Source organism: Streptomyces gobitricini, assembly GCF_039532985.1.
Lineage (GTDB): Bacteria > Actinomycetota > Actinomycetes > Streptomycetales > Streptomycetaceae > Streptomyces > Streptomyces gobitricini.
In genome coordinates this window covers 828-56,092 of record NZ_BAAASR010000030.1, presented here as the reverse complement: position 1 = coordinate 56,092, position 55,265 = coordinate 828, and the positions used below count along the sequence as shown (strand labels likewise).

Below are 55,265 nucleotides of genomic sequence, written 5' to 3'. Positions count from 1 at the left end.
TAGGGGCCGCCGGTGAGGGGGTGCCGCTGGGCGAGGCGGCCGAAGACGAGCGCGAGGGCGATGGCGCCGGCGGTGAGGACGGCGAAGGCGACGAGGCTGATGGTGCCGTAGGGGGCGACGGAGGCGGGGAGCAGGAAGATCCCGCCACCGATGATGTTGCCCATGACCAGGGCGGTCGCGATGGGCAGTCCGAAGCTGCGGGCGTGCTTGGACCGCTCGTCGGGGGTGGGGTCGGTGATGAGGGGGGTGCCGGTCATGGGGGGTGGTGCGCCTTTCGCCGTACAAACCTGAACATGGTCAGGTACGGCGGACGCTGCACCAAATCACCCGCGTTTGTCCGGCGCGACGCCGTCGGCAACCGGAAATACTTCTTCCGCTTGCGGTGGCGGCGGGGATTCCTGCACGGGTACCTGCGGGCCCTGGCTCTCCCGCAACCAGCGCCGCAGCACCTGGTGGACCTCCTCGGCGCCCACCAGCGGCGTACCGTCCTCCGTCGGCGGCGAGAGGGTGCGCGGGGACATCAGGAACGCCTCCGACTGCTCGCCGCCCAGCCCGCCGTGCGAGCCGATCTGTTCCTCGAAGGCGTGCACGGTGCCGGTCCGCGGGGCGTACGAGGAGTTGACCATGATGTCGGCGGCGTGCGGGAAGGAGTCGGTGCGCCGGACCGCGTCGGCCGCTCCCGGGCCGAACACCGCGAGCGGGCCGTCGTCGGTGAGGTCGTCGGCCGGGACCTCGGCGCCGGCGGGGCCGAGCACCACCGAGCCGTGCCGCTCGCTGCGTACCAGGAGGAAGCCGATGCCGGGGTGCTCGGCGAGAGTGCGCAGCAGAGCGGGGTGGCGGCGCTCGATCTCCTCACGGGACATGCGGTGGGGCACGTCGGGGAACGAGATCAGGCCCAGGTTCCCGGACGCCAGCACGATCGGGTCGGAGGTACGGGCCGGGCGTTCCTCGCGGCCCTCCTCCACCGGCAGGTGCACCGCGCTGCGCAGGGCACCGCGCGCCTCGGCGCCGCTCGGGGTGTGGTGGGCGCGGCGGGGCACGGGCAGTCCGCAGCCGGCCCGGACCAGGTCCCGCAGCGTCAGACCGTACGCGGACTCGAAGGTCTCGCCGGGGCTCTGACCGTGGTCGGAGAGGAGCACGATGCGGTAGGGGCGCGGGGCGTGGTCGGCCACCTTGGCGATCAGGGCGAGGGAGCGGTCGAGGCGTTCGAGCACCTTCAGGGCGTCGCGGCTGCGCGGCCCCGAGTGGTGGGCGACCTCGTCGTAGGCGACGAGGTCGGCGTACACGGCGGTGCGGCCGGCCAGCATGTCACCCATGACGGCGGCGACGACCACGTCCCGCTCGACGACGGTGGCGAAGGCCCGGATGAAGGGGTACAGCCCGCCGCGGCCGACCCGGGGGGTCTCGCCTCTGATCCGGGACCGGGTGGACTGGCCGATCTCCCGGCACACCTCGGCGACGAACGAGATGGCGGTGCGGACGGCGTTGGCGGGGTCGCGGAAGTACACGACGTACCCGGCCCGGGAGCGGTTGCGGTGCCCCCGGCGGGCCGAGACGGACAGCACCAGGGCGAGCTGGTCGGCTCCGCCGCTGAACAGGTTGCCGCGGCTGGCGCCGTCCAGGGTGAGCAGCCCGCCGTCCCCGGTGCGCTCGATGGCGCGGCGCTGGAGTTCGACGGCGCTGGCGGGCCGGTTGCTGACCATGAGCCGGCCGGTGTCCTTCTCGTACCAGCGGAAGGCGGGCACGTCGTGGTTGGAGCCGTGCAGAATGGCCAGCTGACTGGCGCCGGTCTGGCTGGACCAGTCGGTGCGCCAGGGCGTGAGGCGGTGGGTGGAGCCGAGCCAGGCGGCGACGGTGGGCATGACCCCGTCGGCGACGGCGTCCCGCAGCACCCGGTGCCCGACGCCGTCGAGCTGGAGGAACACCGTGCCGGGCGGGCTGCCGGCTCCGACCGCCGGGGGTCCGGACCGGCTGCGGCCGGCGAGCCGGTACAGGCGGCCGCGGTAGGCGTTGTCGTCGCGTACGGCGAGGGCGGTGGAGGTCGCGGACGCGACGGCCGACATCACGGCGGCCACCACGACGGCGTTCTCCGGCTCGGCCTCCCCGCGCCCGTCGGGGATGAGCCACAGCGCGAGGAGCAGCAGCGAGCCGTTGAGGAAGAAGGCGAGGAGTCCTAGGACCAGCGCGGGTACGAGCAGCAGGGCGCGGACGGCCAGCGGCCACACCAGCGCGCCCAGCAGACCGAACGCCCCGGCGCCCCAGGCGGCGGTGACGGCGGTGCGGGTGACGCTGTCGCCGTCGTCCGACTGGAGCTGGAAGTCGGGAAGGATTCCGGCGAGCGCGAGCAGCGTGAGGGTGGACACCGCCCACACCACGACGACCCGCATCAGGGCACCGCCCGCCGTACGCCACCGTGCCTGGGCCACGCCGTCCGCTCCCGCCCCCGCTAGCAGCCGTCGTAGCCCGCCGTCGGCATGGAGAGCCGGCGGTGCACCCGGGCCTTCATCCCGGCGTCGTACGCCGGCTCGTCCAGGCCCGCCGTCTCCAGCCGTACGCCCCGGCGCGCGCACTCGGCCGTGAAGTCCCGGGCGGACGTCAGCGCCCGGTCCAGGACCCGTTCGTTCGGTACGACGAACAGGTCGACCGCCCCCGCCTCGACGTCGGCCCACAGCATCCGGTGGTCGGGCCGCATCCCGTAGGACAGCAGTTGTCGGCTGACGACGTAGCCCCTGCCGGCCGCCCACCGCTCGCACATGGCGTGCTGGCTGCGGGTGTCGACCAGGAAGGGGTCGCTGTCGAGCTCCTCCAGCGGCGTCAGACTGGCGATCGCCGCGACGCGTACGTCGTCCATGCCGCCGACCCTACTCCGATCACCTCCGGGCGAGGCAGGCGCGCATCTACGCTCGTAGGAGCGCGTACGGGCACCGCGGGAGCGAGGAGGGCGGGTGTGCCGGTGGAGGTCACGTGGTGGGGTCATGCCACTTGTACGGTCCAGGACTCGGGGGTGAGGGTGCTCACCGATCCGCTGTTCGTGCGCCGCCTCGCCCATCTGCGGCGGCGGCGCGGCGCGCTGCCGCCGCAGGCCGCCACGCGGGCGGAGGTGGTGCTGATCTCCCACCTGCACTCCGACCACCTGCACCTGCCGTCGCTGGCCCGGCTGGCTCCGGGCACGCGGCTGGTCGTGCCCCGTGGGGCGAGCCGCGCGGTGCCGGGGTTGCGGAGGCTCGCCGCGGTGGGTGGGTTGGCGATCACCGAGGTGGCCGCCGGGGACGAGGTGAAGGTGGAGGAGGTGGTGGTGCGGGCGGTGCCGGCGCGCCACGACGGGCGGCGCCTGCCGGTGGGGCCGCACCTCTCCCCCGCGCTCGGGTATGTGATCAGTGGTGCGGCGCGTACGTACTTCGCCGGGGACACCGGCCTGTTCGACGGGATGGCGCAGGCCGTGGGCGAGGTGGACGTGGCGCTGTTGCCGGTCGGCGGGTGGGGGCCGTTCCTGGGTCACGGGCATCTGGACGCGGCGCGGGCGGCCCGGGCGCTGGCCGAGCTGGCGCCGCGCGCGGCCGTTCCCGTGCACTACGGCACGTACTGGCCGATCGGGCTGGACGGGGTGCGTCCGCACGAGTTCCACGCGCCGGGCGACGAGTTCGTGCGGCACGCGGCGCGGCTGGCGCCCGGGGTGGCGGTGCACCGGCTGGGGCACGGCGAGAGTGTCCGGCCGGAGGTGTCCGGGTGATCGACGCCCTGGTGGGTCAGCTGCCGTCCGAGTCGACCCAGCAGGCGGTCGGCTATCCGGCGCTGTTCCTGCTGGTGGCGCTGGGGGCGCTGGTGCCGGTGATCCCGACCGGGGCGATCGTCAGTTCCGCGGCGGTGGTGGCGTTCCACCAGACGTCGCCGGTCGCGCTGCTGGTGGTGTTCCTGGTGGCGGCGGGGGCGGCGTTCACGGGGGACGTGACGCTGTACTGGCTGGGGCTGCGCGGGGTGCGGTCGAGGAACGGTTCGCGGTGGCTGGAGGCTCTGCGGGGGCGGGCCGCGCCGGACCGGCTGGAGCACGCGCAGGCCAGGCTGCGGGAGCACCGGGTGTCGGTGCTGGTGCTGTCCCGGCTGGTGCCGGCGGGGCGGATCCCGGCGATGCTGGCGTGCCTGCTGGCGGGGATGCCGCTGCGCCGATTCGTGCGCGGCAACCTCCCGGCGTGCCTGGCGTGGGCGGTGACGTACCAGCTGATCGGTGTCCTGGGCGGCTCCCTGTTCGCCCGCCCGTGGCAGGGCGTCCTGGCGGCGGTCGTGCTGACGGTGCTGGTGGGGGCGGTGCCGTCGGTGTGGCGGCGGCTGCGGCGGGCCTAGAGGACGCGTGAGGCGCCGACCGGGAGGTCCCACAGGCGGTCGCGGGGCAGGCCCGCCTGCTGCCAGGCGGCGCGGACGCGGGTGAGGGGCTCCATCACCGGTTCGGAGGAGAGGACGAACGTGGCCCAGTGCATGGGGGCCATGATCCGGGCGCCGAGGTCCTGGAATGCCTGGACGGCCTCCTCCGGGTCGGTGTGGACGTCGCGCAGCCACCAGCGCGGGTCGTAGGCGCCGATCGGCAGCAGGGCGAGGTCGATGCCGGGATGGCGGCGGCCGATCTCCTCGAACCAGTGTCCGTAGCCGGTGTCGCCCGCGAAGTACACCTGGTGCCCGTCCGGGTCGGCGAGCACCCAGCCTCCCCACAGGGAGCGGCAGGTGTCGGTGAGGGTCCGCTTGGACCAGTGGTGGGACGGTACGAAGTGGAAGCGGACGTCGCGCAGTTCGGCGGTCTCCCACCAGTCCAGTTCGGTGACACGGGTGAAGCGTCGGCGCCGGAACCAGCGGCCGAGCCCGGCGGGGACGAAGACGGGGGTGTCGCGGGGCAGCCTCCTCACGGTGGGGGCGTCGAGGTGGTCGTAGTGGTTGTGGCTGATGACGACGGCGTCGACGGGCGGCAGGTCCTCCCACCGGACGCCGACGGGCGTGATGCGGGCGGGCGTGCCGAGGATGCGGCGGGACCAGACCGGGTCGGTGAGGACGGTGAGCCCGCCGATCCGGACGATCCAGCTGGCGTGACCGGCCCAGGTGACGGCGACGGAGCCGGCGCTCACGGCGGGCATCGGCTGCGGCGCGAACGGCAGGTGCGGGATGTCCCGCAGCCCTTCGGCGCTCGGGCGCACCGCTCCCTCGCGGGCGAGTCTCGCCATGGCCCGTACGCCGGGGAGCGGGGCGGTCAGCCGGTCGGCGAAGGACCTGGGCCAGGTGCGGATCCGGCCGGGGTTGTGAGAGGCCACGCTCGGGGCGCGCCCGGCGGGCGCGTCCTGGGCGCGGCCCGGGGCGGGCTGTTCGGTGGGTGCCGTCCGTTCCGTCATCTGCGAGCTCCGTTCACCGTGGTTGCCGCAGTTCGTGGAACGCGGAACCGAACCTTTCCAACGCTTCCGCCACGGGTGGCGATTCCAGCGGGTCCACCGCCGTGAGGGACTCCGTGCGCTCCCCGGGGGTTGCTCCGAGCAGGGGCCAGGTCGCGAGGCGCACCCGGAGGGCGCCGAGTTCGTCGCCGAACCGGTGGCCGCCGGGGGCGGGCACGCCCAGGCGGTCCGTCAGGTACTCCTCCAGTTCCATGGAGTCGGTCACGCCGCGCTCGGCGAGCCGGCCGCGGAGCGGGCCGAGGTCGGCGTACACGTGCCGTCCCGCGCGGGGAGGGAGGGCGAGCGCCCCGGCGGTCACCGGCGCGTGGTGCGCGGCGGCCGCCACGCGCGCGTGCAGGGCGGTGCCGGCCGCCGCGCGGGCGGCGACCGGAGCCGGTTCGTCCAGCGCGTGGGCGGCCGCGGCGTCGAACGAGGCGGCGACCTCCGCGCCGAGCGCGGTGAGCCGGTCCAGGGTGCGGGCCCGGCGGGCGGGGCGCGGCCCGGCGGGCGGGAAGCGGGCGATCGCGGCGGGCCAGGCGGCGGGGGTGAGGGCGCCGGCCAGGTCGCACAGGACGGTGACGTCGTCGGGGCACATCTCGGCCGGGCTGACGAGGACGGTGTCGTGCGGCTCGTGCACGGTGTCGCGCCAGGTCTCGTCGCTGATGATGTGCAGGCCCTCGGCGACGGCCGCCTCGCACGCCTCGCGCACCACCTCGGGCGGGGCGACGGTGGCGGTGGGGTCGTCGGCCACCGAGAGCAGCAGGACCGCCGGGTGGCCGCCCTCGGCGCGGACGCGCCGTACGGTCTCCAGGAGCGCGAACGGGTCCGGCACGCCCCCGCACTCGGCCGGTGTCGGCACGTGGTAGGCGGGCCTGCCCAGGAGCCTGGCCTGCGGGGTCCACCAGGCGGGGCAGGGCCGGGGCATCAGGACGTCGCCGCCGTGGGCCGCCATGAGGGCGGACAGCAGCGGCTGGGCGCCGGGTGCGACGGCGATGTCGTCGGGGTGGCAGCGCAGGCCGCGCCGCCACCAGTAGCCGCAGGCCGCGTCACGCAGCACGGCGCCGCCACCGGGCGGTTCCGGTTCGGTGCGGTCGGCGGCGGCCGCGAGGACGGCGGCCAGCTCGGGCAGCACGGGCAGGCCGGTCTCGGGAGCGGGCGGCCCGTAGCGGACAGGGCCGCGTCCTTTGGTGTCCGGCTGCCGCATGCCCTCACCTCCGCCGCTGGGGCTCCGCCGCTGGTGGTCCGGGGACATCTGCCCAGCCCCATAGCCCTTTATACGGAGGTTCCTCGCAAAGCGCCGCTCCGGAGTGGGCCGCTCCGTGGTCCGCTCGCCGCCCCGCTCGGCGGTCCGCTCGGCGGTCCGCTCCGTGGTCCGCTCGGCGGTCACCGGTGGCCGGCACCCGGTGCCAGGCGGGCCAGATCGTCCTCAAGGCCCCGTCCCCGGGTGCGGACGACGTGCCCGGCGACGTCCGCGAGCTTGCGGTTGGTGAGCTGCGAGACGTGCCGCAGCACCCCGTACGCCTCGTCGGCGTCACAGCCCAGGACGTGCATGACGATCCCGCCCGCCTGGTCGATCACGGGCCGGGTGCGCAGCGCCGTGGCGAGCTGACCGGCCTCGGCGAGGGCGGCGCGGTACCGCCGGTCGCGGGCGATGCCCGCCGTGATCTCCTCACCGAGGAGGGCGACGCCGCCGTGGGCGGCGAGCTTCAGGGAGCCCGGCCGGAAGCCGTACAGAGTGAGGGTGACGGCCATGCCGGTCCGGTGGAAGGGGAGCGTCATCCCGGCCCGTACGCCGGACCCGAGTGCCGTCGCCCGGTAGTCGGGCCAGCGTTCGTCGGTGAGCAGGTCTTCGGTGCCGACCGGCTCCCCGCTGTCGAGGGCGGTCCGGATCGGGCCCTCGCCGGAGTCGAGCTGCACGGACACGAGGGCGGCGAGGTCGGGGTGGGTCGCGCTGACCCGGCGTTCGCCGTCACCGTCACGGTCTCCGTCGCCTTCGCCGGTGCCGTCCCCGAGCGTCGTGACGGCGCCGCAGCAGGCGGGTATGGAGCGTACGCACTGGTCGGCCAGTTGTTGCAGCTTGCGTACGGTCGATGCCGGCTCCGGGCCCTCGTACTCCTGCTCGGGAAACATGGCGTGCTCTCCTTTCCCGCTGCGGCTGCCCCCTGGCGACGACGGGAAACGGCCGTACCTTCCGGCCGCGCGGTGCGGTTACGGTGCTCGCATGACGCAGACGGACGAGTTCGGCGAGGATCTCGCCGACTTTGTACGACGGGTCGCCGAACTGCGCTCCGCCCGCGCCCTCCCGCCCGGTGAGCAGCGGGGTGTTCTGGACGCGGCGCTCTTCGAGCTCCAGCACGCGGCGGAGTCGCTCTGGCCGCGCTATGAGCGGCTGGCGGCCCGGGCACCGGACGGCACGCCGGCCGACCGGCACGAGCGGCGGCTGCTGCGGACCCTGTTCCAGCGACTGCCGCTGCCGGTCGCGCTGGTCGGCCGCGACACGGTGGTACGCCGGATGAACTCCGCCGCGACGGGCCTGACCGGTGTGCGCGCCGGCTACGCGACGGGCCGCCCCCTGGCCGGGTTGCTGGCGTCGGGTGACCGGGGTCCGTTCCGTACCCACGCGGCGGCCACGGCACGCGGGGAGGGAGCCCGCAGCCTGACCGTACGGCTCCAGCAGCGGCCGGACGAGCCGGTGCGGGCGTCCCTGGTCGCGCTGCCGTTTCCGGGCGAGCCGCAGGCGACCGTGCTCGTGGTGCTCCAGCCGGGCGTGGCGGGCCCGACGGGGCCGGCGGCGTCGACGGTGGCGTCGGCGGGGACGCCGGGGACGGTGGCGTCGGCGGCCGCCGGGGCGGCGGGGTGCCGGCCGGTGCCGCCGGACCTGGCCGAGGCCACACAGCGCGTGGCGGCGATGGACCTGGTGGACGCGATGGCGTGCGCGTTGCTGTCCTGCCCGCCCGGGGACGCGGACGCGGTGCTGCGGGCGGCCGCGCGGGTGCTGCACGGCCGGTTCGCGGACTGGGTGGTGGCCGACACGCTCGGCGCGCGGCCCCCGCGCCGGGCGGTGGTGCTGGGGCCGGCGGGCGAGACGGACGGGCCGCTGTGGAGGGCCGTCGCGGAGCAGGCGCCGGAGGACTGCCCGCTCGTGATGGAGGCGGCCCGGGGCGGGTCGGCGTCCTTGCAGGTGCGGCCCGAGGACATCCTCGCGTTCGGCGAGGACGCCTCGGGCGCCTCCGTCATGGTGCGGGCCGGTGTCAGCTCCGTGCTGTGCCTGCCGCTGGTGCGGGAGGACGGCGGTGTGCCGGGTGTGCTGACGCTGTTCCGCACCGGTGCCCGGCGGGCGTTCTCGATGGCCGAGGGGCAGGCCGCCGACGTGATGTCCCGCCATGTCGCGCTGGCTATGCGGCGGCGTCCCGCATGATGTCCTCCCGCATCTGGCTGCAGCAGCGGCTGATCAGCCGCGACACGTGCATCTGCGAGATGCCGAGGTCCTCGGCGATCCGGCTCTGGGTCATGTCGCGGAAGAACCGCATGTAGAGGATCTTCTGTTCGCGTTCGGGCAGGTTGCGCAGGCGCGGCTTGACCGCTTCGCGGTCGATGACCACGTCGAGGGCCGGGTCGGGACCGCCGAGGGCGTCGACGAGGGTGTACCCGTCCTCGGTGCCCGGCAGCTCCGCGTCGAGGGAGAGGGCGGTGAAGCTGTCCAGGGCCTCGAGCCCGGCCATCGCCTCCTCCTCGGTCATGCCCGCCTTCTTGGCGATCTCGGACACGGTGGGAGCGCGGCCTCCGACCGTGTGCGAGAGCTCCTGGTAGGCGGCGCGTACGCGGCCCCGCAGGTCCTGGACGCGACGCGGGACGTGCAGGGTCCACATGTGGTCGCGGAAGTGGCGCTTGATCTCGCCGGTGATGGTGGGGACGGCGAAGCTCTCGAAGGCCGCGCCGCGTTCGGGGTCGTACCGGTCCACGGCCTTGACCAGGCCGAGGGCGGCGACCTGCTTGAGGTCCTCCAGGGACTCGCCCCGGTTCCGGAACCGGCCCGCGAGCCGGTCCGCCATGGGGAGCCAGGCCCGGACGATGTCCTGCCGGACCGCTTCCCGTTCCTCGCCCTCCGGCAGCGTGGCCAGGCGCTGGAACGCCTCGGCGGTGTCGGGGGCGTCGTCGTGCGGATGCTTCGTGTGAGCGAGGGTACGCATTGCTTTTCAGCTCCCTGAACGGTGCTGACGGTTGGCTGTCACCCCGAGGAGAGCTCCTTTCTCCGGGCAGGGGACACGCCCGGAACGGATCGCCGCTCCTACGGACGTGCCTCCGGTCCGAAGCACGAGATGCGCCTGCCCGGGGCCAACCCCGGCAAACTCCTCATTCCATGCTGGCCGCCTTTCGGCGTTTCCGCTCTTCGAGGGCGCGGTACCCGGGCCTGTGCTGCCGGAACGCAGCATCTCTACCGACGAGTAAGTACCGGTTGCCGAGCCAGGAGGACCGCAGATGAGCATGGATGTCGCCGATCGGATTCTCGCGCGGCTGCGCGACTGGGGCGTCGAGTGCGTGTTCGGCTATCCGGGTGACGGGATCAACGGGCTGATCGCCGCCTGGGGCCGCGCCGAGAACCAGCCACGTTTCATCCAGGCCCGGCACGAGGAGATGGCCGCGTTCCAGGCGGTCGGGTACGCCAAGTTCGGGCACCGGCTCGGCGTGTGCGTGGCGACGTCGGGGCCGGGCGCGATCCACCTGCTGAACGGCCTGTACGACGCGAAGCTCGACCATGTGCCGGTGGTGGCGATCGTCGGCCAGACGCACCGCAGCGCCATGGGCGGCTCGTACCAGCAGGAGGTGGACCTCCACTCGCTGTTCAAGGACGTCGCCTCCGACTTCATCGCCACCGTGAACGTCCCCGAGCAGCTGCCCAACGTGCTGGACCGGGCGATCCGCACGGCGTACGCGCGCCGCTGCCCGACCGTGGTGATCGTGCCGGGCGACGTGCAGGAGCTCGAGTACACGCCGCCCACCCACGAGTTCAAGATGGTGCCCTCCAGCCTGGACCGGAGCGCCTGGACGGCGGTGCCCGCCGACGACGCGCTGGAGCGAGCCGCCGAGGTGCTGAACTCCGGCGAGAAGCCCGCCATCCTGATCGGGCAGGGGGCGTCGGCGGCCCGCGCGGAGGTCGAGGAGGTCGCCGAGCTGCTGGGCGCCGGCGTCGCCAAGGCACTGCTCGGCAAGGACGTCCTGTCCGACGAACTCCCCTACGTCACCGGCTCGATCGGGCTGCTGGGCACCCGGCCGTCCTGGGAGCTGATGCAGGGCTGCGACACGCTGCTGACCATCGGCTCCAGTTTCCCCTACAGCCAGTTCCTGCCGGAGTACGGGCAGGCGCGGGCGGTGCAGATCGACCTCGACCCGCACATGGCCGGGATGCGCTACCCGTACGAGGTGAACCTCATCGGCGACTCCCGCGCCACGCTGCGCCGGCTGATCCCGCTGCTGCGGCGGAACCGGAAGCGCGGCTGGCGGGAGACGATCGAGAAGTCGGTGCACCGCTGGGAGGAGGTCATGGAGCGGCGGGCGAGCGTGTCGGCCGACCCGCTGAACCCCGAGCACGTGGCACGGGCCCTGTCACCGCTGCTGCCCGACCGGACGCTGCTGACGTCCGACTCCGGGTCGGTCGCCAACTGGTACGCCCGGCACATCACGATGCGCGGTGACATGCGCGGCTCGCTGTCCGGGACGCTGGCCTCGATGGGGTGCGCGGTGCCGTACGCCATCGGCGCGAAGTTCGCCCATCCGGACCGGCCGGTGGTGGCACTGGCCGGGGACGGGGCGATGCAGATGAACGGGTTGGCCGAGCTGATCACCGCGGCCAAGTACCGCCACCAGTGGGACGATCCGCGGCTGGTCGTCGGCGTCTGGAACAACCGGGACCTCAACCAGGTCACCTGGGAGCTGCGCGCCATGGGCAACGCCCCGTCGTTCGAGCCGTCCCAGGAGCTGCCGGACGTGCCGTACGCGCTGTTCGCCGAGTCCATCGGGCTGACCGGTCTGCGGGTGGAGAAGCCGGACGAGGTGGAGAGCGCCTGGCGGATGGCGCTGGCGGCGGACGGTCCGGCGGTCGTCGAGTTCGTCACCGACCCGTCCGTACCGCCGATCCCGCCGCATGCGACCTGGCAGCAACTCGAGTCGACCGTCGCGGCCCTCGCCAAGGGCGACGCCGGGCGTGGCGCGGTCGTGAAGCAGGGGCTGAAGGCGAAGATGCAGGAATTTCTGCCGGGCGGGAAGTCGTGACGGCGGCGCCGTCCCCCGCTTCGGCCCTGCCGGCCCTGTCGGCCTCCCGCTCCCGCGCCGGCAGCACGAGCTCCTCGTAACGCCCCATCGCCAGCACGATCCCGAGCATCGCGGGCGGCAGCAGCAGGGGAACCAGTACGGATAGCAGTCCCATTGACCTGGTCCTTCCGTCAGGGGCCGGGTCACCCCCGTGACGGAGGGCAAACCCCCGGCAATGGAGGGTGTTCGGGAGAAGGCTCTCGGCGTGCGGAAAGGCCTGTGGGCGCGGACCGCCGTCCGCGCCCACAGGCCTTCTTCCCCCGCACCCCTTCGGCCGCTCGTGCCCGCACCCGCGAGTCCCCCGCTCCCCCGCCCCCAAACCCGGGTTTGCCCCGGCCCCTCCGGGTACCCGCCCGGCGACCGCACACGCAAGATCGTGGAGGGCGCCATGCAGCGAGGGAGCGACCGGCTCAGCCGCCGCCAGGACGATGAGATGAAGCACCAGCTCAAGGGGCTGCTCAGGTCCGGGCACCCGACGAGGAGCGAGGAGTGGCACGACCCGGAGCCGGTTGCCGAGGACGACCCGGAACTGGCGCCGCCCCGGGTCCACACCGACCCGTTCGAGGCGCTGCGCCTGGAGCTGGGCCGGCATCTGGCCCGTACGCCGTTCCCGGCGCACCGCGGTGACCTGCTGCGGGTCCTGCGGGAGCGGCACGCGCCCGATCCGCTCGTGGAGCGGGTGGCGGCGCTGCCCGGCGACCACACCTACCGCAGCGTCCAGGACGTGGCCGTGGCGCTGGAGCGGCCACCGCACCCCGCCTAGCCCGGCATGAGAGGCCCGGCCCGTACGACGGCCGCACCGGCCCGTACGACGGCCACGGCCACAGCCGTGCGGCCGCCACAGCGGTACGGCCACCACAGCAGTCAGTCATGACAGCCAGAAAGGAACCACTGTGCAGATCGCGTTTCTCGTGGCGCCCGAAGGCGTCGAACAGGTAGAGCTCACCGATCCCTGGCAGGCGGTGAAGGACGCCGGTGACACCCCCGTGCTCGTCTCGACCGAGCCGGGCGAGATCCAGGCGTTCAATCACCTCGACAAGGCGGACACCTTCCCCGTCGACCGGACCGTCGCCGACACCTCGGCCGACGACTACGGCGGCCTGGTGCTCCCCGGTGGCGTCGCCAACCCGGACTTCCTGCGCATGGACGAGAAGGCCGTCGCGTTCGTGCGGGACTTCTTCGAGGCGGGCAAGCCGGTCGCGGCGATCTGTCACGCCCCGTGGACGCTGGTGGAGGCCGATGTGGTGCGCGGCCGTACGCTCACCTCGTGGCCGAGCCTGCGGACCGACATCGGCAACGCGGGCGGCGAGTGGGTGGACGAGCAGGTGAAGGTGTGCGAGGCACGGCCCAGCACCCTGATCACCAGCCGCAAGCCCGACGACCTCAAGGCCTTCTGCGAGGCGTTCACGGCGGAGTTCGCCAAGGCCTCGGGCGGCTGAACCCTCCGGACGCCCGAACCCGGGCCGGCTCCTCGTCCCGCGCGGCGGACGAGGAGCCTCGTCGTGTCGCCCGTGCCGTGCCGGGCGCGGTGGTGCGCGTGCCGTCAGGCCTCGCGGCCGACCATCGCCAGCAACTTCGTCTGCTCGTCGGCGCCCCGCGGGGGCTCGACGCGCGGGGCGAACAGGCCGCTCCCGGCGAGGCTGTCGGCGTACGGGGACACCTCCCGTACGGCGAAGTCGACCAGGTCCCGCGGCAGCCGCTCGTCGGCGCCGATCGCCCGGGACAGGTCCCAGGCGTGGATCACCAGGTCGGAAACCATCTGCGAGCAGTACGCGGTGGCCGGTGCGGGGCCGGACGAGAGGTGCACCGTACGGTCCAGGGCACCCTTCTCCAGGAACGCGTCGCGGGATCGTGCCGAGGCCCGGTCCCACGCTCCGACCGGGTCCTCCCCGAGGACATCGCCCTCGAAGGCGTCACCGATCTGCTCCATGGTCCGCCGCTCCCGGACCAGCGGCGCCACCCAGAGCTGCTCGGCGGTGAGGTGGTTGACCAGGTCGCGCACCGTCCAGTCGGTGCAGGGTGTCGGGGCGTCCCACTGGTCCGCGCGGACGGCGTGCACCCGCGCGCCGAACAGGTCGAGCGCCTCGCCGTGCCGGGCGAGGAGCGTACTGGGCACATGGGGGTTCGGCACCGGGGGTCACCTCCGTGGATCCACTGCTGTCACCCTGTCCACTCTTCCCCGCTCCCGCTCCGGACGCCAGGCGAGTGATCTGTGTGGCCGATGGTGTCTCGGGTACTCGTCCCGGACCCCGTTTCCGGCCTCTGGGAGGGAGCCATGCAACTCGCCTTTCTGACCAGCCTTTTCGACCGCCCCGGGCCGTGGGCCAGTGTGTACCTGGATACGTCGCGGGTCGACGAGTCCGCGCGGGAGCGACTGGAGCTGCAAGCCAGGGACGCCTGCCGGTCGCTGGCCGACCAGGGCTGCGACCCGGCCACCGAGCAAGCCGTGTACGACGCGCTGACCACCTGGCCGCGCCCGTCGGGCGAGGTCGGGCGCGCGGTGTTCGCGTCGCACGGCGAGGTCGTCCTCGATCCTCCGCTGACCCGCCGCCCCCAGGCGCCCGCCGACGTGACGTGGGCCGCGCTGCCCCGGCTGGCCCCGCTGCTGGACCTGGCGGCGCAGGAACCGGTCTGTCTGGTCGCGTACATCGACCGCACCGGCGCCGACCTGGAACTGCGCAGCCCGCTGGGCGGCAGTCCGGCCGGGCAGGTGGAGGGTCGCGACTGGCCCGTGCACCGCACCGCCACGGCGGACTGGTCCGAGCGGCACTTCCAGTTGGCCGTGGAGAACACCTGGGAGGAGAACGCGGAACGGATCGCGGAGGCCCTCGTCGAGTGCGAGGAGGAAACCGGCGCGGACCTGATCGTGCTCGCCGGTGACGTCCGTGAGCGGCGCTCGGTGCACGAGCGGCTGCCCGCCGAGGTCCGCCCCCTGGCCGTGGAGAGCGAGCACGGCGGCCGCGCACCGGGTTCGGGCGTACGGCTGCTGGACGAGGACGTGGAGGCCGCCCGGCAGGACCACCTGCGGCTGCTCGCCGAGCAGGAGCTGGACCGGTTCCGCGCCGCCCGCTCCTCCGGCGGCGGCGCGCCGTCCGCGGCCGAGGGCGTACCCGCGCTGGTCGAGGCGGCCCGTGAGCACCGGATCGCCGAGCTGCTCATCCGCCCCGAGGGGCCCGACGCGCACCGCGAGGTGTGGGTGGGCGCGGAGCCCGACCAGATCGCGGTGCGCCGCAGCGAGACGCATTACCTGGGCGAGCGGGAGCCGCTGCCCGCCCGCGCCGACGACGCCCTGCTCCGCTCGGCGATCATGACGGGCGCCGAGGTGCTGCGCGTGCGGCCCGAGACCGACGACGACGTCCCGGTCGGCGGTCTCGGCGGGCTGCTGCGCTGGCCGTACGCCGACAAGGAGCGGGAGCGGGAGGCGGAACCCGCCTGACCCGCGCGTGACCGGCCGTACCGGCACGGGCGCCGTCCCCGGACCGCGCCGGTGCCGGTGCCGCGCCGCACGGTGGTCGCCGGTGATGCCGGCGACCGGAGTCGGCGGCGCCGGGGCAGCGGGCCCCGGCCGTGGCCGTGGCCGTGGCCGGGCCCATACCCCCACGGCCGGCGGCCCGGCTGGCGGGGTTGCGGGCCCCGGGCCGCCCGGTTCGGGGCGATCCGGAACCGAGGGTCTCGGCAGGCGTGAGCGGCTGCCGGGCGGGTCCCGCGGACGAGGGCGGAGCGGGTGGGGACGAGGGCGGACCGGGTGGGTGAGCGTGACGCGTGGGCGCGGGGCCGAGGGGGTACGCGCGGGACATGTCGGATTCCTACGGGGCGCAGCCCGCCGAGACCGTACGTGACCGGGTGACCGCCCGTCTCAGCGCCTGGGACCGCGAGGTGTTCCACCGGGTCGCCACCCGGCACTGGCCCGGCGGTGACCCGGTACTGCCCCGGCTGAGCCACGGGGCGAACCACGGGCTGCTCTGGTTCGGCGCGGCGGCCGGAATGGCGTTGCTCGGCCGCGACGCGCGCTCGCGGCGCGCCGCCCTACGCGGCGTGGCGTCCCTGGCGCTGGCGTCCGCGGCCATCAACACGGTCGGCAAGCGGTCCGTGCGCCGCGCCCGGCCGGTGCTCGACGCCGTGCCGGTGGTACGGCAGCTGAAGAAGCAGCCGTTCACCACGTCGTTCCCGTCCGGCCACTCCGCGTCCGCCGCCGCCTTCGCGACCGGCGTCCTCATGGAGTCCAGGGGCTGGGGCGCGGCCGTGGCCCCGGTCGCCGCCGCCGTGGCGCTCTCCCGCGTCTACACGGGCGTCCACTATCCGAGCGACGTGCTCGTCGGCGCGGCGCTCGGCGTGGGCGCCGCCTTCGCCGTACGCGGCGCCGTGCCGACCCGCTCACAGCTGCCCGCTCCGGGGCGCCCGCACACCGACGCGCCGGCCCTACCCGGCGGCGCCGGACTGGTGGTGGTCGCCAACCTGGGCTCCGGCACCGGCGACACGACCGACCTGGTGCGGGACGCGCTGCCGGGTGCGGAGGTGCTGGACTGCGAACCGGACGAGATCTCGCGGGTGGTGGAGAAGGTCGCCGCCTCCGGGCGGTGCCGGGCACTGGGCGTCCTGGGCGGCGACGGCACGGTGAACCGGGCGGCGGCGGCCGCCGCGCGGTACGGCCTGCCGCTCGCGGTGTTCCCGGGCGGCACGCTCAACCACTTCGCGTACGACCTGGGCATCGAGACGGTCCAGGACACCTGCCGCGCGCTGTCGGCGGGCGACGCGGTCCGCGTGGACCTGGGGCGGTTCACCCCGGGCCCGGACGGCGCGCCGCACGGGTACTTCGTCAACACCTTCAGCCTGGGCGTGTACCCCGAGCTGGTACGCCTGCGGGAGCACTGGTCGCCCCGGATCGGCGGCTGGCCCGCCGGAATCCTGGCCTCGCTGAAGGTGCTGCGCGGCGAGCATCCGCTGGAGGCGGAGGTGCACGGGCGGCGGCGGCCGCTGTGGCTGCTGTTCGCCGGGAACTGCGTCTACCGGCGCATGGGCCCCACCCCGGGCCGCCGCCACGACCTCGCGGACGGCATGCTGGACGTCCGGGTGGTCCACGCCGGCCGACTGCCGGGGCTGCGCCTGCTGGCGGCCGCGCTCGCCGGGCCGCTCAGCCGGTCGCCGGTGCACGCCGCCGAAAAGCTGCGCCGGGTGCGGATCTCGGGCCTGGCGCCGGGGACGCCGCTCGCGTACGACGGCGAGGTGACGGACGCCCCGCCGGAGTTGTCCATCGACAAGAACGACGAGGCGCTGACGGTCTACCGCCCCACGCCCGCCCCCTGACCCGGCCGGCTCCCCGGAGCCGCCGGGCTCACCGGGCTCACCGGGCTCACCGGGCTCACCGGGCTCACCGGGCTCACCGGGCTCACCGGCCGAGCGTGCCCGCGTCGCCCATCACGACGACCGGGTTCTTCGCCGGGTCCAGGGCGAGCAGCAACTGCCTCATGTCGTCCCGCTGCAGGGAGATGCAGGCACGGGTGGGCCCGCCGTGGTCGACGTGGATCCAGACACCGCCGCCCTTGGCGGCGCCCAGGGGGCGCACCTTGTTCAGCGGTGACGTGCCGGGGACGCGGTTGTAGTCGATGGCCACCACGTGGTCGAAGGACCCCTCCAGCGGTTCGCCCAGGAACCCCGTGCCGGGCATGTTGAACTCCTCGCTGCGGTCGTAGGGCAGCTTGGTGCCCGGGTCGGGCAGGCGTCCCCCCGCGTCCCCCAGGGCGAACACCCCGATGGGCGAGCGCAGGTCCCCGGCACGGTGGTGGGCCGTCCAGCCGCGCAGGGCGTTGTGCGCGGGCCACGGCTGGCTGACCGTCTTCCAGCCCGCCGCCGGGTCACGCTCGTAGAGCACGGCGGTCGACTGGTGGGAGTGCGGTCCGTCGCCCTTGACGACGAGGGCCTGGCTGCTGGTGGCCGGGATGCGGGAGCGGGTGGCCGGCCCGAGGCCGGGGATCTCGGCGGGTGGGGCCGGCCGGGGCGCTCCGTGGGCCGCGGCGGACGAGGCCGTCTCCTTCGCCCCGCCGGCGGGACCCTGGGCCTGGCGGGGAGCGGCACACCCCGCGAGCAGGAGCCCGGCGCACACCGCGCCGGTGAGCACATGGCGTCCTGCTCTGTTGACGACGGGCATGTCGGAGCCTTTCCCTCATCGCCGGGGCCGTGCGGCGTGGACTGCGACCACGAGGGTGATGATCTGCTGATCCGGCCGCCCGGCCGTGGTGGTGAGGAGCGACGCGCGCGAAGTTCCCCCGGTCGTACGGGTGGCGCCCGCCGGTTTCAGAGGAGCGGCCCGAGCGGCCCGAGGTCGAGGTTGAGGTCCTCCGGCTCGAGTCCGAATCGCGTCCGCAGGAGTTCCATGCGGTCCTCCAGCAGCATCAGCGTCAGACCGATCCGCTCCTCCTGCTCCTCGGTCAGGTCACCGCCCTCGACCCGCCGCAGCGCCTGCCGCTCCATGAGCTGCCGCAGCAGTTCCACGACCGTCAGGACGAGCCGCGCGAGGTCGCGTTCCACGGTGTCGGGATCGAGCTCCACCTTGCGGCGCGACGCGGTCATGGGCCCACCTCCCCGCCGGGCCCGAAGGGCGAGGGGACGTCCTCGCTCACCGAGCTGATGAGCGCCTTGAGGTCGACGCGTACGAGGTCGACGTCGGCGATCCGGAGGGTCAGGTCCCCGCTGAGGACCACGCCGCCCGCCAGGAGCCGGTCCAGCAGGTCGACCAGGGCGATCCGGCGTTCGGCCAGGGGCTCCGGGGCCGCCCGTGCCACCGGGGCGGTCACCGGCCCGCCTCCTGCGGTGCGGGGACCTCCGGCGCGGACGCGGCGGCCTCCGGAGCCGGTGCGGCGGCCTCCGGCGCGGACGCGGCGGCCTCCGGAGCCGGTGCGGGGACCTCCGGCGTGGAGGCCGGAACCTCCTCGTCGGCGATGCCGGCGAACGAGTACGGGGCCCAGGGCCCGGTGAGTTCGACGCGTACGCCCGGCTCGGACGCCGCCTCGACCAGCTCGACGAACTCCTCGCTTCGCGTGCGGTCCACCAGATAGGCGGCGTTGAGCACGTTGACGCCCGGGGCCCCGGAGAGCCGGGCGTCCTGCGGGCGGTGGACGGTGCCGGCCTCGGCGTAGCGGGACAGCTCGCCGTGCAGCCGGCGGCACAGGGCGTCGGCGCGCTGCCAGTCGCCGTCGCGGCTGCGGCGGGCGTGCAGCCGTCGGCGCAGGTAGTCCCGGCCGCTCGTCCCGCTCGTGGGCGTCTGCGGTTCCGCCTCCTCGGCGGCGCCGGGCTCCGCGTACACCTTGACGCCCCACTCGACCCGGCCGTCCAGGCGTTCCAGGGCCCGTGCGAAACGGTCGTGCCCCTCCTCCAGGAGGCGCCGCACGCCGCTGTCGTCGCGGCACACGGTCGCGAGCCGCAGCGGGATCGGGCAGGTCACCGTGGACAGGGCGGCGATCACGGCGTCGTGGGCGCGCGCGGTGTCGGCCAGCCAGTCGAGGTCCTCCAGCCGGGCGCGCAGCGGCGCCTCGTCGAAGTCCTCGGGCGGGACGGCGCCGGTGACGGCGACCAGGTCGCCGTGGCGCAGCAGCCGGGGCGGTTCGCCGCCGATCCCGTGGGCCCCCTCGGGCAGGACGCCTTCGAACGGTCGCGTGACGGCGTACACGTAACGCAGCCGGTCGGTGGTGCTCATGCGGTGCGTCCCTCCAGTTCGGCGATGCGGCGCTGCAGGTCGGCGTTCTCGCGGGCCAGTTCGCTGCCGCGGGCCCGGGAGGAGAGCGCCGGGTCGCTCTCCCACCAGTCGATGCCCATCTCCTTGGCCCGGTCGACGGAGGCGACGACGAGACGCAGCTTGATGGTCAGCAGCTCGATGTCCAGCAGGTTGATCTTGATGTCACCGGCGATGACGACGCCCTTGTCGAGGACGCGTTCGAGGATGTCTGCGAGGTTCGCGCTGCTGCCTTCGGAGGCGTACGGGCTGGGCAGGCCGCTGGGGCGTGGGGTGCTCATGTCTGTCTCGGGCCCTTCTCCAGGCGGTCGAGGAGCTCGTCCTCCCGGCGGTCGAATTCCTCTTCGTCGATCTCCCCCGCCTCAAGCAGCTGGTTGAGGCGGGAGAGTTCGCGTTGTACGGCGGCGGGGTCGTAGTACTGCCGCTCGGCCTCCGCCACCACTTGGCGCAGCACCCAGGCGGTGCCGCGCAGGGGCGCTGCCGGCAGCAGCAGCAGTTCTCCCAGCAGGCCCATGCTCGGTCCTTCCCTCGTCCGTCTGTCTGTCTGCCTGTCTCTACTCCACGAAGCTGTACGGCGGCAGCGGGCCGTTCACCTGGAGCACGAGGTGCTGCTGCCCCTGCTGGAGCTTGTCGATCGCGGCGACGAAGCCGTCGGCGCGGTCCCGCTCCACCAGGAAGGAGATGTTGGCCAGCCAGCCGCCGCTCTCCGGGCCGGGACGGACATCGGTGGCCTCGGTCTCCAGCGACTGCTGCACGAGCACCGCGTCGCTCGCCTCGCGCTGCTGGACGGCGGCCGCGACGCGTTCGCCGAGGGCCAGCTTCTGTTCGTAGGTGCCGCCTCCCGCCGCGCGGTTGGCCTCGCTGAGCTTGCGCAGCTCGGGGTTGTCGGCGAGCACCCGGTGCAGGACGGCTTCCTCGTCGTGGCTGGCCTTCACGTTGTACTCGACCTTGTCGTCGAGGGCCCGCAGCCGCTCCAGGTAGTGCTCCTCGCGGTCGCCGAGGACGGCGAGGACGGCGTCGTCGTCGGGTGAGACGCCGCCGAACCGCATGGGCAGGACCGCGCCGGCCGCGCCCGCCTCGGCGAGGACGTTCTGGTGGGCCATCAGGTCGCGCCGCTTGGGCCTGAGGTCCTCGGGCGCGTCGCTGACGAGTGCGGCGAGGGCGCCGTGCTTGAGGACGCGGACGGGCTGCGGCGGCTCGCCGATGCCGCCCATCTTCTCGGGGAGGCCGGGGTGTGAGCTCCGCGCGATCCCGTAGACGTACGTGCTCACTCCGTTTCCTCCTTCTTACGGGACGACGTGCGGCCGGACGTGCCGCTGGGCGAGCCCTTGAGGGCGTCCGAGATGGTTTCGGCGGCGCCGGAGAGCGCTCCCTTTGACTTGCCGCGGGCGCCGGACTCGGTCATCTCGCCGACCAGGTCGGGCAGGCCGGGGTCCTTGCGGGGGCCGGCCTCCAGGTCGAGGCGGTTGCAGGCCTCGGCGAAGCGGAGGTAGGTGTCGACGCTCGCGACGACGACCCGTACGTCGATCTTCAGGATCTCGATACCGACCAGGGACACGCGGACGAACGCGTCGATGACGAGCCCGCGGTCCAGGACGAGTTCGAGGACGTCGTACAGGCCGCTGGTGCCACCGCTTCCGCCTTGCTGTGCCGGAACAACGGTCATGGTGGGGTGCCTCCCTCCCTAGGAACGGTCGGACCTGCCGCGCTCATAGCGGCGGACGCGCCGGTAGCCACTGAGCTCGCCGTTCGCGTCGAGTTCGACCTCGTACGAGGCGAGCAGGCTCATCGTGTCGGGGACACGGGCCAGTTCGAGCACTTCGACGTTGAGCGTCCAGCCGTCCTCGGTGCGTTCGAACGACGACACCGACTCGGCTTCCATGCCGGTGAGTTCGGCGAGCTGAGCGCATGCGCCGCGCAACACCTGCATGGGGCCCGGCGACTGTTCCTGGGGCTGTTGTTGTGCCCGGGCGCTTTTCGCCCGGGCGCTGGTGTTCTCGGTCTTCTCGGTGTCCTCTGATGCTTCTGATGTGTTCGATGCTTCTGATGTGTTCTCTGATGTGTTCGCCATGGGTGCCTCGCTCTCCTGGTTGCCGTGACGTGGATCCGCAAACCCTTGGCCCGTGCTCGGTGCCGGTTCAGCGCAGCGCGTCGAGCCGCCGCCGGGCCGGGCCGAGGGCACGCGGACGTGCGGCGGAGCCGTCCCAGGGGGCGCTGCGCGCCTGTTCGAGCACGGTGGCGATGGTCCAGCGACGGGCGTGGGTGGCCGGGTCGTCCAACTGGTCCCAGCGCAGCGGCGTGGCGACGGGGGCGCCGGGGCTGGCGCGCACGGAGTAGGGCGCGACGGCGGTCTGGGCGTACCCGTTGCGCTGGACGTCGAGGTAGAGGCGGTCGCCCCGGGCCTGTTTGCGTGGTGCGGTGGTGAGTTCGTCCGGGTGGGCGGCGGCGAGGGTCTCGGCGACGTCGTGCGCGAAGGCGCGGACCTCGTCGAAATCGCTGTGCCCGTCGAGAGGGACGATGACGTGCAGGCCCTTGGAGCCGGTGGTCATGAGGGTCGAGGGCAGCCTGAGCGTGTCGAGGAGTTCACCGAGGAGGTGTGCCGCTCGGCGTACGGCGTCGAAGTCGCCCTCGGGGGGCGTGCCCCCGCTGGAAGCCGAGGGAGGGTCGAGGTCGAACACCATGCGGTCCGGCGACTCCAGGCGGCCGGTCTTCGACTGCCAGCGGTGCAGCGTGACACACGCCTGGTCGGCGAGGTGGACCAGTGTGGCGGTGTCGTCGCACACCGTGTGGGTGACGGTGCCGCCCTCCTTGGCCACCTCGGCACGGTGGACCCAGTCGGGGTAGCCGGCGGGCGTGTCCTTCTGCATGAAGCGGGGCCCGTCGATGCCGTCGGGTAGCCGTTCGAGCATCAGCGGCCTGCCGCGCAGGTGCGGCAGCATGAAGGACGCGACGGATCGGTAGTAGTCGGCGAGGTCCGCCTTGGTGATCCCGTCCTCGGGGAAGAGGACCTTGTCCGGGCGGTGGATGTCGACGGTCCGGCGGCCGGCTCGTACGGCCCTGGTGCTGCTCGTACTCATCGGGTGCGCCTACCCGGACGCTCCACGGCCACACGCCGGAATGCCGTTGCGGCGCGGCGGTGCGCGGGCGCAGGATCCGGTGCCATGAGTGTGTTGCTGGAAACGCCCCGGCTGGTGCTGCGCACGGTCACGGAGGACGACCTGGACGACGTGGTGGCACTCGACAACGACCCCCTGGTCATGCGGTACATCAACGGCGGCCGGCCCGTGTCGCGCGAGGAGGTGCGGGCCGGGGCGCTGCGGCGGCTGATGGGGCCGGGCTTCTGGGCCGCCGAGGAGCGCGGCACGGGTGAGTGGCTGGGCTGGTTCGCGCTGGAGCCGTCGGCGGTGGAGGGGGTGGTGGAACTCGGCTACCGGCTGCGCCGGTCGGCGTGGGGCCGGGGGTACGCGACCGAGGGCTCCGGGGCGCTGATCGACAAGGGCTTCCGGGAGCTGGGGGTGCGCCGGGTGACGGCGCAGACGATGACCGTCAACGCGGGCTCGCGCCGGGTGCTGGAGAAGTGCGGGCTGACGTACGTCCGGACGTTCTTCGAGCAGTGGCCGGAGGTGATCGACGGCTCCGAGCACGGGGACGTGGAGTACGCCCTGACCCGGGAGGCCTGGTCGCGGACACGTGCCGCGCGCTCGGCCCGGTGACCCCGGCCCGCCGCCCCGGCCCCGCCCCGCTCCGACCGGGTCGGGGCGGGTCGGGGCGGGTCGGGGCCGTGACGCCGCGGCCACGGCCGGGGCGGGGGCCCGGCCCGGACACAGGCGCGGGAGGGGCGCTCACGGTGCGAGGACGCGCTCCACGAGCAGTTGCACGGCCGCCACGATCGCGTCGGCGTCGATGCCCGCCTTCCGCAGCTGCTCCTCGGGGGTCGCCGAGGCCGGCATGTCCCGGACCGCGAGGCGCGCCATGCGCGGGGCGGGGCGCCCGTCGGAGAAGGCCTCCGCGACGGCGTCGCCCAGGCCGCCCTCGGGATGGTGGTCCTCCACCGTCAGGAGACAGCCGGTGGCGCCGGCCGCGTCGTTCAGCGTGTCGGTGTCCACCGGCTTCACCGAGTACAGGTCGATGACCCTGACCGGGATGCCGTGGTCGTCCAGCAGGTCGGCCGCCTTCAGCGCCTCGTGCAGCGTGACCCCGGCGGCGACGATCGTGGCCTTGTCGTCGTCCCCGTGGCTGCGCAGCACCTTGCTGCCGCCCACCGGGAACGTCTCGTCCGGCCCGTACAGCACCGGCATGTCGCTGCGCGAGGTGCGCAGGTAGCGGACCCCCTTGAGGTCGGCCATCGTCGCCACCAGCTTGGCGGTCTGGTTGGCGTCGCACGGGTACAGCACGGTGCTGTCGTGCACCGCCCGGAACATGGCCAGGTCCTCCAGGCCCATCTGGGACGGCCCGTCCTGACCGATGGCCACCCCCGCGTGGGAGCCGACGAGGTTGATCCCCGCGCGGCTGACGGCCGCCATGCGGACGAAGTCGTACGCCCTGGTCAGGAAGGCCGCGAAGGACGACGCATAGGGGACGTAGCCGCGCGTCTGGAGACCCACGGCGGCGGCCACGAGCTGCTGCTCGGCGATGTAGCACTCGAAGTACCGGTCGGGGTGGGCCTCCGCGAAGAACTCGGTCCGGGTCGAGTCGCTGACCTCGGCGTCCAGCGCCACGACGTCGGCGCGTGCGGAACCGAGTGCCTCCAGGGCGTGCCCGTAGGCGGTGCGGGTGGCGACGGCGTCGCCCACGTCGAAGCGCGGCAGTTCGGGTTCCGGCGACTCGCTTCGGCCGTTGCCGCCGTCCGAGACGGAGGTTTTCCGTCCGGTCGCCTCCGGGGGCTTCTGGACGTCGACGTGGAGGGGGCGAGGGCCGCCCAGCTCGGTGATCGCGGCCTCGGCGTCCTTGACGGGCTTGCCGTGGAAGCCCTCCAGGTCCTCGACGGCGGCGACACCGCGCCCCTTGTGGGTGGCGGCGATGATCGCGGTCGGCTGCCGGATCGTGGAGCGGGCCTCGGCGAACGCCCGGTCGACGGCTTCCACGTCGTGCCCGTCGACCTCGATGGTGTGCCAGCCGAAGGCGTGCAGCCGCCGTTCGTAGGCGGCCAGGTCGTTCTCGTGGCGGGTCGGGCCGCGCTGTCCGAGCCGGTTGACGTCGATGATCAGGGTGAGGTTGTCGAGGTGGTTGTACGCGGCGTGCTCGACGGCCTCCCAGACCGAGCCCTCCGCCATCTCGCTGTCGCCGGACAGGACGTAGACGTGGTAGGGGACGTCGTCGAGCCGCTTGCCCGCGAGCGCGATGCCCACGCCGACGGGCAGCCCCTGGCCGAGGGAGCCGGTTGCGACGTCCACCCAGGGCAGCCGGGGGGTGGGGTGCCCTTCGAGGCGGCTGCCGAGCTTGCGGAAGGTGAGCAGTTCGTCGTCGTCGATCGCCCCGGCCGCTTTGTACATGGCGTACAGCAGCGGGGACGCGTGTCCCTTGGACAGCACGAGCCGGTCGTTGCCGGGGTGCTCGGGGTGGTCGAAGTCGAACCTCAGGTGGTGGGCGAGGAGGACGGCTCCGATGTCGGCAGCCGACATGGACGACGTGGGGTGCCCGGAGCCGGCGGCGTCGGCGGCGCGTACCGCGTCGACGCGCAGCTGCTGGCCGAGGGTGGCGAGTTCCTGGTAGTGCATGTCACTCCTTGCCGTTCTTGCCGCCACGGGTGCCGGGGGCTCCGCCGGGTCCGGCCGGGATGCGGGCCAGTTCGGGCGAGGCGGTGTCGAGGGGTACCTGCCAGGAGCGCAGCAGGCCGAGTTGGACGGCCTGCCGCGGCAGGGCCGCGTCCAGCAGCCAGTCGGCGGCGACCCGCACCCGGTTGCCGGGCATCGCGGCCAGGTGGTAGCCGCGGGTCACGGCACCGGCGACCGGGCCGGACAGCTTCACGCCCATCGGGTTGGCGGCCGCCTTGACCCCGCCGAGGTCCACGGCGAAGCCCAGGTCGTTGTGCTTGTACGGGACCGCCTCGCCGTGCCCGAGGGACGCGGCGACGTTGCGGGCGGCGACCTTGCCCTGCCTGGCCGCGTGCTGGGCCGTCATGGGCGTGTACTCGCCGGGCCGGGTCAGGTCCGGTACGGCGGCGGCGTCACCGCACGCGAAGACGTCGGGGTGGCCGGGGACGCCGAGCTGCGGGGTCACGACCAGGCGGCCGCGTTCGACGGGCAGGCCCAGTTCGGAGACGAGCGGGTCGGGGCGTACGCCGACGCACCAGATCAGCGACCTCGTCTCCACGAACTCGCCGTCGTCCAGCAGCACCCCGTCGGCCGTGGACTCCTTGACGGACGTCTTGGTGCGCACGTCGACGCCCCGGCCGCGCAGCACCTCGTCGGCGGTGCGGGAGAGCTTCTCGTCGAGGCCGGGCAGGACCCGGTCGGCGACGTCGAGGAGCATCCAGCGGGGCTTCAGCCCGGCGGGCCAGGCGGCCTGCTTGGCGACGAGGGCGTCGGTGAACATCTTGCCGTGCGCGGCCAGTTCCGTACCGGTGTAGCCGGCGCCGACGACCACGAAGGTGCAGCGGGAGGTGCAGTCGGCGGGGTTCCCGGCGGCGGAGGCCAGCTCGATCTGGCGTGTGATGTGGTCGCGCAGGTACAGCGCCTCGGGCAGGCCGCGGAAGCCGGTGGCGTTCTCGGCGACGCCGGGGATGGGCAGGAGCTTGCTGACGCTGCCGACGGCGAGGACGAGCCGGTCGTAGGTGAGCGTGCCCTCGGTGCCCTCGGGGTCGGTGTAGTGGACCGCGCGCCCGTCGAGGTCGACGTGGTCGGCCTGGCCGAGCACCAGCCGTACGTGGCGGAGGGTGCCGGGCAGCGACACGGTGACCCGGCGCGGTTCCAGCACACCGGCGGTGACCTGGGGCAGCAGCGGGAGGTACAGGAAGTAGTCGGTCGGGTTCAGCAGCACGATCTCGGCCTGGCCGCGCAGGCTGCGGGAGAGGTGGCGCGCGGTCTGGTATCCGGCGAAGCCGGCCCCGACGATCACGACGCGCGGCAGGGCGCGGGAGCCGTCGGGGCGGCCGGAGCGGCCGGAGGGGCCGGGGAACGGGCCGGACGAGCTGACGGACGGGGTCACAGGGCCTCCAGCGTCATGTCTGCGTGCGTGCACAGCCGCGTGATGCGGACGGACCTTCCCGGTGCCCCGGAGGCTGTCCCCCAAACGCGGCATACCGGTCGCGGGCCGGGCGTGCGGCCCCTTCCGGCACCGTCGGCGGGGCGGCACGCCGCGTCCGCCCGCGGGCTCGCCGCCACCGCGGCCAGCATCCCAACATTCGAGATGGCCATATCAGAATATGACACGCCCGCGTACGCTGACCGCACCAACCGCCCGGCGACCAGGGGGAGTACGGCGATGACTGACGCTGTCTACACACATGGGCACCATGAATCGGTACTGCGCTCGCACCGCTGGCGGACGGCCGCCAACTCCGCGGCGTACCTGCTCGGTGAGGTGCGCCCGGGGCTGGAGGTCCTGGACGTGGGCTGCGGCCCCGGCACCATCACGGCGGACCTGGCCGCGCTCGTCGCCCCGGGCGGCCGGGTCACGGCGGTCGACGCGGCCGGTGACGTACTGGAACAGGCCCGCGCCACCGCCCGTGAGCGCGGCCTGGACAACATCCGTTTCGGGGTGGCCGACGTCCACGCCCTGGACTTCCCGGACGACTCGTTCGACGTGGTCCACGCCCACCAGGTGCTCCAGCACGTGGGCGACCCGGTGCGGGCGCTGCGGGAGATGCGGCGGGTGTGCCGCCCCGGAGGCGTCGTCGCCGCACGCGACAGTGACTACGCGGCGTTCGCCTGGTTCCCCGAGGTGCCGGCCATGGACGACTGGCTGGAGCTCTACCGGCGGGTGGCGCGCGCCAACGGCGGCGAACCGGACGCGGGCCGCCGACTGCTGTCCTGGGCCCGGTCGGCCGGGTTCACCGACATCACCGCCACCGCGGCCACCTGGTGCTACGCCACCCCGGGGGAGCGCGCCTGGTGGAGCGGTCTGTGGGCGGACCGTACGACCGCCTCGGGGTACGCCGCGCTCGCGGTCGACGGCGGACACGCGACCGAGCGGCAGCTGGCCGCTGTCGCCGAGGGCTGGCGGGAGTGGGGGCGCCAGGAGGACGGCTGGTTCCTGGTGCCGCACGGCGAGGTGCTGTGCCGGGTGTGACGTCCGGCCGGGTTCCCGGTTCCGGTCGCCCGGCTTCCACCGGTTGACTGCGGCCGAATGGATCTCGTGGCCCGGCGCCGTCAACTACCCTCGCCGGTATGGAGATCCTCGGCACCACGCTGCGCGTCTGCGTCGACGACCTGGAGACCTCGGTGGTCTTCTACGAACGGCTCACCGGCAGCCGCGCGCTCCGCTTCGAGCGCGGCGGCGTGTCCGTGGCGGCCATCGGCTGCTTCCTGTTGATGAGCGGCCCCGAGGCCGAACTGGAGATCCTTCGCAAGGTGGCGGCGACGATCGCGGTCGAGGACGTGGACGCCGCCCACACGACGCTCAGCGAAGCGGGCGCCAGGGTGCTGGCGGGCCCCGTGCCGACGCCCGCCGGGCGCAATCTGATCGCGGTCCATCCCGACGGATCGGTCTTCGAGTACGTCGATCAGCGGCGCTGACGCCGCTGCCCGGGACATCCGTCCGCCTTCCCCGGATGCCGGTGTCGGCACCGGTACCGGGACCGGGAACCGGTACCGGGAGCACCCCTCCCGCCGGTAGACACTTCTAACCGTACATACCTCCAATATGACCATTCCTGCCGATTGCCCGGTTTCCTGGTGGGTAGGGACCGTTCGTGGGGTGAGTTCCGCATCGGCGCCCCGCCGCTGCGAGCGACCGCCCAGGAGGTGACGCACATGGCCGCGGGCAAGAAGGCCAAGAACGTGGCGCGAACCGCCAAGGGCAAGGCCAAGGAGTCCACCGGCAGGGCGGTCGGCAACGAGCGCCTTGAGGCGGAGGGGCGGGTCGAACAGGCCAAGGGCGACGCCAAGCAGGCGGTGGAGAAGGGCAAGGACGCCTTCAAGCACTGACCGCCGGTTCGGGAGGCCGCGGGTGACACGGTCATCCGCGGCCTCCCGTTCTCCTCACGCCGGACTCCGTCCTCCGCGCCCCCGGGGCCGGTCGACCGTGGGCGTGTCGGCGGTGATCGCCCAGCGTTCGTGGTCACGCCAGGCGCCGTCGACGAAGATGAACGCCGGGGAGAAGCCCTCCAGGCGGAACCCGGCACGGCGGACGAGAGCGAGTGAGGCCTCGTTGCGGGGCTGGATGTTGGCCTCCAGCCGGTGCAGACCGAGCGGCCCGAAAGCGCGGCGGAGGACGAGGGTGAGCCCCGCGCCCATCAGACCGCGGCCGGCCGCGTGGGCGAAGGCGCCGTAGCCGAGGGTGCCGCTGAGGAAGCCGCCGCGGACGATGTTGTTGATGTTGATGTACCCGGCGATCGCGCCGCCCGCCTCCTTCTCGCACACCAGGAGCGGCTCGCAGTCCGGACTCCCGATGCGGACGCGGGCGTAAGCGGCGTACGCCTCGGCGGTGTCCGGCGGGAAGAGCCACGGCCGGTGCAGGTCCCGGCTCTCACGCGCCCGGGCGGTGAACTCCTCGCCGTCGTCGTACGTGAAGTGCCGGATGCCGACGCGCGGGCCTTCCGCCAGGTACCGGGGGCGGGGGCGGGTCGCGGACATCGAGTCAGGGTAACGAGGGCGTCAGCGGTCGTTCGCCCGCCGGGTCGCCGGGCTCCCGCCCGGGCACTTCTCCCCCTTCTTCATCACGTCGACGGAGAGCGTGCGATCGCCGATGTCCATGCCGGGGGCGGGGTGCTGTGAGCAGACCTTCCAGTTCGCCGGCCACAGCACCGTACGGCCGTAGCCGCTGGCGTCCCGTACCTCGACCTTGGTGCCGGGGTCCGTCGTGCGGAAGACGGTCATGAGCCCCTTGCCGGTGAAGTCCGGAAGCGGCGGGCCGGCCGCCGCCACCGCCGGGGTCCCGCCGACGGCTCCCACGGCCGTCAGGGCGAGCGTCAGTCCCGCCGTCACTGTGGCCGCACGCTTCACTTTCGCCTCCTGGATGCCCATACGCCGCCGCCCCCGGCCACCAGGATGTGCAGATCCCGGTCGCGCGGGGGCGGTGGGGCGGGCCGTACGGGTGAGGCCGGCCCTCCGGTCAGTGGTGGGCGACGACCGGCCGCGGCTCGTCCGCGTCGTCGGCGGTGTCGGCCGGGTCGGGGCGCTGGATGAGCAGCGCGGTGACGACACCGACGCCGAGCAGGGCGAGCGCGGCGTACATCGCGTGCTGGTAGCCGGCCCCGGTCACACCCTGGGCGTCGCTGCCCGCGGTGATCATGGCGGAGGCGAGGGCGATGCCGAGCGAGGCGCCGATGCCGAAGCAGGCCCCGTTGAGGCCGGAGAGCGAACCGGGCTTGTCCTTGGGTGCGGTGGTGACGGCGAGGCCGTTGAGACCGGTGAGCATGAAACCGCCGTACGTGATGCCGAGCGCGGCGAGCGCGGTGACCAGGATCCACTCGCTGTGCAGGAACAGCGTGGCGAAGACGAAGATCACGAAGTTGGCGACGGCACCGGTGACCACGATCGTGCGCCAGCCGATCTTCGGGCCGAGCCGCCCGGTCAGGGGCGCGGAGATCACGCCGATCAGCTGGATGGGGGTGAGGAAGAGGACCGCGGCGGTGACGGCGCTCAGCCCGAGGCCGACGCGGCTGTCCTGGGAGAACAGCGGGATGGTCAGCGCGATCGCGCCGAAGGCTCCACCGAGGGTGCAGACGGTGGTGAGCAGCAGGGGCCAGGCGCGGCGGGAGGCGAGGACGTCGAGGTCGATGACCGGGTTGGGGGCGCTCTTCTGCGAGGCGACGAAGAAGACGAGGGAGGCGAGGCCGCCGAGCAGGAAGCCGAGCGTGAGCGGTGACGTCCAGCCCCAGGCACCGCCCTGCGCGAGGCCGACCAGGATGCCGGTGAGGCCGAGGGCGAGGGCGGAGATGCCCCGGGAGTCGAAGCGGGCGCCGGCGTCCGTGGTGGGCGGGACGTCGGGGACGTACCGGCGTACGCCGAGCAGGCCGGCGACGGCGATCAGGGTCGAACAGACGAAGATGCCGCGGAAGCCGATGGTGTCGGCGATCTGGCCGCCCGCGATGGCGTCGACGCCGGCGAGACCGCCGTTGACGGCGGTGATGATACCGGCGGCCCTGCCGAAGCCGGCCGGGGTGAGCAGCTGGTTCAGGGTGAGGAAGGCCAGGGTGAACATCGCGGCGGAGATGCCCTGGAGGACGCGGCCGGCGATGAAGACCTCGATGGAGGGCGCGAAGACGCAGAGCAGGTTGCCGATGATCAGGACGATCGCGCAGACGATCATCATCGGCTTGCGGCCGCGCTGGTCGCTGAGGCGGGCGAGCGTGACCTGGCCGATGGCGGCCATCAGGAAGAAGAGGGTCTGCGACAGGCCGGCGGCGGCCGTGGTGGTACCGAGACGCTCGATGACATCGGGCAGGGCGGGGCTGAGCATGGTCGCGTTGATCTGGTAGCCGAGAACGGCCAGGACCATCGCCATCAGCATGGGTCCGCGGCCCGCGAGGTCGGATTCGGCTCCGGAACGTGTCCGGCCGAGCGAGATGGACATGTCGGCCCCTTTGCCTTGGATGTCATGTCGAGATCGGTAGAACGGCAGATCACCTGCCCTTGTCAGACAAGTGCTGCTGAGTCAGATTGAGATCTACGCGCGTAAACGTCAATACCCTGAGTCCAACTTTTCGAATTTCCGCAGCTCAGTGCCGCCGAATCGAGACCGATCCACCATTGCCCGGGCCCGCCGGTGGCCATAACTTGATGACAAGTGAGCCGAGGAGGGGCAGTGGTGGTCAGCAGCGCGGAACAGCGGAGACCCGTGGTGGTGCTGTACGAGCGGATCGTGGACGCCATCCACGCCGGCACCTACCCGCCCGGCTCGACCCTCCCCTCCGAGCCCAAGCTCGCCACCGAGCTGGGCGTGAGCCGCCCGGCGCTGCGCGAGGCCCTGCTGCTCCTTCAGGAGGACGGCCTGCTGTCGGTACGGCGCGGAGTCGGCCGGACCGTCGCCGACCGCCCGCCGCGGCGGGGGTTCGAGCACATCCAGCCCCTGGAGGAGCTGATCGGCGCGGGCGCCCCCGTCCGGGTACGCGCCCTGCTGCGTGCGGTGGAGGAGCCGACCGACTTCACCGCGCAGCACCTGCTCGCGGCCGCCCGTGCCCGGCTCCGGTTCTGGGAGTCGCTGCTGGCGGCGGACGGCACGGCGGCGGCGCTCAGCCAGGAGTGGGCGGCCGCCGAAGACGTCCTGGAGGCGGCCCACCCAGGTTTCGCCCGGGCGCTGGAGGCCGTCGCCGGCACCCCGGACGCCGCCCGCACGTCGATGCTCGCCGTCCTGGCCGGGGCCTCCCGCGGGGTGCCGCTGAGCGCGCACAGCAGCGTGACGGCGACGCTGGTCGGGCAGCGGCGCGGGGAGCAGCTGGGCCGGCCGGCCGACACCCCCGCCGTACTGATCACGCAGGTCGTCCGCGCCGGGGACACCCCGGTCATGGCGGCCAAGCACATGCTGCCGACGGGAGCGGCGGCCCTGCCGGTCCTCCAGTCGAACTGAGCCGGCGCGCGGGTCCGCGGAGGGAGACCCCACTGCCGCCGGGGACCCGCTGGGGGCGCGGGCGCCGCCGGAGGCATGGGCGCTGCGACCCCGCCGGGGGCCCGCTGGGGACCCGCCGGGAACCCGCTGGACGGCGTGGCGCCGCAGTTGCCGTGGAGGGCGGCGTCGAGGCTCAGCGGCTCACGGGCCCTGTACCGGCCGCGGTCCCGGCTGCGGTTTCCGGCTCCCGTACCGGCCCTCTCCCGCTGTCAGCTGCGTCACGGCGTACGGCCCCGGGCGTGGCGTACACTCCCGCACCATGCACTTGTCTGACAACGTCTCCGCCGACGCTACGGCCGCCGACTGGATCCGCCGCGCCCCCAAGGCGGTCCTCCACGACCACCTGGACGGCGGGCTGCGCCCCGCCACGATCATCGAGCTGGCCCGCGAGTGCGGTTACACCGGCCTGCCGACCGAGGATCCGGCAGCGCTCGGCGTGTGGTTCCGCGACGCCGCCGACTCCGGTTCGCTGGAACGCTACCTGGAGACGTTCGCCCACACCTGTGCGGTGATGCAGACCCGCGCGGCGCTCTTCCGCGTCGCGGCGGAGTGCGCCGAGGACCTGGCGGCGGACGGCGTGGTCTACGCCGAGGTGCGGTACGCCCCCGAGCAGCACCTGGCGGCGGGCCTGAGCCTGGACGAGGTCGTGGAGGCCGTGAACGACGGCTTCCGCGAGGGTGAGCGCCGCACCGGCGGCCGGATCACCGTCGGCACGCTGCTGACCGGTATGCGCCACACCGACCGTTCGCTGGAGATAGCCGAGCTGACCGTCGCCCACCGCGAGCGCGGGGTGGCCGGCTTCGACATCGCGGGCGGCGAGATCGGCAACCCGCCCTCCCGCCACCTGCCGGCCTTCCAGCACCTCAAGCGGCACAACTGCCACTTCACCATCCACGCGGGCGAAGCCGTGGGCGCCGAGTCGATCCACGAGGCGGTGCAGGTGTGCGGTGCCGAGCGGATCGGCCACGGTGTGCGGATCACCGACGACATCGCCGAGGACGGCACGCTCGGCCACCTGGCGGCGTACGTCCGTGACAACCGCATCGCGCTGGAGGTCTGCCCCACCTCCAACCTCCAGACGGGCGCCGCGAAGGACTACGCGACCCACCCGATCGACCAGCTGCGGCGTCTCGGGTTCCGCATCACGCTCAACACCGACAACCGTCTGGTGTCCGGTACGACCATGAGCCAGGAGTTCCAGCACATGGTGGACGCCTTCGGGTACGGCCCCGAGGTCTTCGAGCAGTTCACGGTCGCCGCCGTCGAGGCCGCGTTCCTGCCGCTGCCGGAGCGCCGCCGGATCATCGACGAGGTGATCCGCCCCGGGTACGCGGCCCTCTGACGCCGCCGCTCCCCCGCCTCCCCTCCTGCGCCGTCCTCCGACGCGACGCGCCGGCACGGCCGGTCGCGGGCACGGGCGCGGTCGCGACGGTGGTCGCGCCGACGGCGCGGAGGCCGCGGGTCGCCGGCCTCCTGATCGCGCCGATCCCGCCGATCGGATCATCTGGGTCATCGGGCAGATCGAGGGGCTTCCGCTCCATCCGCTCGTCATGAGCCGGTCGGTCCGGGCGCACCCGCTGGTGGTGGCGGTCCCGGTGCCGGCGGGATCCGGCGCGGCGGGCACCGTGGGAGCGGGGTCGCGGGCGTCGCGGTGCCGAGGGTGTCCGTGACGTGACCGCCGTACGCGGCGCTGCGCGAGACCCGCCGACCGGCGGCCACGGCGCGCTCCTGAGCCGGTCGTTCGGCTGCGAGCCGCCGCGTGGTGACGCGGTGGCCGCCGGGGTCAGGCCGTCGCGGCCGTGCCGAAACCAGACCCGTACGGATGTCCGGGGATTCATGGGGCAGGCGTACTGCGTGCTCGTCACCATGCGATCAGTCATGAGCCCGGCACGTACGCGGGGTGGGGCGGGCGGACATCGGCAGGTGACGACAGGACGCAGGGAGCCCACATGAAGGTCCGCCCGTGGTCGGTTCGACCGGACTTCCGGCTCACGGCCCACGTGGTGGCCGGCCGCTACCGGCTCGACGATCTGCTGGGCCGCGGCGGCGGGGCCGATGTGTACGAGGGTCTGGACCTGCGGTTGCGGCGTCCCGTCGCGGTGAAGGTGCTCCGCCCGGAGGGTGAGGCCGTCACGGAGGAGCGCTTCGACAGCGAAGCGCGCCTGCTGGCCCGGTTGCAGCACCCCGGTCTGGTGACCGTGTACGACTGCGGCCGGGAGGACGGGCAGCCTTATCTGATCATGCAGCTGATCAGGGGCACGACACTGCGCACGCGGATAGCCCGGGAGCCCCTGACGCCCGCCGAGGCCTGCCGTATCGGATCGGCGCTGGCCTCGGCGCTGGCGCACGTGCACGCCAACGGCGTGGTGCACCGTGACGTCAAACCGTCGAACATCCTCCTGGACGAGGCGGGGACCCCCCACCTGACCGACTTCGGTATCTCCCGGCTGCTCGACAGCACGGCCCGCACGGCCACCGGCGCGCTGGTGGGCACCGCCGCCTACATGGCGCCCGAGCAGGTGCTCGGCAGGGGAGCCGGGCCGGCCTCCGACATCTACAGCCTCGGCCTGGTCCTCCTGGAGTCCCTGAAGGCTGAACTGGAGTACGACGGCGCCCCGCTGGAGGCCGCGATAGCCCGCCTGCACCGTCCCCCGGTCATCCCGCCGGAGCTTCCCGCCGAGCTCGCCGAGCTGCTGCGAGCCATGACCGCGTCCGACGAGGCCGGCCGGCCGGACGCCCGCGCCTGCTGCCGGGCGCTGACCGCGGCGGCTGCTGACAGCGGCTCGGCACCATGGGCCGGCCCGCTCCGCCCCCGGGAAGGTGAGCAGGGTGCCGAGCCCGTCGCCACCTCCACTACACGCGAGGGGACGAGCGTGCCGAGGTCCGCCTTCCGGGCACCCGCCGGCCGCCGTGCCCACCGGGCCCTGCTGGCGGCGGGCTCGACGCTCGCCGTCCTCGGCCTCGCGCTGACCGGCTCCACCGGTGGCCTGCCGACCGACGACCGGGACGCGGCCGCCCGTACGCCGCGCCCGGCCACGACCGAGCCGGCCACCACGGACCCGGCCGCGCCGGCGGGGGACCACTCCGGCCGCCCGACCCCCTCCCCCACGACACCGACGTCCCCCGCCGGCACCGCCGAAGCCGCCGCAGGCGCCGACGCGGTGACCGACGATCCCGGCACCCCGGCCGCTCCCGCCACCTCCCGCGAGAAATCTGGCGATCCACGGGCAGAGAACGTCCGTGGACCGGCCCACGACCGGACACGGCCGCAGCCGGGACAGGTGAAGCCGCCGGCGGAGCGGGACGAGAAGGCGGAGAAGGAGAAGGAGAGGGCGGAGAAGGCGGAGGAGAGGGCCGAGGAGAGGACGGAGGCGGACACGCACTGACCGGTCCGGCGGCGGGACGGTCCGGTGACCGCTCGGCCCCCGGTTCGGCCGCTTCAGCGCAGTGCGGGTTCGTCCAGGGTGAGGGTGCCCGCGTCAGCGTCCAGGAGGGCCGGGGCGCCGAGGGGGATGGTCAGGTTGGTCCTGCTGTGGCCGAAGCCCAGTTGCTCGACGACCGGTGGGCCGAGGGTCGCCAGCCGGTCGAGGAGGGTGGCGCGGACCTCCGCGTAGGGGCCGCACTCCGCCCAGGAACCGAAGGCGATTCCGGTGACGCCGTCGAGCCGGCCGGCACGCAGGAGCTGGGTGAGGACGCGGTCGAGGCGGTACGGCTCCTCGCCGACGTCCTCCAGCAGGAGCAGGCCGCCCCGGAGGGAGGCGCGGGCGTGCGAGGTGGCGAGGTCGGCGGCGAGCAGCGCGAGGCAGCCGCCGACGGTGACGCCCCGCGCCCGGCCGGGGACCATGGCCCGGGCGCTGCTCAGGCCCAGGGTGCGTACCGTCTCGGGTACGAAGAGCGTGGCCCGCAGCGACTCCTGGGTGGCGGCGTCCTTGATGAACGTCACCGCCCCGGCCATCGGCCCGTGCAGCGTGGCCAGTCCCATCCGCACGGCGAACGCCTCGTGCAGGGCCGTGACATCGCTGTAGCCGACGAAGACCTTGGGTCCGGCGGCTCTCATCGCCGGCCAGTCGAGCAGGTCGACCATGCGCTGCGCGCCGTACCCGCCGCGGGCGCAGATCACCGCGGAGACTGAGGGGTCGCACCAGGCCTCCGTCAGATCGCGGGCGCGGTCCTCGTCCGCCCCGGCGAGGTAGGGCAGCCGCGGGTGGACGTCCAGGGCGTGCGGCATCACGACGGGGTCGAGCCCCCAGCCGCGCAGGACGGCGAGCCCGGCCCGGAGGCGGTCCTCGGGGACGGGGCCGCTGGGCGACACGACGGCCACCCTGTCACCCGGACGCAGGCGGGAGGGCCTGGTCAGCGGCGTGACCGTCACGTGCGCAGCTCCAGCAGCGGCACGTCGAGCCGGTTGATGCCGAAGACCTGGACGTACAGGGCGAGTTCCGCCTCCAGGGCCCGGACCACGGTGTCGGCCCGGCGGAAGCCGTGCCCTTCGCCTTCGAAGGCGATGTACGCGTGCGGGATGCCGCGGCCCGCCACGGCGGCCAGGAACCGCTCGCTCTGCGCGGGCGGACAGATCACGTCGTCGAGCCCTTGCAACAGCAGGAACGGCGCGGTGATCCGCTCGACCTGGCCGAGCGGCGCCCGTTCCCGGTAGCGGCCGGGGACGTCCTCGGGCGGCCCGATCAGCGACTCCATGTAGCGGGACTCGAAGTCGTGCGTCTCCTGCGCCCACCCGCCGAGGTCGAGGACCGGGTAGAGGAGCGTGCCGCAGGCGTACACGTCGGTGGCGGCCAGCGACGCCGCGGCTGTCCAGCCGCCCGCGCTGCCGCCCCGGATGGCGAGCCGTGCCGGATCGGCCGTGCCCTCGGCGGCGAGCGCCTCCGCGACGGCGGCGCAGTCCTCGACGTCGACGACGCCCCACTGCTCCCGCAGCCGGTCGCGGTAGGACCGGCCGTAGCCGGTGGACCCGCCGTAGTTGACCTCGGCGACACCGATTCCGCGCGAGGTGAAGTAGGCGATCTCCAGGTCCAGGACGAGCGGCGCGTGTGCGGTGGGGCCGCCGTGCGCCCAGACCACGTAGGGCGGCAGTTCGTCGTCGGGCGCTATCCGGTCGGGATTGTGCGGCGGGTAGATGTGGGCGTGGATCTCCCGGTTGTCCGGACCGGTGAAGGCGCGGATCTGCGGCTCCGGGTAGTACGCCGGGTCCACGGAGTCGTCGTGGGCGGAACCGATGACGCGGGTACGCCCGGTACGGGTGTCCAGCTCCACCACCTCGTAGCCGCTGCGGGGGCTGGCCGCCACACCGACGACCCGCGTCCCGTGCCCGGCGAGGGTGGAGGCCCACTCGGTCCAGGGGCCCGGGGCGTCGACCACCTCGCCGGTCTCCGGGTCGAGTATGCCGAGGCTGGTGGCGCCCCCGCCGTGGATGACGGCGATCGTCCCGTCGTCCAGCGGCTGGAACCACTTCAGACCGATCTTCCACAACGGCCCGCCGAACTCCTCCGAACGGCCCGTGCACAGGCCGGCCGGCCCCGCGTCGCCCGGCCGCATCCGCTGCAGTTCCCACCAGCCGCAGGCGTCGGAGACGAACAGCAGCGAGCCGTCCGGGGCCCAGTCGGCCTGGCAGACCGCCTCATCAGGGCCGCCCGCGACCCTCCGCGCCCCGGTGAACGCTCCTTCTTCCGTGACGTCGGCGGTCATCACGACCGTGCCGTCCCACGGCATCCGCGGGTGGTCCCAGGCGAGCCACACGGCCCGTGCGCCGTCCGGCGAGAGGCGCGGTCCGGTGACGAACCGGTGCCGGTCGTCCGTCAGCTCCCGCACCGCACCCCGGTCCCCGGCGGCCGACCCGTCGAGCGGCACGGCGACGATGACCCGCCGCACGTCCCCCTGCCCGGGGCCGGTGAACTCCTCCAGGACGCACCACACCTCGCCCCGGTCCAGGAGGATGACGGGGTCCACCCAGCGCAGCCCGCCGCCCACTCCGGACACCGGGGTGAGCGGAACCGGGTCACCGGCACCGTCCGGCTCGTACGCGTAGAGCCGCTGGTCGGGGAAGTGGCTGAAGACGACGAGCGGCGCGACGCCCTCGCCGCGCACCGCCCCGGCCCAGGGCTGCCCGCCGTACTCGACCACCCTGCTGCGGACGTTCCACGGGGCGGGCAGCACCGGCTCCTCCGCCCCGCCCGGGCGCCGGCGCACCAGCGCACGTCTGCCGCCCTCGGCGGGCCGCGGCTCGGTCCACCACACTTCGTCGCCGACCACACCGACGTACTCGGGACGACCGCCGTGCGCGGCGGCGATGTGTGCGTCGATCGGTGACGGCCATGTTCCGTAGGCCCCCGTGGGTACCATGTGCGGATTTCCCCCCTACGCGGTCTGCAGATAGTGGTCGAGTACCCGGATGCCGAAGTGCAGCGCCTCGACCGGGACGCGCTCGTCGACGCCGTGGAAGAGCGCCTGGTAGTCGAAGCCGATGGGCAGCCGCAGCGGTGCGAAGCCGTAGCCCGTGATGCCGAGCCGGGCGAAGTGCTTGGCGTCGGTCCCCCCGGACATGCAGAACGGCACGACGTGGGCGTCGGGTTCGAAGTGCTCCAGCGCGGCGCGCATTTTGGCGTACGTCGGGGAGTCGACGGGCGCCTGGAGGGCGATCTCCTGGTGCTGGAACTCCCACTGGACGTCCGGCCCGGTGAGCATGTCCATGGTCTCGGAGAATTCCAGGTCGGCGCCGGGCAGTACGCGTCCGTCGATGTGGGCGGTGGCGACGCCCGGGATCACGTTGACCTTGTAACCGGCGTGGAGCATGGTCGGGTTGGTGCTGTTGCGGATCGTCGGTTCGACCAGGGCCGCGGCGCGGCCGAGCTTGGTCAGCAGGGCGTCGGCGTCGAAGTCCTCCGCGTCGAGGTCGGGCTGGAGGCCGTGGAGCGCGGCCAGTTCGGTGAGGGCGGCGCGCACGGTCGGGGTGAGCCGCACCGGCCACTGGTGCTCGCCGATGCGGGAGACGGCCGACGCGACACGGCTGACCGCGTTCTCCCGGTTGACCTTGGAGCCGTGGCCCGCCCTGCCCTCGGCGGTCAGCTTGAGCCAGGCGGTGCCACGCTCCCCCGCCCCGATCGGATAGATCTCCAGGCCCGGTCCGGCGTGGAAGGTGTAGGCGCCGGACTCTCCGATGCCTTCCGTGCAGCCCTCGAAGAGGTCCCGGTGGTGGCGCACCAGGTAACCGGCACCGTCGGCGGCGCTGGCCTCCTCGTCGGCGGTGTACGCGATGACGATGTCGCGCCGGGGGCGGATGCCGTGGCGGGCCCACTCACGGACGACCGCGAGGACCATCGCGTCCGTGTTCTTCATGTCGACGGCGCCCCGGCCCCACACCAGCCCGTCGCGCACCTCCCCGGAGAAGGGGTGCACCTCCCAGTCGTCGGGGTCGGCCGGCACCACGTCGAGGTGGCCGTGGACGAGCAGCGCGTCGGCGGACGGGTCGGTGCCCTCGATGCGCGCGACCACGTTGGTGCGGCCAGGGGTGCGTTCCACCATCACCGGTTCGAGGCCCGCCTCGGCGAGCCTCTCGGCCACGTACTCCGCGGCCGGCCGCTCCCGGCAGTCACCGCTGCCATGGTTGGTGGTGTCGATGCGGATGAGCTCGGAGGTGAAGGTGACCACCTCGTCGAGCGCCTGCGAGTCCGTGTCGAACGGCATCGTCACGTCAGCCATACTGCTCCTCCACTGCGGCCGAGACGATCGTGGTGACCGCCTTGAAGGCGCGAATGGCCTCGTACATCGTCTCGCTGGTGTACGCCACGCGCCGTTCGCCGCTGGTCGCCACGCCCGGAACGACGGTGGCGGCTGCCGCGAGGTGCTCCGCGTCGAACTCCAGCTCCACGGTGAACGGTCCGCCGCGCACCGGTTCGTACCGTACGGCGAGAGCGGTCGCGTCCTTGGCTGCGGCGCGGATGTCGGCGGCCGTCCGGGTGGGCGTGCGGCACACCGCCGCGTAGCGGGAGACATGGTCCTTGACGGCCACTTTGCGGGCCTCCGGGGCGTACGTCAGAGCGTCCTCGCAGGTCAGGTCGTCACCGGTGACCAGAATGACCGGGACGCCGTACTCGGCGACGACGTGGGCGTTGAGCATGCCCTCGCTCGCCCGCACGCCGTTGAGCCAGACGCCGGTGATGGAGTTGGCGAGATAGGTGTGGGCGAGGACCCCTTCGGTGCCCGCGCCCGTGTGGTAGCCGACGAACGCGATGCCGTCCACATCACCGTGCTGGACCCCTTCGACCATGGAGAGGGACTTGTGCCGACCGGTGATCATCTCGGCGCGCTCGTCGAGCCGTTCGAGCAGCAGGTTGCGCATGGTCCAGTGCGCTTCGTTGATGAGGACCTCATCGGCTCCGCCGTCGAAGAAGCCCAGCACGGCCGCGTTCACATCGGAGGTGAACATGGGCCGGCACCGCTCCCACTGGGGCGTGCCGGGCAGCACGTCGGCCGGCCAGGTCACACCGGTGGCGCCTTCCATGTCGGCGCTGACAAGGATCTTCATGCCTCGAAACCGTACGCGGTCCCGCCCCGCCTGCCCAGGCCTGTGGATAACTGTCGGCCGGGCTCGGCGGCCATACGCCGGGCACTCGCACCGGCCCCGCACACCGGCCGTGCACACGCCCGCCGACGGCGCGCCGTACACACTCCGGGCCGTGCGCCCCACGCACTTCCACGGCGCGCCGCCCGTACCCCATCCGGGCAACCGGCAGCGCGCCGGATGCGGACTTCCGCTCCCCACCGGAACATGGATCCATGGACCACGTGGCCAACGACAGGACCTCGACGCCCACCGCCCCGGTCACCGCCGCCCACGACGCGCTGGTGTCGACCGGCGCGTACGTGATGCCGCCCGCCCATGTCTCCGAATGCCTCGGCACGGACGAGCACGGCTGGGCCGCTTTCGCCGCCCACTGGGAGGAACTGGCCCCGGACGCGTACGCCGCCGAGCGCGGCACGCGCCGACTGCGCCGCTACGGGCACTTCCGCCTCTCCCGCACCGGGGAACTGACCCTGCTGCCGCACATCGCCTTCGTACAGCCGGAGGACACCAACCCGCTGTACGTCGACGTGGACCGGCACTTCGAACCCCTCACCGACGCCTTCGTGGCCGATCCGCTCCTGACGCCCCTGCTGAGGATGCTGGGCGACGTGGCGGCCTGCCTCGACGACGCCGGTGAGTGGGACGTCAAGGTTCACCCGTTCCGGGTCGTCGCCTCCACCGACAGCCAGGGCGCGCCCACCCCCGAAGGCATGCACCGCGACGGGGTCACCCTGGTGACGTCGCTGCTCATCGGCAGGGAGAACGCCACCGGCGGCGAGAGCACGGTGCACCACCCCGACGGTTCCGAGGTGCTGACCACCACGCTCAGCGAACGGGGGACGCTGCTCCTGGGCGACGATCACCGCACCCTGCACGGCGTGTCGCCGGTCCGGCCGGCCGACCCCGCCAGGCCCGCCCACCGGGACGTCCTCGTCACGACCCTCACCGCGCGCTGACACAGTCGGTGGCGCGCACCAGCGCGTCCACCACCCCGGCCGGACCCGCCTCGCCCCGGGCCCAGGCGCGCTGCCGCTCGGCGCCGGTGCCCCGGGCGGCGAGGCGCCGCAGGAACGCCGACACCTCACCCATGTCGCCGTACGTCTCCAGCACGGGCCGCACGTGCCGCACCAGCCGCTCCGCCTGTTCCGGGACGGGCAGGACGCGGCCGGTCAGGGCGTCCACGCCGCTGCCGGGCCGGCCGTCCCTGGCGGCGCGCCAGTAGGCGGCGCGCAGCAGCTCGCCACTGGTGCGCGGGCCCGGATCGCCGCGTCGGACGAGGTCCGCGGCCGTCACGACGAGCGCCCTGATCAGGGCGGTCATGGCGACCGCGTCGTCGATGTCCGCGAGGACGTCCATGGAACGGACCTCGATCGTCGGCAGCCGCGGGTTCGGCCGGAGGTCCCAGAACGGCATGCCGGGCTCCAGCATCGCCTCCGTCTCCGCCATGGCGACGGCCAGCCGCTCGTGCTCGTCGAGCGACCCGGCGTACGGCGGCGGGCCAAGGCACGGGAAACGGCCCCGGATGACGGACCGCCAACTGGCGTAACCCGTGTCGAGGCCCTCGTGGAACGGCGAGTTGGCGCTCAGCGCGACCAGGAGGGGCAACCAGGGCCGGAGGTGGTTGCCCACCAGGACGGCCAGTTCCTTGTCGGGCAGGTGCACATGGACGTGGAAGGCGCTGACAGTGAAGTCGTCGAGCATGGCGCGGTACTGATCGGCCCCGGCCCGGTAGCGGGGGTGGTCCCCGATGTCGGCGAGCGAGGAGACCCGCCGGGGGCCGCCGAGGACCGGTGTGCCGGACGCGCACAGCCGCAGGCCCTCCGCCCGGGCGGCCGCCATGGCCGCCGCCCGAACCCGGTGCAGCTCCTTGCGCAGCTCCTCGGTCCCCGGGCAGGGCGGGGTCTTGCCCTCGATCTGGTACTCGGTGAACTCGCCGGAGACGAGGTCTCCCACCATGGCGGAAGCACGAGCCACGACCTGGGCACCGGCCGGTTCGACGCCGCGCGTGCCGGGGTGGACGAGGAAGTACTCCTCCTCCACTCCGACCGTGGGCGCGTGGTTCTCCCAATCCTTCACCGCTTCAGCATCACGCGTCCTGGCGGCCCTGTCGCGGGGAACGACGGGGAAGGACAGGAACGATGGCGAGAGACGGCTAATGGTGGGGAAGGACGGTGGACTTCCGCCGGGGGCCGGCCCGAGAGCGGCCCGGTGGTCAGCCCGTGAGCGGCACGGGTCCGGCCGCCAGCCTGTCGAGGAGCCGGTCCCTGTGGAGGTCCGCTATGGGCGCGAGCAGGTCGGGGTGGCGCAGCAGCGCGGCGGCCCGCCGGTCACGCTCGTCGGGGTCGGCCAGCCGCCGGAACTCGACCGGCGCGCCCGCCGTGTGCGCGGAGCCGGTGAGCGCGTCGATGGCGGCCGCGGCCAGCTCGGGCCCGCCGAGCAGGACCGCGGCCCAGCTCGCGACGACCTCGTCGACCCATGTACGCCAGGCCGCGGCGCCCTCCTCACCGCTTCCGGTGGCCTCCGCGCCCGTGACCCCGTCGAGGCGCCCGGAACCGCCCGGCCCCGCCACGGCGACCAGCGCGGCGTCCATCGCCGTCGGGTAGCGCAGCCACGCCGCGACAGTGACGGCCTGCCGCGCCTGCGCCTCGGCCAGGGCGGTGTCGAGCGCGCCCCCGCCCGGCGGATAGGCGCGCACGAGCCACTGCGCGGTCGCCGCTATGAGCGGGGAGAGCGAGAAGTCTGCGGGCACGGCTGATCCATCCGAATCCGAATTCACGGGGACGCTGGCGAACGGAGAACGTACCCCCGGATCGCGGATACGGAAATGACGCAGCTCACGCTCGGCGGCGGCCGGGAGTACCGGTGAGCCACCGCGCCGGCCTGCCGGTGACGACACGCTGGGCGCGCGGCAATACACCGGGCCGTGGCACGGCGGCTTTCATGGGCGAAGCCCGGACGTGCCCCCGCGGCGCCGGTGGGTCGCACGCCCCGCGGCCACGGGAACGCCTCGCGCCATCACGAACGGAACCCGCTCACCGCGCCCGCCGCCGGCCACCGCCACCCGCCCGCCCGAAACGCGCCCGCCGCCGACCACCGCCACCCGCCCGATCCGCCACGCCCGGCGAACCCCGCGCCGCGAGACCGGCCGGCCCGGCGTCAGTCCTCGTGTCCCAGCCGCAGATCGCGCTCGGTACGGCCGCCTCCCGCCACCCGCAGCACGGTGGCCACCGGCGGGTAGCCCGCCGCGATCACGGTGTACTCGCCGGACGGGAGGTCCAGGAAACCGAACGTGCCGTCGGGGCCCGTGGTGAGCGTGTCGACGACGTTCCCGGCGGTGTCGAGCAGCATCACGCGCGCGTCCTCCACGGGCCTCCCGTCGGGCGACCGTACCGTCCCGCGCAGCACGGCGTCCCCGGCCAGCTCGATGTCCTGACGGGTTTCGCGGACCGCCTGGACGCTCACCGGCAGGGCGGCGGGCCGGAGCCCGGGGGCGCCGGCGGCCAGGGTGTACTCCCCCGCCACCAGCGCGGTCAGGACGTAGCTCCCGTCCCGCCCGGCGCGGGTGCTCGCGACGACCTCCCCGCGTACGTCGGTGAGGGTCACCGCCGCCTCGCGTACCGGGGTGCCGTCGGCGGTGTGCACGGTCCCCGCGAGCCGGCCGGCACCACCGAGGACCACGTCGATCTCGACGGGCCGCTCACCGACGATGACGGGGAGGGCCTGCGGCTGATGTCCGCCGGCCGCCGCGATCAGCACGTACGAACCGGCGCCGGGCACACTGAGCGCGTACCGGCCGTCGTCGCCGCTCGCCGCGCGCCCCACCTGCCGTCCGTGCGTGTCGATGAGGGTGACGGCGGCGCACGGCACGCGGGTGCCGTCGTGGTGCTGGACGGCGCCGCGGACCGGCACTCCCGCGCGGGGCCGCGGCGACGCCGTGCGCGGCGGGGGCACGGCGGTGGTGGGGGCGCCGTGCGCCACCAGCGGTTTCTCCTTGAGCAACAAGGCGAGGAGCAGGCCGAGGCCGAGGACCGGCACCAGGTGGAGGAAGGTCCGCGGCATCGTCTCGACGTACGCCTCGGTGTACGCGTCGCGCAGCGCGGGCGGCATGGCCTCCAGGAGCCGGGGGGTGACCGCCCAGGGCCCGGGGATGCCGGTGCCCGCTCCCCCGGCCGGGAACCGGCCGCCGAGGGCATGGTCGAGGCGGTGGGCGAGGAGGGCGCCGAGCCCGGCCGCGCCGAGGCAGCCGCCGAGCAGCCTGACGTGGATGTGGGCACTGGTGGCGGTGGAGAGACCGGCGGGTGGTGCGGCGTTCTGGACGGCGAGGACGACGGCGGGCAGGACGAGGCCGATACCGACGCCGAGCAGGGCCTGCCAGACGCTGTGGGTCAGGCGCGGCGTGTCGGGCTCCAGGCGGGACAGCAGCCACATGCCGACGACCGATACGGCGCCGCCGAGCACCGGATGGACCGTGTAACGGCCGGTACGGCCGATGAGGTGCCCGGAGAGCAGGGACGCGACGACGAGGCCGGTCGCCAGCGGCAGCATCAGCAGCCCTGCCTCGGCGGCGTCCGCGCCTGCGGTCAGCCGGAAGAAGGCGGGCAGGCAGTCGGCGGCGGCGAAGAGCGCGACGCCGGCGGTGGTGCCGACGAGACCGGCGGCCGCGAAGGTGGGGTCGCGCAGCAGCCTCGGTGGGACGATCGGTTCGGTCGCGTGGTTCTCCACGACGACGAAGAGCAGGATGGTGCCCGCCGCGCCGCAGGCCAGGCCCAGGACGACGCGGGAGCCCCAGGCGTACTGCGTGCCGCCCCAGTCGGCCAGCAGCAGGATGAAGGCGGAGGCGGACGCGAGCAGGAGGACCCCCAGAACGTCCGGGCGCCGTCGGGTGGCGGGCCCGGCGGACCCGTCCGGCCCGGCGGACCCTCCCGACCCGGTGGGCCCGGCAGACCCGGCTGCGGTGATGGGCGCCCGCCGAGGGAGTGCCGTACCGACGAGGAGGAGCGCGAGCAGGCCGAGGGGGAGGGCGCCCCAGAAGCACCATCGCCAGGAGGCGTACTCGGTGATGAGCCCGCCGAGCATGGGGCCGGCCAGTGAGGCGAGGCCGAAGGCGGCGCCGACGAGGCCCAGGTAACGGCCGCGCCTGCGGCCGGGGACCAGGTCCGCGGTGATCGCGTACGCGCCGGCCAGCAGGCCCCCGGCGCCGACGCCCTGGACGGCGCGGAAGGCGATGAGCTGGTCCATGGAGCGCGACCAGCCCGCCAGTGCCGAACCGGCGAGGAAGACCACGAGGGCGACCTGGAAGACGCCCTTGCGCCGCCGGAGGTCGCCGAGCCTGCCGTGCACGGGGAGGGTGACGGCGACGGCGAGGAGGTAGGCGGTGGCCGGCCACGGCGTCCGGTCCGGCGTACGGAGGTCGGAGGTGATCGCCGGGAGAGCGGTGGCGGTGACCAGCTGCTCCAGCACGGCGAGCAGCAGGGCCAGGACGAGCCCGCAGAAGACGAGGCGCACGCGCGCGGGGCCGAGCGGGGCGGCGGCGGGGAGGGGCGGTTCGCCGTCCCGCGGGCCGGCGGTCGCCGTGGCGCCGGTTCCCCGGCCGGGAGCAGCCGGGGTGCCCGGCGGGGCGTCCGCCTCCCAGGGTTCGGCGTCGGGGCCGTCTCCATGACCGGCCCTCCCGGCGGCGCCGCCCTGGGTGGCCGGTCGTGAGCCCGTGGGCGCGGGCGTCCGGGAGTCCGTCTCGTCGGCGCGCCGCGGGCCGGCCGGGGTGCGACCGGCTGGGAAGCCGGCTCCCGGCCCGGTGCGGGCGCCCGGCCCCTGGGCGGGCGCCCCGGACCACCGCCCCCGGGCGGGCGGTGTGTGGCCGTCGTTCGCCAGCGTGCTCCCACCCACGAACCTGCTCCCCTCGGTCGTGCCTGCGCGGCGCGCCATTGTTCGCATTACGCGCTGAGAGGGAGCAAGGAGGGCATTACGGGGTCACACGGTGGGCGAGCGGCCGGAACACGGCGTGCCCCGGCGCTCATCAGGCGCTTTCCCGTGACTCAGCGCCCGCCGGGGGTGCTCAGGAGCGGGGGGCGGAGACGGGAAGACCACCCGAACCGGTGACCGTGGCGAAGCGCTCCGGGACCTACTTCTCCACCTCGGCGGCGAGGTTGGCGAGCAGCTGGTCGTAGATGCGGCCGAGGCCCTTGGGTGCGAAGGTCTTCTCGAAGAAGCCGCCGATGCCGCCCGCGCCGTTCCACACGGTGGTGACGACGGCCTTCGCCCTGCCTTCGCCGGCCGGGGTGACGGTCCAGGTGGTGACCATGGAGGAGTTGCGGTCCTTCTCGACGAGCCGGCCGTCGCTCGGCTCGGTGACCTCCAGCAGGCAGTCGCGGATGCGCTTGCTGGTGGCCTGGAGCTTCCAGTGGACGAGGGTGCCCTCGCCGTCGCCGCCCTCGCGCACCTCGTACTCGCTGAAGTGCTCGGGCAGCAGCTTCCCGCGGGTCTCCTTGTAGTCGGCCAGCGCGTCGAACACCGTCTCCGCGTCCGCCGCGATGACCCGCTCCGTCGTGGCCTCGACCTGCGCCATGCCATGTCCTCCAGCACTCGTTCGTAAGGGGAGGCACCAGCCAACCACCTGCGCGGTGGGCGCCCAAATCCGGGGGAGGGACGACAGCGGCGATCACGGGAACATGTGTTCTATTGTGTGGGGAGCTCTACCGAGGAGGCGTCCATGCGCTGGGACAACCTGAGTGAGACCCCCACCGGGGACTCCGTACTGTTCGGGACGGACGCCGTGGTCACGCGTACGTTCGACACCCCGGAGTTCCGGGGGATCACCTTCCACGAAGTGCGGGCCCGGTCGATCCTCAACCAGGTGCCCGGCGCCTCCCGCATGCCGTTCGAATGGACCGTGAACCCCTACCGGGGCTGCACGCACGCGTGCGTGTACTGCTTCGCCCGCAGGACGCACAGCTACCTGGATCTCGACACCGGCCTCGGGTTCGACTCCCAGATCGTGGTGAAGACCAACGCGCCGGAGCTGCTGCGCAAACAGCTCGCCTCACCCCGCTGGCAGGGCGCGCACATCGCGATGGGCACCAACGTGGACTGCTACCAGCGGGCCGAGGGCCGGTACCGGCTGATGCCCGGCATCCTCGCCGCGCTGCGCGACCACGCGAACCCCTTCTCGATCCTCACCAAGGGGACGCTGATACTCCGGGACCTCGACCTGCTCCTCCAGGCGGCCCAGGTCACCGACGTCGGCATCTCCGTCTCCGTCGGCTTCACCGAGCATGAGCTCTGGCGTACCGTCGAGCCCGGCACGCCCGCCCCGGAGCGCCGCCTCGCCGTCGTCCGCACACTGACCGATCACGGCATCGGCTGCGGGGTGCTGATGGCCCCCGTGATCCCCTTCCTCGGCGACCACCCCGACGAGCTGCGCGCCACCGTGCGCGCGATAGCCGCGTCCGGGGCGACGTCGGTGACCCCGCTCGTGCTGCACCTGCGGCCCGGGGCCCGCGAGTGGTTCATGGCCTGGCTGAACCGCCACCACCCGCACCTGGTGCGGCGCTACGAGCGGTTGTACGCGGAAGGCGCCTACGCCCCGAAGTGGTACCAGCGCCGGATCACCCGTCAGGTGCACGAACTCGCCGACGAGTTCGGCATAGGCCCCGCGCGGCGGGGCGCGTCCCGCCGCGTCACGCCGCCGTCCGACGAGCCGCGGCGGCAGCCGTCGGAGCCGGGGCCCACCCAGCTCACCCTCCTCTGATCGGGTCAAGTCCGGCTCCGGCGTGCCCGCCCGGGACGGAATGCGGGGACGATCTCGCGAGGGCCCCTGTGCCCTCGCGACCCATCGTTCCGCTCGCTCGGGAGGCCGTATGCAGAGACGTGCAGGAGTGCTGATCGCCACCGGGGCGCTGATGGCGGGTGCCGTCACCGCCGTACCGTCGGCGGCGGAACCCGCCGTCGGGGAACAGGCGGGCGCGCTCGCCTGGAAGGCGTGCGCCACCAAGCAGTACCCCAGGCTGCAGTGCGCGACGGTACGGGTGCCGCTGGACCACGACGACCCGGGCGGTGAGCGGATCACCCTCGCCCTGTCCCGGATCCCGCACACCGCCCGGACCTACCAGGGCCCCCTGCTCGTCAACCCGGGCGGCCCCGGCGCCAGTGGGCGCACGATGGCCGGGTTCGTGGCCGCGTCGCTCCCGGCGAAGGTGGCGGCGCAGTACGACGTCATCGGCTTCGACCCGCGCGGGGTGGGCGCCAGCAGGCCAGCGCTCGACTGCAAGCCGGGCTACTTCACCCCCGTGCGGCCGGACTCCGTGCCGCGCGACCAGCGGGAGGAACGCGTCAACCTGGCCAGGGCCGCGTCGTTCGCCAAGGCGTGCGGTGACAAGTACGGCGGCCTGCTGAGGCACATGAGCACGGTGAACACGGCCCGGGACCTCGACGTCGTCCGGCAGGCGCTCGGCGCGCAGAAGATCAACTACTTCGGGTACTCGTACGGCACGTACCTCGGCACCGTCTACGCCAAGCTGTTCCCGCAACGGTTGCGGCGCGTGGTGCTGGACTCGGTGGTGGACCCGCGCGGCGTCTGGTACGACCTCAACCTGGCGCAGGACGTGGCCTTCGACGCCCGGCACAAGGCGTTCCTGGCGTGGGTGGCCAAGCACCACGCCGCGTACCGGCTGGGCACCGACCCGGCGAAGGTCGAGGCGCGCTGGTACGCCATGCGCGAGGCGCTGCGGAAGAAGCCGGCGGGCCGCAAGGTGGGCCCGGCCGAGCTGGAGGACACCTTCCTTCCGGGCGGGTACTTCAACGGCTTCTGGCCCACGCTCGGTGAGGCGTTCTCGGCGTACGTCAACGACAAGGACCCGGAGCCCCTCGTGGCGGCGCACAAGGCGCTGGCCTCGTCGGACGCGGCGGACGACAACAGCTACTCCGTCTACGCGGCCGTGCAGTGCCGTGACGCACGGTGGCCCAAGGACTGGAGCTTCTGGCACCGGGACAACTGGGAGCTGTACGGCAAGGCACCGTTCTCCACCTGGAACAACGCCTGGTACAACGCGCCGTGCGCCTTCTGGCCCGTCGCGTCCCTGGCGGCGCCGGACCTGACGAACGACGCCCTGCCTCCGGTGCTGATGTTCCAGGCGACGGAGGACGCGGCCACTCCGTACGCGGGCGGCGTCGCCCTCCACCGGCAGCTGCGCGGTTCCAGCCTGGTCGTCGAGCGGGGCGGCGGCAACCACGCCATCACGCTGGGCGGCAACACCTGCCTGGACCGGCACCTGGCGCGGTACCTGGAGACGGGCCGGGTTCCCCGGGGCAAGCCGGGGGCGGCGGTGGACGCGGTCTGCGAGGCGACGCCCGATCCGCGGCCGGCCGGCAGGGCCGGAGCCGCCGGGCCCGCGGGCCGGACCGGTGGCGCGGCACTGCACGGGCTGCTGGGCCACGGGGGCTGACCGGCCGATTGTCAGTGGCGTGCGCGAGGATGAGGCGCATGAGCGATCACCTCACCCATGTGCACGCCCCTGACGGGGTCGCACCCGGCTCCGGTTACAGCCATGTCGTCTGGGGCAGCGGCCGGTTCGTCGCGATATCCGGCCAGTGCGCCCTCGACGCGGACGGCCGCCTGGTGGGCGAGGGCGACGCGGGTGCCCAGGCCCGCCAGGTCTTCGAGAACCTGCGCCGGTGCCTGGCCGCGGCGGGCGCCGGTTTCGACGACGTGGTCAAGCTGACGTACTTCGTCACCGATGCCGCCCACCTCCCGGCGGTGCGGGCAGCCCGGGACGAGGTGATCGACACGGGGTGTCCGCCGGCGAGCTCGGCGGTACAGGTGTCGGCCCTGTTCCGGCCCGGACTGCTCGTGGAGATCGAGGCGTTCGCGGTGCTCCCGGAGGGGCCCCGCCCATGACGGACACCGTCCGGGTGCGGGAGATGGTGGAGGACGACTGCGAGGCCGTCGCCGAAGTGCGGGTGCGTGGCTGGCGGTTCGCCTACGACGGTCTGGTACCGGCGTGGTACCTGCGGGCGATGAGCGTGGAGGCGGACGCGGAGGCCCGCCGGAAGCACTTCGCCCGGGACGGTGCCCGGAACGTCAACCTGGTGGCCGAGCGTGCCGGTTCCGTGGTCGGGTGGGCGTGTTACGGGCCGTACCGGGACGGGGCGACGACGACGGGGGAAGGCGAGCTGTACGCGCTGTACGCACGGCCGGACCACCTCTCGACCGGTGTGGGCCGCGCCCTCATGGACGAGACGGCCGCCCGCGCGGCAGCCGAGGGGTATCAGGCGCTCCGGTTGTGGGTGCTGAGGGACAACGCCCGCGCGCGGCGCTTCTACGAGCGCGCCGGCTTCGTGCCGGACGGCGTGGAGGAGCCGTGGCACGTGGCGGGGGTCACGGTGGCGGAGCTCCGCTACGTCCGCCGCCTGTCCGGCTGAGGAACCGGGTCAGGCCGGCGACGCGGTACGCGGGGGCAGGCGCCTCAGCGCGGCCACGGCCGCCGCGGAGAGGCGGGGATGGGCGCAGGCGGCTTCGAGGACCGGACGGGCCCGGGAGTCGCCCAGGGCGCCGAGCCCTTCCGCGCAGGCGACGCCCACCCGCCAGTGGGGGTCGCCTGCGGTCAGGCGGCGCTCCAGGACGGTGACGAGCGCCGGTACGGACTCCGGGGCGCGCAGGTCCGTGAGCAGCCGGACCGGCAGCAGGGCGTAGGCCACGCGGAGCTCGTTGGTGGCCAGCGCGGCCGCCGCCCTGGGCGTGCGGGGATCGCCCAGCCGGGTCAGGGCGTAGGCGGCCGAGACGCAGCGCTCGGGGTCCCGGTGGTTGAGGAGCAGGACCAGCGCCTCGAAGGCGCGCCGGTCGCCGGCGAGGCCGAGCCGGAACGCCGCGATCTCCCGCGCCCACAGCGGCTTTCCGTTCCGGGTGAGTACGGCGGCGAGCTCGTCGGGGTCCCGGGCGCTCATCAGCCGTGTGAACTCGGGCGACCCTCCGGCCTCCTCCCGCAGCCGGTGCGCGAGCGACCTCAGCTCCTCCTCGTCCGCGCTCCGGGCCGCCGTCGTTCCTCCCCGCCCGGTGCCCGCCGGGGCCGCCCGGGTCCGCGCGGCCCGCCCGCCCGCTCCCACGCGCCCGCCGGCCTCCCGCGCCCGCGCCTCCGCGCCACCGGGCTCCCCGTCGTCCCCGACGGGACCGGGCGCCGCCGCGCCGCCCCCCTGCTCCCCCACACCCCGCGCGCCCATCCCGTCCGCGGGCACGGCGTCCTTCTCCCCCACGGCGTTCCCCTCCTCCACGGCTTCCGCCCGGCCCACGGCCGTCACCCACCCCGCGCCGCCCCCCGCGCCCACATCCACACCCGCACCCACATCCGCCGGACGCGCCCCCTCCGCCGCCTCACCCGGGTGCCCGGCGTCCACGGGCCCCGTGGCGTCCGTCGCGTCCGTCGCGTCCGTGCCCTTCATGGCGTCCATGGCTGTCAGTATCCGGCCGCACAGCGATCCACATCACACATTCGACTCACTTCCCAGGACTGGCGCGCTCGTTACCCGCCGGTTAATCTCATGTGAGCGGGCTACACCCGCACCCTCACGGCGGCCTGGTGACGCAGCCGCCGCGAGTGCCTTGTCGGTTCGGCACCTTGTACGGCGTGGCTCCGGGACAGAGTCCGCCGGTTCTCCCTCACCGCGACAGCACGGCGCTGCGCAGCACGGCTGCGCACGACCCGCACGCATCCACGTACACCGTCTCTCCGGTCGTACCTCCCGCGCGCGCCCCTCATCAGTCGTCACTCACCCTGGAGTCCCGTGATGGACACCCCTCTCTCCACCATCGCCGTCGTCGGTCTCGGCACGATGGGCACAGGTATCGCCGAGGTCCTGGCCCGGTCCGGGCGCGAGGTCATCGGCATCGACATCAGCGAGGCCGCCGCCGCCCGCGCGATCACCGCCCTGGAGTCCGCCACCGCCCGTTCCGTGGCGCGGGAGCGGATCACCGAGGAGGAGCGTCGGGATGTCCTCGCCCGGTTCCGCGCCTTCTCCGACCTCCAGGCCGCGGCCGACGCCGACCTCGTCATCGAGGTCGTGCCCGAGTCGTACGAGGTCAAGCAGCAGGTCTTCCGGGCGCTGGACTCCATCATCCGCCCGGAGGCGATCATCGCCACCGGTACGAACGCCCTGTCGGTGACCCGGCTGGCCGCCGACTCCGCACACCCGGAGCGCGTGCTCGGCCTGCACTTCTTCAACCCCGCGCCCGCGATGAAGCTCGTCGAGGTGGTCTCCTCGGTGCTGACCGCCCCGCAGGCCGTCGCCGCCGTCACCGACCTCGCGCACGCGCTCGGCAAGGAGCCCGTCTCGGTCGGTGACCGGCCCGGTTTCGTCGCGGACGGCCTGCTGTTCGGCTACCTCAACCAGGCCGCCGCGATGTACGAGGCCAAGTACGCCTCGCGCGAGGACATCGACGCCGCGATGAGGCTGGGCTGCGGACTCCCGATGGGCCCGCTGGCCCTGCTGGACCTGATCGGCATCGACACCGCCCGTACCGTCCTGGAGGCCATGTACGCGGAGTCGCACGACCGGCTGCACGCCCCCGCGCCGGTCCTCAAGCAGCTCAGCGAGGCGGGTCTGACCGGCCGCAAGTCGGGGCGCGGCTTCTACACCTATGAGGCGCCCGGCAGCGGCGTGGTGGTGCGCGACGCGCTGACCCCGCTGGAGACCGCCTCCGCGGGCGCGGGCCGTGAGGTCCGGTCGGTGGGCGTCGCCGGCTCGGGCACCATGGCGAGCGGCATCGCGGAGGTCTTCGCGAAGGCCGGTTACGACGTGGTGCTCGCGGCCCGGTCCGCCGAGAAGGCGGAGACGGCCAAGGCGCGGATCGCCAAGTCCCTCGCCCGCTCGGTGGAGAAGGGGCGGATGACCCCCGAGGCGCGCGACGGGGCGCTGGCCCGTGTGACACCGGCCGGTTCGCTCGACGCGTTCGCCGAGGTCGACCTCGCGGTCGAGGCCGTCGCCGAGGACCTGGAGATCAAGCAGCAGCTGTTCGCGACCCTGGACAAGGTCTGCAAGCCGGGCGCGGTGCTCGCCACCACGACCTCCTCCCTGCCCGTCGTCGCCTGCGCCCGCGCCACCTCGCGCCCGCAGGACGTGATCGGGATGCACTTCTTCAACCCGGCCCCGGCCATGAAGCTCGTCGAGGTGGTGCGCACGGTCCTCACCGGCGACGACGTCCACGCCACCGTCCGCGAGGTGACCGCGAGGATCCGCAAGCACCCGGTGGACTGCGGTGACCGGGCCGGTTTCATCGTGAACGCGCTGCTCTTCCCGTACCTGAACAACGCGATCAAGATGGTCGAGCAGCACTACGCGTCGCTCGACGACATCGACGCCGCGATGAAGCTGGGCGGCGGTTACCCGATGGGGCCCTTCGAGCTTCTGGACGTCGTCGGGCTCGACGTCTCGCTGGCGATCGAGCGGGTCCTGCACCGGGAGTTCCGTGACCCGGGCCTGGCTCCGGCGCCGCTCCTGGAGCATCTGGTGGCGGCGGGCTGCCTTGGCCGGAAGACGGGGCGTGGCTTCCGCGAATATGCCCGGCGCTGAGCCGTACGGGGAGTGGGGCGGGTTGCTCGACCGGGCCGGCGGCCCGGCGGGCGACCCCGCCCCGCAGGCGCGGTCTCCTGCACAGATGCAGTACGTTCAGGTCATGTCCCAGCCCGCCAAGTCACCCCGTGCCACCGCCACGTCCGACGCCCCCGAGAGCGCCACGGGCGGCCGTGCCGCCGCCCAGCGGCTGAAAATGCGCCGTGAGCTGGCGGCCGCGGCCATGGAACTGTTCGCGACCAAGGGGTACGAAGCGACGACGGTCGACGAGATCGCCGCCGCGGCCGGGGTCGCCCGGCGCACCTTCTTCCGCCACTTCCGCTCGAAGGAAGAGGCGATCTTCCCGGACCACGACGACACCCTCGTGCGGGCGGAGGCGGTCCTGAACGCCGCCCCCGCGCACGAGCACCCGCTCGACACGGTCTGCCGGGGCATCAAGGAAGTCATGAAGATGTACGCGGCGTCGCCCGCGGTCTCGGTCGAGCGCTACCGCCTCACCCGCGAGGTGCCCACCCTCCGGGAGCGGGAGATCGCCTCGGTGGCGCGGTACGAGCGGCTCTTCACGCGCTATCTGCTGGGGCACTTCGACGAGCGGGACCACCACGACGGCAACGACGACCCGCTGCTGGCGGAGGTGGCCGCGTCCGCGGTCGTCACGGCGCACAACCATGTGCTGCGCCGCTGGCTGCGGGCGGGCGGCCAGGGAGACGTGGAGTCCCAGCTGGACCACGCGTTCGCCATCGTCCGGGACACGTTCGGCACGGGCATAGGCGCGGGGCGCGCCGCCGGCGCGACGACCCCCTCCAAGGCCCCCGCCGCGACGGCGAGCACCACCGGCGACGTCCTGGTGACCGTGGCCCGCACGGACACCCCACTGGACGAGATCATGCGCACCATCGAGCGGACCCTCAAGAGCCGCTGAGGGGCCCTTCGAGCCCTTCCGGTCCCCTGTCCGGCGGACCCGCGCCCGCCCGGCCCGACGAATTCG

The 55,265-nt window shown here is 73.8% G+C and carries 54 protein-coding genes (1 of these 54 only partly in view); 22 read left to right on the top strand and 32 right to left on the bottom strand.

What is annotated here, in order from left to right:
* The 3 genes from ABD347_RS24970 to ABD347_RS24960 all read right to left on the bottom strand — a co-directional run.
* A protein-coding gene (locus ABD347_RS24970; protein WP_344365277.1) for an amino acid permease crosses the window boundary here: on the bottom strand, window positions 1–257 show its 5' portion. Its footprint begins 1,096 nt before the window's first position; 257 of the gene's 1,353 nt are visible here — the first part of the coding sequence; its start codon is at window positions 255–257; the stop codon falls past the left edge of the window.
* Between the two features lie 66 nt (window positions 258–323).
* On the bottom strand, window positions 324–2,387 hold the full coding sequence (locus ABD347_RS24965) for a phage holin family protein (RefSeq protein ID WP_425575761.1): 2,064 nt from the start codon (window positions 2,385–2,387) through the stop codon (window positions 324–326).
* A 59-nt stretch (window positions 2,388–2,446) separates the two neighbouring features.
* On the bottom strand, window positions 2,447–2,851 hold the full coding sequence (locus ABD347_RS24960; protein ID WP_344365274.1) for a hypothetical protein: 405 nt from the start codon (window positions 2,849–2,851) through the stop codon (window positions 2,447–2,449).
* Window positions 2,852–2,947: 96 nt separating this feature from the next.
* On the opposite strand from ABD347_RS24960, the gene ABD347_RS24955 reads away from it, so the two are divergent.
* Together ABD347_RS24955 and ABD347_RS24950 are read left to right on the top strand one after the other, a co-directional pair.
* On the top strand, window positions 2,948–3,730 hold the full coding sequence (locus ABD347_RS24955) for an MBL fold metallo-hydrolase (RefSeq protein WP_344365272.1): 783 nt from the start codon (window positions 2,948–2,950) through the stop codon (window positions 3,728–3,730).
* Window positions 3,727–4,338 carry a DedA family protein gene (locus ABD347_RS24950; RefSeq protein WP_344365270.1) on the top strand — a complete coding sequence of 204 codons (612 nt, stop codon included), beginning with the start codon at window positions 3,727–3,729 and terminating at the stop codon, window positions 4,336–4,338. The genes ABD347_RS24955 and ABD347_RS24950 overlap by 4 nt, the downstream gene beginning before the upstream one ends.
* On the opposite strand, the gene ABD347_RS24945 is transcribed toward ABD347_RS24950, so the two are convergent.
* From ABD347_RS24945 to ABD347_RS24935, 3 genes are all read right to left on the bottom strand, one after another.
* Complete coding sequence (locus tag ABD347_RS24945; RefSeq protein WP_344365267.1) at window positions 4,335–5,369, bottom strand: MBL fold metallo-hydrolase; 1,035 nt, start codon at window positions 5,367–5,369, stop codon at window positions 4,335–4,337. The two genes, ABD347_RS24950 and ABD347_RS24945, sit on opposite strands and share 4 nt — an antisense overlap.
* A gap of 13 nt (window positions 5,370–5,382) precedes the next feature.
* Window positions 5,383–6,609: an aminotransferase class I/II-fold pyridoxal phosphate-dependent enzyme gene (locus tag ABD347_RS24940; protein ID WP_344365264.1), complete on the bottom strand. Its 1,227-nt coding sequence runs from the start codon at window positions 6,607–6,609 to the stop codon at window positions 5,383–5,385.
* Window positions 6,610–6,788: 179 nt separating this feature from the next.
* Window positions 6,789–7,535: an ANTAR domain-containing response regulator gene (locus ABD347_RS24935; protein WP_344365262.1), complete on the bottom strand. Its 747-nt coding sequence runs from the start codon at window positions 7,533–7,535 to the stop codon at window positions 6,789–6,791.
* Window positions 7,536–7,626: 91 nt separating this feature from the next.
* On the opposite strand from ABD347_RS24935, the gene ABD347_RS24930 reads away from it, so the two are divergent.
* On the top strand, window positions 7,627–8,823 hold the full coding sequence (locus tag ABD347_RS24930) for a PAS domain-containing protein (RefSeq protein WP_344365260.1): 1,197 nt from the start codon (window positions 7,627–7,629) through the stop codon (window positions 8,821–8,823).
* Here the strand turns inward: ABD347_RS24930 and ABD347_RS24925 are convergent.
* Entirely contained in the window at window positions 8,801–9,595 is a 795-nt protein-coding gene (locus ABD347_RS24925; protein ID WP_344365257.1) for an RNA polymerase sigma factor SigF, read from the bottom strand. The genes ABD347_RS24930 and ABD347_RS24925 overlap by 23 nt on opposite strands.
* Before the next feature lie 289 nt (window positions 9,596–9,884).
* On the opposite strand from ABD347_RS24925, the gene ABD347_RS24920 reads away from it, so the two are divergent.
* The 3 genes from ABD347_RS24920 (at window position 9,885) to ABD347_RS24910 (ending at window position 13,153) form a co-directional block, all read left to right on the top strand.
* Window positions 9,885–11,675 carry a thiamine pyrophosphate-requiring protein gene (locus ABD347_RS24920; protein ID WP_344365255.1) on the top strand — a complete coding sequence of 597 codons (1,791 nt, stop codon included), beginning with the start codon at window positions 9,885–9,887 and terminating at the stop codon, window positions 11,673–11,675.
* Between the two features lie 427 nt (window positions 11,676–12,102).
* Complete coding sequence (locus ABD347_RS24915) at window positions 12,103–12,477, top strand: DUF2795 domain-containing protein (RefSeq protein ID WP_344365253.1); 375 nt, start codon at window positions 12,103–12,105, stop codon at window positions 12,475–12,477.
* A 130-nt stretch (window positions 12,478–12,607) separates the two neighbouring features.
* On the top strand, window positions 12,608–13,153 hold the full coding sequence (locus ABD347_RS24910; RefSeq protein WP_344365250.1) for a type 1 glutamine amidotransferase domain-containing protein: 546 nt from the start codon (window positions 12,608–12,610) through the stop codon (window positions 13,151–13,153).
* Window positions 13,154–13,257: 104 nt separating this feature from the next.
* On the opposite strand, the gene ABD347_RS24905 is transcribed toward ABD347_RS24910, so the two are convergent.
* A complete protein-coding gene (locus tag ABD347_RS24905) occupies window positions 13,258–13,845 on the bottom strand; it encodes a TIGR03086 family metal-binding protein (RefSeq protein WP_344365248.1) in 588 nt (195 codons plus the stop codon).
* A 144-nt stretch (window positions 13,846–13,989) separates the two neighbouring features.
* On the opposite strand from ABD347_RS24905, the gene ABD347_RS24900 reads away from it, so the two are divergent.
* Both ABD347_RS24900 and ABD347_RS24895 read left to right on the top strand, forming a co-directional pair.
* Window positions 13,990–15,150, top strand: a complete 1,161-nt coding sequence (locus ABD347_RS24900) for a baeRF2 domain-containing protein (protein ID WP_344365247.1) — start codon at window positions 13,990–13,992, stop codon at window positions 15,148–15,150.
* Window positions 15,151–15,509: 359 nt separating this feature from the next.
* A complete protein-coding gene (locus ABD347_RS24895; RefSeq protein WP_344365245.1) occupies window positions 15,510–17,018 on the top strand; it encodes a bifunctional phosphatase PAP2/diacylglycerol kinase family protein in 1,509 nt (502 codons plus the stop codon).
* An 82-nt stretch (window positions 17,019–17,100) separates the two neighbouring features.
* On the opposite strand, the gene ABD347_RS24890 is transcribed toward ABD347_RS24895, so the two are convergent.
* The 10 genes from ABD347_RS24890 to ligD form a co-directional block, all read right to left on the bottom strand.
* Window positions 17,101–17,859: a hypothetical protein gene (locus ABD347_RS24890; protein ID WP_344365243.1), complete on the bottom strand. Its 759-nt coding sequence runs from the start codon at window positions 17,857–17,859 to the stop codon at window positions 17,101–17,103.
* Between the two features lie 146 nt (window positions 17,860–18,005).
* A complete protein-coding gene (locus ABD347_RS24885; RefSeq protein WP_344365240.1) occupies window positions 18,006–18,281 on the bottom strand; it encodes a gas vesicle protein K in 276 nt (91 codons plus the stop codon).
* Complete coding sequence (locus tag ABD347_RS24880) at window positions 18,278–18,505, bottom strand: gas vesicle protein (protein WP_344365238.1); 228 nt, start codon at window positions 18,503–18,505, stop codon at window positions 18,278–18,280. The genes ABD347_RS24885 and ABD347_RS24880 overlap by 4 nt, the downstream gene beginning before the upstream one ends.
* The gene (locus ABD347_RS24875) at window positions 18,502–19,404 is read right to left on the bottom strand and encodes a GvpL/GvpF family gas vesicle protein (protein WP_344365236.1); all 903 of its coding nucleotides are present in this window, start codon (window positions 19,402–19,404) and stop codon (window positions 18,502–18,504) included. Before ABD347_RS24875 ends, ABD347_RS24880 begins: the two co-directional genes overlap by 4 nt.
* Window positions 19,401–19,721 carry a gas vesicle protein gene (locus ABD347_RS24870; RefSeq protein WP_344365233.1) on the bottom strand — a complete coding sequence of 107 codons (321 nt, stop codon included), beginning with the start codon at window positions 19,719–19,721 and terminating at the stop codon, window positions 19,401–19,403. The genes ABD347_RS24875 and ABD347_RS24870 overlap by 4 nt, the downstream gene beginning before the upstream one ends.
* A complete protein-coding gene (locus ABD347_RS24865; RefSeq protein ID WP_344365230.1) occupies window positions 19,718–19,954 on the bottom strand; it encodes a gas vesicle protein GvpG in 237 nt (78 codons plus the stop codon). The genes ABD347_RS24870 and ABD347_RS24865 overlap by 4 nt, the downstream gene beginning before the upstream one ends.
* Window positions 19,955–19,994: 40 nt before the next feature.
* Entirely contained in the window at window positions 19,995–20,711 is a 717-nt protein-coding gene (locus ABD347_RS24860; RefSeq protein WP_344365228.1) for a GvpL/GvpF family gas vesicle protein, read from the bottom strand.
* Window positions 20,708–21,106: a gas vesicle structural protein GvpA gene (locus tag ABD347_RS24855; RefSeq protein WP_344365226.1), complete on the bottom strand. Its 399-nt coding sequence runs from the start codon at window positions 21,104–21,106 to the stop codon at window positions 20,708–20,710. Before ABD347_RS24855 ends, ABD347_RS24860 begins: the two co-directional genes overlap by 4 nt.
* An 18-nt stretch (window positions 21,107–21,124) precedes the next feature.
* Entirely contained in the window at window positions 21,125–21,511 is a 387-nt protein-coding gene (locus ABD347_RS24850) for a gas vesicle protein GvpO (RefSeq protein ID WP_344365223.1), read from the bottom strand.
* A gap of 67 nt (window positions 21,512–21,578) precedes the next feature.
* Complete coding sequence (gene ligD / locus ABD347_RS24845; RefSeq protein ID WP_344365220.1) at window positions 21,579–22,517, bottom strand: non-homologous end-joining DNA ligase; 939 nt, start codon at window positions 22,515–22,517, stop codon at window positions 21,579–21,581.
* An 84-nt stretch (window positions 22,518–22,601) separates the two neighbouring features.
* On the opposite strand from ligD, the gene ABD347_RS24840 reads away from it, so the two are divergent.
* Complete coding sequence (locus ABD347_RS24840) at window positions 22,602–23,153, top strand: GNAT family N-acetyltransferase (protein WP_344365218.1); 552 nt, start codon at window positions 22,602–22,604, stop codon at window positions 23,151–23,153.
* Between the two features lie 129 nt (window positions 23,154–23,282).
* Here the strand turns inward: ABD347_RS24840 and ABD347_RS24835 are convergent, their stop codons facing one another.
* The gene (locus ABD347_RS24835; protein WP_344365216.1) at window positions 23,283–25,157 is read right to left on the bottom strand and encodes a transketolase; all 1,875 of its coding nucleotides are present in this window, start codon (window positions 25,155–25,157) and stop codon (window positions 23,283–23,285) included.
* 1 nt (window position 25,158) lies between these two features.
* Window positions 25,159–26,496 (bottom strand): NAD(P)/FAD-dependent oxidoreductase, encoded by a 1,338-nt coding sequence (locus ABD347_RS24830; protein WP_344365450.1) that lies wholly within the window; start codon window positions 26,494–26,496, stop codon window positions 25,159–25,161.
* Window positions 26,497–26,862: 366 nt separating this feature from the next.
* Between ABD347_RS24830 and ABD347_RS24825 the strand changes: the two genes are divergently transcribed.
* The 3 genes from ABD347_RS24825 to ABD347_RS24815 all read left to right on the top strand — a co-directional run bounded on the left by ABD347_RS24825 (window position 26,863) and on the right by ABD347_RS24815 (window position 28,526).
* A complete protein-coding gene (locus ABD347_RS24825; RefSeq protein ID WP_344365213.1) occupies window positions 26,863–27,669 on the top strand; it encodes a methyltransferase domain-containing protein in 807 nt (268 codons plus the stop codon).
* Between the two features lie 98 nt (window positions 27,670–27,767).
* Window positions 27,768–28,115 carry a VOC family protein gene (locus tag ABD347_RS24820; protein ID WP_344365211.1) on the top strand — a complete coding sequence of 116 codons (348 nt, stop codon included), beginning with the start codon at window positions 27,768–27,770 and terminating at the stop codon, window positions 28,113–28,115.
* Between the two features lie 237 nt (window positions 28,116–28,352).
* Window positions 28,353–28,526, top strand: coding sequence for a CsbD family protein (locus ABD347_RS24815; RefSeq protein WP_344365448.1), 174 nt, complete (start codon window positions 28,353–28,355; stop codon window positions 28,524–28,526).
* Between the two features lie 54 nt (window positions 28,527–28,580).
* On the opposite strand, the gene ABD347_RS24810 is transcribed toward ABD347_RS24815, so the two are convergent.
* From ABD347_RS24810 to ABD347_RS24800, 3 genes are all read right to left on the bottom strand, one after another.
* The gene (locus tag ABD347_RS24810) at window positions 28,581–29,174 is read right to left on the bottom strand and encodes a GNAT family N-acetyltransferase (RefSeq protein ID WP_344365208.1); all 594 of its coding nucleotides are present in this window, start codon (window positions 29,172–29,174) and stop codon (window positions 28,581–28,583) included.
* A 21-nt stretch (window positions 29,175–29,195) separates the two neighbouring features.
* Window positions 29,196–29,543 carry a hypothetical protein gene (locus tag ABD347_RS24805; RefSeq protein WP_344365205.1) on the bottom strand — a complete coding sequence of 116 codons (348 nt, stop codon included), beginning with the start codon at window positions 29,541–29,543 and terminating at the stop codon, window positions 29,196–29,198.
* A gap of 109 nt (window positions 29,544–29,652) precedes the next feature.
* Window positions 29,653–31,116: an MFS transporter gene (locus ABD347_RS24800; protein WP_344365202.1), complete on the bottom strand. Its 1,464-nt coding sequence runs from the start codon at window positions 31,114–31,116 to the stop codon at window positions 29,653–29,655.
* Window positions 31,117–31,350: 234 nt separating this feature from the next.
* On the opposite strand from ABD347_RS24800, the gene ABD347_RS24795 reads away from it, so the two are divergent.
* The 3 genes from ABD347_RS24795 to ABD347_RS24780 all read left to right on the top strand — a co-directional run bounded on the left by ABD347_RS24795 (window position 31,351) and on the right by ABD347_RS24780 (window position 35,534).
* Entirely contained in the window at window positions 31,351–32,109 is a 759-nt protein-coding gene (locus ABD347_RS24795) for a GntR family transcriptional regulator (RefSeq protein WP_344365446.1), read from the top strand.
* 298 nt (window positions 32,110–32,407) lie between these two features.
* On the top strand, window positions 32,408–33,490 hold the full coding sequence (locus ABD347_RS24790) for an adenosine deaminase (RefSeq protein WP_344365200.1): 1,083 nt from the start codon (window positions 32,408–32,410) through the stop codon (window positions 33,488–33,490).
* 607 nt (window positions 33,491–34,097) lie between these two features.
* Complete coding sequence (locus ABD347_RS24780; RefSeq protein WP_344365197.1) at window positions 34,098–35,534, top strand: serine/threonine-protein kinase; 1,437 nt, start codon at window positions 34,098–34,100, stop codon at window positions 35,532–35,534.
* Window positions 35,535–35,587: 53 nt separating this feature from the next.
* On the opposite strand, the gene ABD347_RS24775 is transcribed toward ABD347_RS24780, so the two are convergent.
* From ABD347_RS24775 to ABD347_RS24760, 4 genes are read right to left on the bottom strand one after another with little or no spacing between them, the layout of a single operon-like run.
* On the bottom strand, window positions 35,588–36,520 hold the full coding sequence (locus tag ABD347_RS24775; protein WP_344365195.1) for a S66 peptidase family protein: 933 nt from the start codon (window positions 36,518–36,520) through the stop codon (window positions 35,588–35,590).
* Window positions 36,517–38,502 (bottom strand): prolyl oligopeptidase family serine peptidase, encoded by a 1,986-nt coding sequence (locus tag ABD347_RS24770; protein WP_344365193.1) that lies wholly within the window; start codon window positions 38,500–38,502, stop codon window positions 36,517–36,519. The genes ABD347_RS24775 and ABD347_RS24770 overlap by 4 nt, the downstream gene beginning before the upstream one ends.
* A gap of 15 nt (window positions 38,503–38,517) precedes the next feature.
* Window positions 38,518–39,858: a M20/M25/M40 family metallo-hydrolase gene (locus tag ABD347_RS24765; protein WP_344365190.1), complete on the bottom strand. Its 1,341-nt coding sequence runs from the start codon at window positions 39,856–39,858 to the stop codon at window positions 38,518–38,520.
* Window positions 39,851–40,684: a M55 family metallopeptidase gene (locus tag ABD347_RS24760; RefSeq protein WP_344365187.1), complete on the bottom strand. Its 834-nt coding sequence runs from the start codon at window positions 40,682–40,684 to the stop codon at window positions 39,851–39,853. Before ABD347_RS24760 ends, ABD347_RS24765 begins: the two co-directional genes overlap by 8 nt.
* A 251-nt stretch (window positions 40,685–40,935) precedes the next feature.
* On the opposite strand from ABD347_RS24760, the gene ABD347_RS24755 reads away from it, so the two are divergent.
* Window positions 40,936–41,679: a 2OG-Fe dioxygenase family protein gene (locus ABD347_RS24755; protein WP_344365184.1), complete on the top strand. Its 744-nt coding sequence runs from the start codon at window positions 40,936–40,938 to the stop codon at window positions 41,677–41,679.
* On the opposite strand, the gene ABD347_RS24750 is transcribed toward ABD347_RS24755, so the two are convergent.
* The 4 genes from ABD347_RS24750 to ABD347_RS24735 form a co-directional block, all read right to left on the bottom strand.
* Entirely contained in the window at window positions 41,666–42,799 is a 1,134-nt protein-coding gene (locus ABD347_RS24750) for a carboxylate-amine ligase (RefSeq protein ID WP_344365181.1), read from the bottom strand. The two genes, ABD347_RS24755 and ABD347_RS24750, sit on opposite strands and share 14 nt — an antisense overlap.
* A gap of 136 nt (window positions 42,800–42,935) precedes the next feature.
* Window positions 42,936–43,472: a hypothetical protein gene (locus ABD347_RS24745; RefSeq protein ID WP_344365178.1), complete on the bottom strand. Its 537-nt coding sequence runs from the start codon at window positions 43,470–43,472 to the stop codon at window positions 42,936–42,938.
* A 407-nt stretch (window positions 43,473–43,879) separates the two neighbouring features.
* Window positions 43,880–46,606, bottom strand: coding sequence for an MFS transporter (locus ABD347_RS24740; RefSeq protein ID WP_344365175.1), 2,727 nt, complete (start codon window positions 46,604–46,606; stop codon window positions 43,880–43,882).
* Window positions 46,607–46,841: 235 nt separating this feature from the next.
* A complete protein-coding gene (locus tag ABD347_RS24735; RefSeq protein ID WP_344365173.1) occupies window positions 46,842–47,285 on the bottom strand; it encodes an SRPBCC family protein in 444 nt (147 codons plus the stop codon).
* A gap of 144 nt (window positions 47,286–47,429) precedes the next feature.
* Between ABD347_RS24735 and ABD347_RS24730 the strand changes: the two genes are divergently transcribed.
* The 4 genes from ABD347_RS24730 to ABD347_RS24715 all read left to right on the top strand — a co-directional run bounded on the left by ABD347_RS24730 (window position 47,430) and on the right by ABD347_RS24715 (window position 51,136).
* Window positions 47,430–48,467 carry an Rv2578c family radical SAM protein gene (locus ABD347_RS24730; RefSeq protein ID WP_344365170.1) on the top strand — a complete coding sequence of 346 codons (1,038 nt, stop codon included), beginning with the start codon at window positions 47,430–47,432 and terminating at the stop codon, window positions 48,465–48,467.
* Between the two features lie 109 nt (window positions 48,468–48,576).
* Window positions 48,577–50,160: an alpha/beta hydrolase gene (locus tag ABD347_RS24725; RefSeq protein WP_344365168.1), complete on the top strand. Its 1,584-nt coding sequence runs from the start codon at window positions 48,577–48,579 to the stop codon at window positions 50,158–50,160.
* A 38-nt stretch (window positions 50,161–50,198) separates the two neighbouring features.
* Entirely contained in the window at window positions 50,199–50,612 is a 414-nt protein-coding gene (locus ABD347_RS24720; protein WP_344365165.1) for a RidA family protein, read from the top strand.
* Complete coding sequence (locus ABD347_RS24715; protein ID WP_344365163.1) at window positions 50,609–51,136, top strand: GNAT family N-acetyltransferase; 528 nt, start codon at window positions 50,609–50,611, stop codon at window positions 51,134–51,136. Before ABD347_RS24720 ends, ABD347_RS24715 begins: the two co-directional genes overlap by 4 nt.
* 9 nt (window positions 51,137–51,145) lie before the next feature.
* Here the strand turns inward: ABD347_RS24715 and ABD347_RS24710 are convergent, their stop codons facing one another.
* Window positions 51,146–51,721, bottom strand: a complete 576-nt coding sequence (locus ABD347_RS24710; RefSeq protein WP_344365443.1) for a HEAT repeat domain-containing protein — start codon at window positions 51,719–51,721, stop codon at window positions 51,146–51,148.
* 774 nt (window positions 51,722–52,495) lie between these two features.
* On the opposite strand from ABD347_RS24710, the gene ABD347_RS24705 reads away from it, so the two are divergent.
* Complete coding sequence (locus ABD347_RS24705; protein ID WP_344365160.1) at window positions 52,496–54,277, top strand: 3-hydroxyacyl-CoA dehydrogenase family protein; 1,782 nt, start codon at window positions 52,496–52,498, stop codon at window positions 54,275–54,277.
* A gap of 103 nt (window positions 54,278–54,380) precedes the next feature.
* Complete coding sequence (locus ABD347_RS24700; RefSeq protein ID WP_344365158.1) at window positions 54,381–55,199, top strand: TetR family transcriptional regulator; 819 nt, start codon at window positions 54,381–54,383, stop codon at window positions 55,197–55,199.
* The last annotated feature ends 66 nt before the right edge of the window (window positions 55,200–55,265 follow it).

Bases quoted from the DNA above. Each gene is read 5' to 3' on its own strand.
- ABD347_RS24855 (WP_344365226.1), bottom strand. From the start codon at position 21,106: ATGACCGTTGTTCCGGCACAGCAAGGCGGAAGCGGTGGCACCAGCGGC.
- ABD347_RS24800 (WP_344365202.1), bottom strand. From the start codon at position 31,116: ATGTCCATCTCGCTCGGCCGGACACGTTCCGGAGCCGAATCCGACCTC.
- ABD347_RS24770 (WP_344365193.1), bottom strand. From the start codon at position 38,502: ATGGTACCCACGGGGGCCTACGGAACATGGCCGTCACCGATCGACGCA.
- ABD347_RS24825 (WP_344365213.1), top strand. From the start codon at position 26,863: ATGACTGACGCTGTCTACACACATGGGCACCATGAATCGGTACTGCGC.
- ABD347_RS24875 (WP_344365236.1), bottom strand. From the start codon at position 19,404: ATGAGCACCACCGACCGGCTGCGTTACGTGTACGCCGTCACGCGACCG.
- ABD347_RS24835 (WP_344365216.1), bottom strand. From the start codon at position 25,157: ATGCACTACCAGGAACTCGCCACCCTCGGCCAGCAGCTGCGCGTCGAC.
- ABD347_RS24895 (WP_344365245.1), top strand. From the start codon at position 15,510: ATGTCGGATTCCTACGGGGCGCAGCCCGCCGAGACCGTACGTGACCGG.
- ligD (WP_344365220.1), bottom strand. From the start codon at position 22,517: ATGAGTACGAGCAGCACCAGGGCCGTACGAGCCGGCCGCCGGACCGTC.
- ABD347_RS24915 (WP_344365253.1), top strand. From the start codon at position 12,103: ATGCAGCGAGGGAGCGACCGGCTCAGCCGCCGCCAGGACGATGAGATG.
- ABD347_RS24815 (WP_344365448.1), top strand. From the start codon at position 28,353: ATGGCCGCGGGCAAGAAGGCCAAGAACGTGGCGCGAACCGCCAAGGGC.
- ABD347_RS24925 (WP_344365257.1), bottom strand. From the start codon at position 9,595: ATGCGTACCCTCGCTCACACGAAGCATCCGCACGACGACGCCCCCGAC.
- ABD347_RS24725 (WP_344365168.1), top strand. From the start codon at position 48,577: ATGCAGAGACGTGCAGGAGTGCTGATCGCCACCGGGGCGCTGATGGCG.
- ABD347_RS24865 (WP_344365230.1), bottom strand. From the start codon at position 19,954: ATGGGCCTGCTGGGAGAACTGCTGCTGCTGCCGGCAGCGCCCCTGCGC.
- ABD347_RS24810 (WP_344365208.1), bottom strand. From the start codon at position 29,174: ATGTCCGCGACCCGCCCCCGCCCCCGGTACCTGGCGGAAGGCCCGCGC.
- ABD347_RS24705 (WP_344365160.1), top strand. From the start codon at position 52,496: ATGGACACCCCTCTCTCCACCATCGCCGTCGTCGGTCTCGGCACGATG.
- ABD347_RS24890 (WP_344365243.1), bottom strand. From the start codon at position 17,859: ATGCCCGTCGTCAACAGAGCAGGACGCCATGTGCTCACCGGCGCGGTG.
- ABD347_RS24780 (WP_344365197.1), top strand. From the start codon at position 34,098: ATGAAGGTCCGCCCGTGGTCGGTTCGACCGGACTTCCGGCTCACGGCC.
- ABD347_RS24885 (WP_344365240.1), bottom strand. From the start codon at position 18,281: ATGACCGCGTCGCGCCGCAAGGTGGAGCTCGATCCCGACACCGTGGAA.
- ABD347_RS24755 (WP_344365184.1), top strand. From the start codon at position 40,936: ATGGACCACGTGGCCAACGACAGGACCTCGACGCCCACCGCCCCGGTC.
- ABD347_RS24900 (WP_344365247.1), top strand. From the start codon at position 13,990: ATGCAACTCGCCTTTCTGACCAGCCTTTTCGACCGCCCCGGGCCGTGG.
- ABD347_RS24930 (WP_344365260.1), top strand. From the start codon at position 7,627: ATGACGCAGACGGACGAGTTCGGCGAGGATCTCGCCGACTTTGTACGA.
- ABD347_RS24965 (WP_425575761.1), bottom strand. From the start codon at position 2,387: ATGCGGGTCGTCGTGGTGTGGGCGGTGTCCACCCTCACGCTGCTCGCG.
- ABD347_RS24730 (WP_344365170.1), top strand. From the start codon at position 47,430: ATGCGCTGGGACAACCTGAGTGAGACCCCCACCGGGGACTCCGTACTG.
- ABD347_RS24700 (WP_344365158.1), top strand. From the start codon at position 54,381: ATGTCCCAGCCCGCCAAGTCACCCCGTGCCACCGCCACGTCCGACGCC.
- ABD347_RS24960 (WP_344365274.1), bottom strand. From the start codon at position 2,851: ATGGACGACGTACGCGTCGCGGCGATCGCCAGTCTGACGCCGCTGGAG.
- ABD347_RS24870 (WP_344365233.1), bottom strand. From the start codon at position 19,721: ATGAGCACCCCACGCCCCAGCGGCCTGCCCAGCCCGTACGCCTCCGAA.
- ABD347_RS24735 (WP_344365173.1), bottom strand. From the start codon at position 47,285: ATGGCGCAGGTCGAGGCCACGACGGAGCGGGTCATCGCGGCGGACGCG.
- ABD347_RS24840 (WP_344365218.1), top strand. From the start codon at position 22,602: ATGAGTGTGTTGCTGGAAACGCCCCGGCTGGTGCTGCGCACGGTCACG.
- ABD347_RS24820 (WP_344365211.1), top strand. From the start codon at position 27,768: ATGGAGATCCTCGGCACCACGCTGCGCGTCTGCGTCGACGACCTGGAG.
- ABD347_RS24720 (WP_344365165.1), top strand. From the start codon at position 50,199: ATGAGCGATCACCTCACCCATGTGCACGCCCCTGACGGGGTCGCACCC.
- ABD347_RS24790 (WP_344365200.1), top strand. From the start codon at position 32,408: ATGCACTTGTCTGACAACGTCTCCGCCGACGCTACGGCCGCCGACTGG.
- ABD347_RS24945 (WP_344365267.1), bottom strand. From the start codon at position 5,369: ATGACGGAACGGACGGCACCCACCGAACAGCCCGCCCCGGGCCGCGCC.
- ABD347_RS24765 (WP_344365190.1), bottom strand. From the start codon at position 39,858: ATGGCTGACGTGACGATGCCGTTCGACACGGACTCGCAGGCGCTCGAC.
- ABD347_RS24935 (WP_344365262.1), bottom strand. From the start codon at position 7,535: ATGTTTCCCGAGCAGGAGTACGAGGGCCCGGAGCCGGCATCGACCGTA.
- ABD347_RS24850 (WP_344365223.1), bottom strand. From the start codon at position 21,511: ATGGCGAACACATCAGAGAACACATCAGAAGCATCGAACACATCAGAA.
- ABD347_RS24940 (WP_344365264.1), bottom strand. From the start codon at position 6,609: ATGCGGCAGCCGGACACCAAAGGACGCGGCCCTGTCCGCTACGGGCCG.
- ABD347_RS24920 (WP_344365255.1), top strand. From the start codon at position 9,885: ATGAGCATGGATGTCGCCGATCGGATTCTCGCGCGGCTGCGCGACTGG.
- ABD347_RS24715 (WP_344365163.1), top strand. From the start codon at position 50,609: ATGACGGACACCGTCCGGGTGCGGGAGATGGTGGAGGACGACTGCGAG.
- ABD347_RS24760 (WP_344365187.1), bottom strand. From the start codon at position 40,684: ATGAAGATCCTTGTCAGCGCCGACATGGAAGGCGCCACCGGTGTGACC.